The organism is Vibrio sp. 1401 (assembly GCF_033340295.1).
Genome location: NZ_JAWOWF010000029.1, coordinates 1 through 57,671 on the forward strand (window position 1 = coordinate 1; position 57,671 = coordinate 57,671).

The window sequence follows — 57,671 nt, forward strand, 5'->3', positions numbered from 1 at the left end:
CTACGATGATTAACTGATGTAACCGATCAGATCGTAACTTCCTGATTTAGTTCCATCGAATTACGCAACAAAGCCACGCGTTGGATACGATACTCACAAAGCCCAATAGCTTACGCTAGATTCTAATATAATTACCTTTGGGCGATTTAGGACTCGTTATTAATTATGTTTCGCTTCGCTATTCCTTCGCCTTTGATGGCAGACTGGCAACACGTTCTGCGACAATGCTGTGATGTAACTCAAGCTCAGGGACAGCTTTATACTCTGAGCGATACTCAGCAGTGGCTATCGACTGAGGTGTCCACCTCAACCCAAAATCATCGTGCTATCATCGATGTGATAACGCAAGTTGTCGATCACTTTACGCCGACAGATTTTACAGTTAGCCATACCCCCTTTGAAGAGCAAACCTTGAGCATTGGACCGATTTGGCTACCTAATGGCGAATTGCTTGCCGTACTGACACTGACTCACCCTAATGATCAATCAACGGTTGTTTCGGCATGGCTAAGCGCAATCGCGGGGCGGATCAGCTTTGATATCAACTTGCACTGTCAGCAAGAACAAACGCGACATCAAAGCGCGGAAATAAAGCCAACACCAACACTACAAGAGTTTATCGACTGCCTTGAAGACCACGTATGGATAAAAGGCATGGATGGTCTTTATTCGATGACCAATCGAAGCGTAGAAAACGCGTGGCAAAAAACCAACAGTGAAATCATTGGAAAAGACGATTTTGCTCTGTTTAGCCATGAACGTGCGGAAAAATTCATTGATGCCGATAAATTGGTGGTAGCCACGGGCACGCAAAATATTGTTGAAGAATGCCGTCAAATTGATGAAAACAATAACCCCACTTGGCTAGAAACCATTAAGTCTCCTGTCCGTGATCATGCGGGAAACTTAATCGGCATTCTGGGGATGACACGTAACATCACCCGCCGAAAAATGGTAGAAACGCAGCTCTCCTTAGCGTCCCAAATTTTCAACAATTCGCAAGAAGGCATGGTCATTACAGACCGCAATGCCAACATCATTGATGTAAACACGGCTTTTACCCAAATTACAGGTTACCGCTCTGAAGAGGTGATAGGAAAAAACCCACGAATTCTGCGCTCAGGCCATCATGATCAAGGTTTCTATCAACAGTTGTGGCATCAACTCGAAAACAAAGGCCAATGGAAAGGCGAATTCATCAACAGAAAGAAAGATGGCAGCATTTATCCGCAATTAGCGACCATTAGCGCCGTAATGGACGATAAAAACCACCTTATTAACTACATTTGTGTGTTTGAAGATATCTCTGTGCGTAAGGCACACGAAGAAAAGCTGCAGCGCATGGCTTTTTACGATCCATTAACCAATCTACCCAATCGCACCCATTTACTCAGCTTACTCGAACAACACATCGAAACCGGAAACAAAAACCAGCAGACGTTTGCCACCCTATTCTTAGATATCGACCATTTCAAACACATCAACGATAGCATGGGCCACTTCTGTGGTGACCAACTGCTGTCTAAGTTAGCGATTCGTCTGCAAGATGTTCTTCACCTCAATGCGCATGTGGCTCGCATTGGCGGCGATGAATTTGTGATTATTTTGCCAGACATCCATAGTGATGTTGCCTTACTGGAAACCGTCGGCGATATTCTAAGCGTATTCCAGCAACCATTCGACTTGGCAAACCACGACTCACTTCGTGTCTCGACCAGTATTGGTATTGCCTTGTACCCAAGAGACGGTCAAGACAGTGAAACCTTACTGAAAAACGCAGACACCGCGATGTACTTAGCGAAGAAAAATGGACGCAACGGCTACGCGTTTTACTCACCGGATTTGACCGATAAATCCGTATCCCATGTACGCATTCAATCCGCTTTGCATCAAGCAATAGAAAAACAACAACTCCGGTTAGAATTCCAACCGCAATACAACTTGGAACAAAATTCGATTGTCGGCGTGGAAGCTTTATTACGCTGGCAGCATCCAGAGTTTGGCCTTGTACCACCAGCAGACTTTATTCCAATTGCAGAAAAAACAGGGCTGATTCAAAGTATTGGTGAGTGGGTGTTACAACAAGCTTGTTTGCAAGGTAATGCTTGGCTGGACCAAGGCATCGAGTTTGGCAAAATCGCCGTCAATGTTTCTGCGTTGCAGCTTCAGCAGTCAAATTTCATTCAGCGATTAAGTACTATCCTCGATAACACCGGATACCCTGCCCAACGGTTAGATTTGGAGATCACAGAGAGCTTTTTACTGATCGACCCTCAACAAGCCATTGCATCGTTAAATCAATTACGAGAGCTGGGTATTGAGATTTCTCTGGATGACTTTGGAACTGGCTATTCGTCTTTGTCTTACTTGAAAGGTTTGCCAATCAACAAACTGAAAATTGACCGCTCATTTGTCAGTGATGTCCCAAGTAATAGCGACAGCAACGCGATTGTGAATGCCATTATTGCCATGGGAAAAACGCTGTCGTTGAAAGTCGTCGCGGAAGGGATAGAAACTCGGGAACAAGCCGATTATTTATTCGAAAAAGGCTGTATTTATGGTCAGGGATATTTATTTAGTCAGCCAGTGAGCGCTGAAAAACTGTTTCATTGAACCAGCTTGCTCCTCAAGTCACTCTCGCGGTGCCACGTCCGCGGAGGTGATTTGCTTTGCTTGATTTTGGGCTGATTGGCACAGCTCTAGGCGATCAACCAAAATATTGATACAAACCAGCAACGGCACACCGATCAATAGTCCCATTCCGCCCCAAAGCCAGCCCCAAAAAACAAGCCAAACAAAAATCACTAATGGGTTTAAATTAAACCTTTTCCCCAATAGTGTTGGTGTAACAAACTGACTTTCAATCAAATTGAGCAGTAAATAGATAGACACAACCGTCAGCATAAAACTGACCGACTCCAACTGAAGATAAGCAACAAAGCCAAAGCTCATCATGGATATGACAGGGCCGAGGTACGGCGCAAAATTCATCACGCCTGCAAATGCGCCCCATAGAAATGGATCTTCAAGGCCTAGAACAAAAAACACGGCCCCGACACTCAACCCCAGCCCAGCATTCACTAAAGTGATGGTGCCAATGTATCGAGATAGGTCTTTCTGTAGCGCTTTGACCAACTCAATCGCTTGGCGCTGTTTGGCGAACCCATGTAAGTAAGACACTGACTTTCGAAATAAGCTTCGTCCATGATTGAGCATAAAGTAAACCATAAACAGCACGATCATCGCTTGTGTCAAAATCGTCGGCGTAGTGGTCGCGAGCGTTTTTACCAAAGAAAATACGGTGTTGTTCCCGACCTCATCCATACTCATATCGTTGGCGATATTCAATGGAGTATTAAGGTGATCAGCCGAAGCTTTAGTAACTTCGCTTACTTCTTGCGACACATTTTTCACGATACTGGGCAGCTCAGACCACCATTGCTTGGCGGGCTCCGACATGGCGGCAAGACCAATAATTGAAGCGCCAACGAGGAATGACAGCGTCAACACGACGGTAATAGCACGTGGTAAGCCTTTGTCTTCAAGATAATTAATGAAAGGACTGCACAGCAGAGAAATAAAGGTGCTAAGCACAATAGGTAACAATATTGGCTTGGCAAAATACAGCCCTGGGACGAGTAACAGGACGAGAAGCGTTGCACCAATCGCAGTGTTGGCAGGAATGTTCAATTTCGCTGTCATAATAAGCTCAGAATCGGTAAGAAAATTTTGCGGTGAAATCCGCTATTAGAGTGGTTCGCCCTCTGTCGTCGCAGCGTTGCTTACTTGTGTTGCTGCATTTCCATTTTGCTCCGCATCTGACTCATCCAGAGAAGCTGCCGCGACCGGCTTTGTGAGCGAATCGGTAATATCAGACACGCTGCTAACCAATAGCCCCATTGACGAAATAGAAGAAGTCAGTCGAGACAATCGACCTGCTTTTGCTGCGGTAACGGCAACGACAGCACTAATGCCTAATGTCGTCCAAGGGTTTTCTCTCACAAACTTCTTGGTGGTAAACGTGAACATTTCCATCGACAAACAGCATTGCTCTAGAGACGCTTTACCTTCCATCCGCTTGATCCGCATGGCTCGATTGAGCTTTTGTAGCGAGCGCATCCCACCCCTCCTGTAATTGTTCTGTCGTATTTTTGAATCCAAGAAATCCAACTAAACGCTTCTGCCACCAGGCTAAAGCAAATAATGCCAAGCCTAATGATGTGATAAATACACCCACGGCAACATATACGTTGGCAGTTAACTGATAAGCCACCACCCCAGAGGCAAGGCACAAACTGAATACGAACAATACCGACAATAGGGTAAAAACAACGGTACACAGCAAAATCTGACGCACTGCGGACACGTTAACTTTCATCTCCAAGAGGAACAAATCCAACGTTGAACCTGACCATGCTTTTAGCGATTTCGTCAGTTGGTCCAATTGCGCAAGAATGCTGCTCAAACCATTAATGGTTTGTTGGATATCCTGTTCTTCTGCCCCATCAGGGGCTCGGCCGCTGTCTGAAGCCGCCGAGCCTGATTGCTGATTGGTAACTTGCCCTGAGTTATTCATGTGAAGCCTCGCCTTTCTGTTGAGTGGCTTAATCCTTGGTGACCACTATTATTTGATCAGCTTCGAAACCGCCCAACCAGCAAGGAAGGCACAGCCTATGCTCAGCAATGGGCGCTCCTTGATTACATTTTCTGCCGACTTAGTCGCCTGCTGAACTTGCTGTGCACCGACATCCAGCTTCTCTTTGGCTTGGTCTTTCATCGCGCCAACGGCTTCCGTCGTGGCTTGTTCCGCTAAGTGATATGCTTCTTCTAACTGCTCTTGAGGTTTTACTGTGCTTTCTTTTGTAGTAGCCATAACTAGCCTCCATTAATGAGTTGAATAGTGAATCAAGTGAAACAATGTTTGACCTCACTTACTCCCTACAAAGCCATATCCATGCCAGAATTTTAAGTTATTGTTTTTTATTAATTTTATTTTCATTTCGATAAAAAGCCGTATCTGTACGTGTAATTCTTTCCAAGCTTTCCCCGCCATTCTTGTAATTTTTTCTTAGCGCCTTACCGACTGTTAGCAAGTTATTGCAAAAAAAGACATTAAGTCACTGATTAATAAGACTTAAAATTCATTGGCATACAACCTGCAATTAAAGATGAAACATCGTGTTTGTATTCCATACGCTCAAACACCCCTATCACCAGTAAATAAGGAGTGGCATATGAAAAATGAAAACATCGCCTCAATCATTGAGCTTATCGAAAGCGGAAATGAAATTTACAACAAGGCCATCGAGAACATCGACAACACTTCTTTGAATAATGTGTTGGTAGAACTGCTCAGAGTACGTGAGCGTGCAGTCATTGAGCTCACTCCCTACTCTCTAGCAAGTAACAATGAAGAATCTGCCGACGACACTCCGGTTTCCTACACCATCAAGGCGCGTGAGGTCTACAGCGACGTGATGAAGGAAGTGTCCTCTGACAAAGAGTCTATGTATTTAGAACAGCTTGAAGGTGTCGAAAGCAAGGTACTCAAAGAGATTGAGAATTTGATTACTTCCCACCCAGAGCAGGCGGATAACTCGGTTCTGCTGAAAGTTCGTAGCGATATAAAAAGCTGCAAAGAAAAACTCAGCAGCATCAGCCTTATTAGCTAAAACTTGGTGGTCGCCTTTGCAATAAAGCTCAGTATTGAGCAAAGAAATGGCCAACTTGCTTTGGCCATTTCTGACAAGCCCACAGGCGCATTAACATAACCATCACGAGAAATGTCCCACGACATTAGTCATAAATAAAGAGGTCACTATGACATTGGATAACAATCGAGTAAGGGAGCTACTCGTAAAAATGACACACCATCGCCAAACGTGTTTGCCTCTCGTTAACCCGCAATCACATATGACACTCGCAAGAGCGGCATATCGATTCGTGAAAATAGAAAAAGTGATGATCAAAAAGATGGCGAAGCTGTTCTTCGATCAAGATGGTGAACAATTCATTGCAGAAAATGCCACCGAATACGGCGTTGCCGAGTTAGGTAATTACAAAGAAATGCATTTTATGAATAAATTACTGTTAGATGATTTAAAAGCCCTGCTTAGAGCCATTGACGACACCAACTTAACCGCACTTGTTTCTTATTGGTTAGCTGCTTTACAAGTTGAAAACGATGAAATTGAAAAGCACTTACCTCAGGGTGAGTAATTGTACTCGCCCTTCTTTCACTTTGTTTAAACCACATCCCCAATCAACCTAGTAAAAGGTGCAGGTAGAAAAAAAGCCGCTGCATCTACTACGCAGCGACCTTGATAGCCTTTTTACGACGCACACCAAATCATCAAACAACACAGAAAAAGCGCCATGTAGAATACGAAGCAAATGGCGCGTTATCCGCGGATTACAGTGTTAAAGCGAAGCTGATTTACGTCTCTGGCTTGGAACAAATACGTTCAATGACTTTGGACGCAGCTTGATTGCTAGTTGCTCATCAGAATACAGTTCACCATCAATCACATACTCAATCGGTTTATTCGCAGAAATAGTGACGCTCTGAGCCGTCGCGTATTGAAAATGTGTCGATTCTTCCTGTGCGCCTACGCTCGTTAATGTCAGATCCGACAAGGCGATAAGACGTCCGCCTAAAGACTCGGTGTTATCTAAATATGTGATATGCAGCTTGCCATCATCAGGCTGCGGCGCATCACCACCTTGGGCAAGCAACGTACTAAATGGAGCGATATTCGCAACGACAAAACTATGGACTTCAAGCGTTTGTGTATTATTGTCGTGGTTTCCATCTTCAGTTGGAGCGTCTAACGAAACGGTTAAAGCTTGCGTTTCTTCCGCCACTACAGCATTAAAAAAGCCAGTGAGGTAAGCGAGTTGTCCAAAAACATTTTTCTCTTCTCGCTGAGCGTGCTCGATCATCTTCTGTTCTAGCCCAATACCTAAGACCAATAAAATAAGCCGCTGATTGCAGTCCGCAGTATCAATACGTTGGCAGTGTCCGCCAAGCAACGCTTCACACGCTTTTTCGACCGGTGAGAATTTTGCGCCAACGCCATAGAGCACATGACATAACGCATTGGCAGTTCCGAGCGGAACAATACCGAGTTTTAGGTCGGTATCCACCAATTGGCTCGCCACCTCTGTTACTGTGCCATCGCCACCAGCTACGATGATTTGCTTAGCTCCACTTTCTTTTGCCTGTTGTGTTAGCTGCTCGGCGCTGAAGTTTGTGGTGGTTTGATGAATACTCAAGCGATATTTTTTGGTTAGTTCACGAATCAAGTGCTGTTCGTTTTCCTCCCATTTTCCGCCACCTGCAACAGGGTTAACCACCATCCAAGTGGATTGATCCAGCCCTAGCACGCCTTTTTCACTGATCGCTCGTAACGTTCTAATCTGTAATTTATTCAATCTCGCGGTACTGCGTACGTCATTGATTTTTTTCATCACGGATTCAACCGTCAGTGACGGGTCTTTACTTAATAAATACGCCGCCACAACAAACACTGAACGACCACGCCCTAACGCACAATGCACAACCACGGCCCGCGAGCACGAGATTTGAGTATCAATCCAGTTAATCGCATGGCGAAGACGCTCTAGCGTTGGGGCTTTGTGGTCGAGTACCGGAATCGAAAGGTAATGAAACTGCTTGTCGGTCATCGCGCTTTCAAGGCCTGCAAATTCTGCGGTGACATCGACAATACAAGAGATCTCATTGGATTCGAGAAAATCTAAGTCACTCTGAAACAAACGGCGAGATAGGTATAAATTGTCACTGACTTTTTGGATTGGAGGCACTGTATCACGCCGTCTTTCCCAGGCGTTATACGCTCTAGCCCCCAATAGAAATGGGATGAATGCCCAGCGAATCCACCTGACAATCTTGCCATCTTGGTTTTTTCTAAAAATAGAGGGAATGTCGAATACGTAGGCTACGCTGACCAACGCTAAAGAAAGCGATATCCATAAGAACAGCAAACTAACGATAATTTGAGGCGTATGGATAGCGGCCAATAAACTGCTCAGAGCGCCAAGAATATAATATTTGATGATAAACATTCGCTCTCCTTGCCTTCAGCGAGTGCACTTTTTAGTGGAAGTTAGAATACGCGGGGGATTGAGCTTGGATACATGAACTTGAGTAAACGCCTTGATTGAGTGCCTTCCCGTGCCGAAATGGCACGAAAAGGTCCAACACTCTACCTAGCTTACCATCTCTTCAACATAACCATTCGCTAGTTTCATTTTCTGCTTATCGGTCATTACCTTACCGGCTAACTGGAAGAAACGCTGCTCTTCTTCCTCAAGATGGTGCAACACTTTGTGACGCAAGGTTTTCATTAGGTTGAGCCACGCTGGCGAGCTCATATCGGTTGCATCAAGCTGTGCAATCACTTTATCAATTTCATGATGCTCTGCGATGCCATGGCGAGTGAGATCAATGGTCTTATCGCTATCTATTAAAGGCGCGTAGAAAAATCGCTCTTCTGCCGCTGCGTGCTGTTCGAGTTCCTCTTTAAGGTTATGATAAAACTCTTCACGAGCGGGGGAATCTCCAGACGTTTCCATCAGAGCATCGAGTAAAAGGCGCTGCTTTTCATGACTCTCTTTCAGTACATCAAATATGTTTTTCATCTTTGACTCCTTATCTGATTGTAAACAATTGGGACAAAAGGAAGGGCGGTGATTGACCGCCCCTCTCTTACATAGCTATGCGTAAAAACCTAACCTGATTCGGCTAACAGTCTTGGTCTTCAGCGTTTAGGTTTTCTTTAATGTTTTCACATTCATCTTCAATCGCATTTTGGGTTTCTTCGGCGGCTTCATCTATCTTTTTGCCGGCCTGTTCCATTGGCCCTTCTTCACTACAAGCTGCCAACGCAAACACCAAACCGAATACTGCGGCGATACGGTAAATAAATGACGTAAGTCGCATGGAATCTCCTATCTATTTACGTTTTTTCTTCCCAGCAGAACAATCACTATTGATACAATTAATGACAATAGGAATAGGTAAAATATCACTTGCGCGATAGAGGCAGCAGCTCCTGCAATACCAGTAAAGCCTAATAGTGCAGAAATTAGTGCCAGTGCCAGAAAAATAAACATCCAACGAACCATAGTGTTACCTCCTAATAAAAGTGGGTTAAATCACTCGGCTCGCTATTATTGAACCACTTCTAGCTTATCAATCACCTTATTTACGTCATTGGTGTTATTTGCAATTGAAATTGCAAGATCATGCTCCGCATCTGAATTAACTTTACCTGCCAACGTTACCGTTTTGCGTTCTGTCGTTACATCAATATCCGTACCACTCACATTGGTATCCATTAGTAGGCGCGTTTTAACTATAGTCGTGATTTTAGAATCGGTCAGTGTAGCTAAAGCTTCTGAATCAGTTTCTTTCTTGCCTTCATTCACTACTGACAATTCGTTGTTTACTTTTTTCACACCATCAAGACCAGTAACAAGCTCTTCGGCAAGTGATTTTTCAAGATCATTGTTTACCGAACCAGAAAGGGTAACGACCTGATTCTCAACATCGGTATTGATATCAAAAGAGTTGAGATTGCTGTTTAGCAGTAGCGTGGTTTCAGCTTTACCATCTAGCCAAGCGTCCATGGATTCTTTTTCCCATTTATCACTCGCTAAGACTGCTGTAGATGAAGTAGCAAGAACTGACGTAAGTACAATTTTAGCTGCGATGTTATTCATGGTAATTCTCCTTTATTGACGTTGCACTTCCCTAGGAGCAAACCATGTGCCAACTTTATAACTTATTGTTTTTAATTAACTAATAAAGAAAAGAGGTAAAAATGAGATGAGTAATAAAGTATAAGCATGAATTATTTACACGTAAAAAATGTAATTTTTAATCGGTGATAAAGCCTCCGTCACTTGTGCCGAAATAACCTGATAAAACAGAAAGGCTATTTCTCCAGAATCAATTAATAGCAAAATTATTATTTTAAAAATAAAAATCTGAACAAAAGGAAATATCTACTGATGGCTCTCACCGATATATATCAAAAAGGGGCTAACAACATAAAAATACCGAACAAATCCTTAAATCTATGCTGACAATATTTTGTCTTGTGAAGTGAGAATAATCCACGTACATTGTTTCTGTCATAGTAAAGAGGACATTTCTATGTCGATGCCAAGCCTGTTTCTAAGAATACAAGATCCATCACTTAAAAATGCCATCGCTTCTTGCCAGGAACTGAACAAATTTCGTCTGCATGACATCGATGCCGCAGACCAATGGATTGAAGATTTCCTACAACTCAAACCGGAAGTTGCGATTGTTGAAGTCGCCCACTTTACTAGTGCAGATTATCAACGTCTTTCTAATATCGAAGACATCTACGATATGGACTTGATCATCATTAGCTCAGGCGCTCCAAACGAGAACTTGGATAAGCTGATGAACTTGGGTGCTATTTTTCACTACAGAAAGCCCGTTGATATTGCCATTCTGACGGACACCCTGAGCGAAGTCAGCCAGTACTATCAACACAAACAAGATCAAGGGCGTAAAGTGTCCACCAGCGATCTTGACCAATTTGGTCTTTTGGTCGGCTCTTCCTCTCCGATGCATCAGCTCTATCGTATGATCAGGCGCGTTGCTAAAACCGAAGCCAACGTCCTTATTGTCGGTGAAAGTGGATCAGGCAAAGAACTGGTGGCGCAGACCATCCACTTAGCGAGTGAGCGTAAACAACAGCCCTTTATAGCGATTAACTGTGGTGCCATTAGCCCTGAATTGGTTGATAGTGAACTGTTTGGCCATGAGAAAGGCGCTTTTACCGGAGCAAATAAAACTCACCAAGGTGTATTTAAGCAGGCAGAGGGCGGCACCCTATTTTTAGATGAAATCACCGAGATGCCTATCGAGCATCAAGTGAAGCTATTGCGGGTGCTAGAAACCGGAGAGTATCGCCCAGTTGGCAGTAATACGGTTCATATCGCTAATACTCGCATCATTGCTGCTACAAACCGTGATCCTAAAATCGCCATTGAGGAGCAGTTCCTGCGTGAAGATCTGTTTTTCCGCTTATCGCATTTCCCATTAACGATACCGCCACTGCGAGAACGAGGCGGTGATATCGTAGGTCTGGCCAAGCACTTTATTGCACACCGCAACGCCAATGAGGCAAAAACCAAAACGATTCTTGACTCTGCGATCCAAAAAATCGCTGCACACGACTGGCCAGGTAATGTCCGTGAGCTCAAACACACGATCGAGCGTGCATTTATTTTGGCTGATGACACCATCCGAGATGAACACCTTATCTTCGACACACCACCATTGGAAACAGGCACCAGCATCGAAGACCTTGTTCCGGCGGGCGTTTCACTAGAAGAGCTAGAAAAAGCCGCCATTCTCAATACCCTTGAAGAGAATCAAGGCAATAAAACGGAATCAGCGCAGGAGTTAGGCATTAGCGTGAAAACGCTCTATAACAAACTCGAAAAGTATCAAGACGAATAACTCGCTATGGGCATACAAAAAGAGCACTGACTTTTATTCAGTGCTCTTTTTGTATCTTATCTTTTATGCAGTTAGGCTGCGTTTGGTGTTTGATTAAACCCACTGCCCCGCAACAAAGCCGCTCGACCAGCACCACTGAAAATTGTAGCCCCCTAGCCAACCAGTCACATCCATCACTTCACCAATAAAATAAAGCCCTTTAATGTCTTTGCATTCCATGGTTTTCGAGGATAAGTGATCAGTATCGACACCGCCGAGTGTCACTTCCGCGGTTCGGTAGCCTTCAGTGCCATTCGGGGCGATATCCCAATGCTCTAGGCGCTCCACAATCGCCGCAAGCTCCTTTTGATTGAACTGTTTTAGCGGTTTATCGACTAGCTCTTTACGTTCAATTAAGACTTCAACCAGACGCTTAGGCAGCACTTTGGCAAGCGTATTCTTGAGTGACTGATTTGGATGCTTCTCACGACTGCGTTCTAATAACTCAGCAACATCATCGTTTGGCACAAGATTGATCAACACCTTTTGTCCGGCCCGCCAGAATGAAGAAATCTGTAACACTGCTGGACCAGATAACCCACGATGTGTGAACAACAGGGCTTCTTTGAACATGGTGCCATCTTCAGCCGTAATTTCCGCAGGTACCGCGATACCAGATAACTCAGCAAAGTCTTCTTTGTCTTCTTTATGTAGAGTAAATGGTACAAGCCCTGCCGTAGTTGGGATAACTCGAAGACCAAATTGTTCCGCGACTTTATAACCAAATGGTGTCGCCCCCAGTTTTGGCATCGACAAACCACCTGTTGCGATAACTAAAGACTCACATTCGACAATCTCAGTACCAGCATGCAAACGAAAGCCTTCATCAATTTTTTCAATCGAATGAACATCGCATTGGTAACGCTGCTCGATGTTCGGCATGTCACACTCAGCTAACAACATCTTCACGATATCTTTGGCCGTAAATGCATCGACACAAAACAACTGGCCGTGATCACGCTCTTCGAACTCAATGCCATGTTTACACACCATCGAGATGAAATCCCAGTTAGTGTATTGGGAGAGCGCCGACTTAACAAAGTGCGGGTTTTGACACAAATAGTGATTAGCTGAAACGTCGTAGTTAGTGAAGTTACAACGACCACCGCCCGAGATAAGGATTTTACGTCCTGGCTTTTTAGCATGATCGAGCACCAAAACACGGCGGCCTCGCTTGCCTGCTTCTGCAGCACACATTAAACCTGCTGCGCCTGCGCCAATTACAACAACATCAAATTTCTTACTCATCGGTAGCTCTTAGACTGATTGGTATCGAATCAAAATAAAAAAGGATGTGCACATTGCACATCCTTGCTTTCTAGGCGCGACATTCTACCGACAAATACCGAAAGGGAAAAGCGCTTAAACTCTAAGCGCTCTGTATGTCCGCAAAATCTCAGACAGAACAACTTCTGGATTATTGACTCTTAGAGAATGAAGGCCGCAAGTAGCGTCACGCCGAGCAACGCAGTCGATAGAACAAACAATTCACGCACTCTTTCACACTTACCAGTAAAAATTTCATCGTGGTGATGATGATATTCTTTACTTTTAATGTAGTGATACAACCTCACCTGCTTGGTGACATTTCCATGAGTAGTAAAAAAACCATTACCATCAACTTGCTGATATAACAGCGGATGCGCTTCACGCATGATATAAATTAGAGAACGAAGAGCGGTGAGATACCGGACCATATTAACTCCAGTTACCACCATTAGCGCAAATAAGATTGTGTCTCCACTGATCATCTTTTCCTCCCTACATCTTCAACAATGCTCAAGAGAAAAAGACGATCAACACTTCGTCTTTACCCGCTACTTACAACGTCCCAAAACGCGTTTACGCAGCTGGAGCATCCATGATTGAAGATGAACCTTCTTTCGCCATTTGTGCTAGATCTTTGTCAATGAAGAACAACGCTTTACCGTCTTCACCTACCAGTTCGATCTTATCTAAAATCCCTTTAAACAACTTCTCTTCTTCGTGCTGTTCTGACACGTACCACTGTAGGAAGTTAAACGTTGAGTAGTCTTGGCTAGTAAATGCAACGTGCGCCAGTTTGTTGATTTTTTCCGTGATCATTTGCTCATGTTCAAATGTCTCGCGGAAAACGTCACCTAGGCTCGCAAAGTCATGCTTTGGCGCATCAATAGCGCCTAAGATTGGCATTGAGCCAGTTTCACTCACGTAAGTGAATAGGCGTTGCATGTGCTCCATTTCTTCTACGGCGTGAGCGCGTAAAAATTCAGCCGCACCTTCAAAACCTTTGTCTTCACACCAAGCACTCATTTGTAAGTATAGATTGGATGAGAAAAATTCTAGGTTAATTTGCTCATTCAATTGTTCGACCATAGTTTGAGACAGCATGTTAACTCCTATTATTGTGCATGCAATATACCCAAGTAACCTCGAAATAAGTGACGCTGCGAGAATAGCTTGGTCCGGCAGACACGGCGAAGTTTCACTTCAACTCTAGTCAGTAACACTACGCTTATTTCAGCATATCAAAGTCACTTGGGTATAACGCCACTATAACATGATTACTGAGACAAGACTTTGTACCTACGGCACCGATATGAGATCACTTCAGCAAATTTTTTTTGGGGTTGGTGCTAATCTAAAACTATGACCTTACAAGGAGATAGCAATATGAGTTACAAACACATACTTGTGGCAGTCGACCTTTCAGACGACAGTAAAGTGTTGATTAAGAAAGCCGTATCACTGGCTAAACCTCTGGATGCGAAAGTCTCTTTTATTCACATCGACGTGAACTACGCAGAACTCTACACCGGGCTTATCGATATCAATATGGCAGAAGCGCAACATCAAGCAATGGAAGCATCGCGCACACAATTGGCAAACTTCGCTGAATATGCGCAATACCCAATTGCCCATACTTTAGTCGGTAGTGGCGATTTGAGTAATGAGCTGTGCGATACCATTCAAGATTACAGTATTGATTTGGTGGTTTGTGGTCATCACCAAGATTTCTGGAGCAAGATTCTATCTTCGACTCGACAGCTGATTAACTGCTCACCAGTCGATATGCTGGTCGTACCGCTAAAAGACTGATTGGCGCAGCGATAAAACTTGGTTAGACTGCGGGCACATTTGTTGTTGATAAAGATTCTCATCCATGGCTTATCTATCCGCAGTTACCCTACTTTGGGCATTCTCATTTAGCCTGATCGGCGTTTACCTCGCCGGTCAGGTTGATTCTTGGTTCTCGGTGTTCATGCGCGTGGCACTGGCGAGCCTGGTTTTCATTCCCTTATTGAAATTCCGTGGCGTTAGCAAACCCCTGATCGCGAAACTGATGACCGTCGGTGGCTTCCAGCTCGGCTTGATGTATTGCTTCTACTACCAATCTTTTTTGCTCCTTTCCGTGCCAGAAGTATTGCTGTTCACCGTATTCACACCCATTTACGTCACGCTAATCTATGACTTCTTGAAAGGTCGCTTTTCACCTTGGTACTTAGTTACCGCTGCAATAGCCGTATTTGGTGCCGCCTGGATTAAATTTGCAGGCATTAATGAAGATTTCCTACTGGGCTTTTTGGTCGTACAAGGAGCAAACCTCTGCTTTGCCATCGGTCAGGTGGGCTACAAATATATCATGGAGAGTGAACCCGTCGATTTGCCACAACACACCGTGTTTGGCTACTTCTACTTAGGTGCACTTTGTGTAGCAACCGTGGCTTTCGCGCTCATGGGTAACCTCGACAAACTACCTACCACTGCAACACAATGGGGCATTCTGACATACCTTGGGTTGATTGCTTCTGGTTTTGGTTACTTTGCTTGGAACAAAGGCGCGACTATGGTGAACGCAGGTGCACTGGCAGTAATGAACAATGCATTGGTTCCGGCGGGCTTGATTGTAAACATTGTGATTTGGAACCGCGATGTTGATGTCATGCGACTCGCCATTGGCGGTGCGATCATCATGCTATCCCTATGGATTAACGAAACCTGGGTGAAAAAGCGCGTAGAGATGAGCTACGCCAATAAGTAACGCAGCTAATCCTATAAACATTTCGACAATAAAAAACGCTCTCCGACTGGAGAGCGTTTTTTTATTTGATTAATGCACTTTGGCTTGTGAGATTGCGTTCATCAAAGCATTAGGTGGCGTTGGCAGCAACACTTCTAGTTTCGCATTACGCGCTTCCAGTTTACGCTGACGCTTAAGTAACTTTTGTTGTTTTTTCGCCACTTTTAGCAACTTCTTTTGCTGCTTATAGTGCTTTTTCAGTGCTTTTTTCGCTTTCTTGAGCGATTTTTTATCGGCCAAATCAAACAGTGCAGGAGCCGCCATCGACACTGGTGTCACCACTTTCGCGGCTTGTTTCTTCTCTTTCACTCGCTCGACCACACGTTTCACGATCGCCGCCTTTTCTGCGCTGTGTTTTGACGTGACGGAAATGGATTGCGCAGGCAGCGCTTCAGCTAACAAACCGCATGCTTGTTGCTCGTTTAACGGCTTGTCTTGGCATTTTTGTGGAGGAATTGCGGCTGGCTTACAAAGGGTATCTTTGGCCGATGAAGAGCGTGCGCAAGAACGACAAACGAATTTTGGTGCGACAACTAAACGATGGATATCACCAAGTTCTGCCGCGATCTGTTTGCGACTCATTTTACATAAACGTTTAGCCATTCTACTACTCCAGCTTCCCAGTTATCGACCGCATCACAACAAGTGAAATAATAATAATTCTTAGTTAGATATACAGTCAGGGAAGGGAATTAGCAAGAGAAAACTATCAATAGAGACGAGGAAAGAGAGGCTGAGTCACAGCACGACACACCGTACTGTGACAAGAAAAGTTGAGCCGTCAGGAAGTTATGCCATCGATGCTTTAACGTAGACATCGAAGCGATTTTTTTTCGTTTCAATCGCCATGGTCGGTTTTTTCTCGTTCAGCCAGTTAGCATAGTCTGGGCGTTTAACTACTACACGCTTTGTGGCTAACGCCATGGCTGGTTCTAGTAGGCCATCGGCGTCCAAATCAGCGCCAACCAACGATTGGAAAACGCGCATTTCTTTTTTCACGAGCGCCGACTTCTTTTTATTTTCTGGGTGCGGATACATCGGGTCAAGATACACCACATCTGGCTGGACAAAGTCTTTATCTTGCGCCAATTGTTCCAGCGCATCATGGCTAGAGGCATGGATTAGCGACATGCGCTCAGATACCCAGGTGCCGATTTCTGGGTCTTGTTTCGCTCGATCCAAGCCATCATCTAACAAAGCCGCGACGACTGGATGACGCTCGACCATCTGCACTTTACAACCTAGTGAGGCGAGCACAAACGCATCACGACCAAGACCTGCCGTGCCGTCTAACACGGTTGGCGTTGCCCCTTTGTTCAACCCCGCCGCTTTCGCAATTGCCTGACCTTTACCACCACCGAACTTGCGACGATGACCGACCGCACCACCAATCAAATCCACAAAGATTGCACCCAGCTTTGGCTCATCCACTTTACGTAGCTCCAAACGCTCGGTGGTTAGCACCAAAGCAAAATCGCTATCGTCAGTATGAGAAAGCCGCCAACGCGCAGCGAGTTCATCAAGATGAGATTGTTGAGACAGGTTTTCACAGATCAATTGCAGTTGCAAAAGGAGGCTCCAATAAAAATCGAGGTAACTGGCGCTGAGTGTATACCTAAGTTACCTATTAATGCTAGGTTGAGCTTGCTACGCAGAGGTTATACAACCGTCAGTTGCTCCACTAGCTCAGAAAGCGGCTTAGGATGACCAATACCGTAGCCTTGGCCGTAGTCCACACCGAGGTCTATCAAATGCTGCATGACCTGGTCATTTTCGACAAACTCCGCCACCGTCACTTTGCCTAGTTGTTTCGCCAAGTCATTGATTGAACGAACCATCACGCGGTCCATTTCATTTACGTTGATATCTTGCACGAAAAGACCATCAATTTTCACGATATCGACAGGAAGTTTCTTTAAGTAACCAAATGAAGACAATCCAGATCCGAAATCATCCAATGCAATCATGCAACCCAAAGCCTTTAGCTTGGTAAACAGCTCAATGGCTTGATCCAGATTGCTCATCGCCGCTGTCTCGGTGATTTCTAAGCAGATTTTTTCACACGGCAGAGTCGAACTTTCCAATCGCTCCAATAAGAAGTCAATAAACTCTTGATTCCCCATAGATTGACCTGAAAGGTTTATCGAACAGCGACCAAGCTGTTCAATCACCTCAGGACGCTGTTCAAACCACTCTAGCGTTTGAGTAATAACCTGCTTATCAATCCAATGGGCAATGTTGTAGCGCTCGGAAGCAGGGATAAACAGCGCAGGAGAAACATAATCACCGTACCCATTGCGAATACGCACCAAAATCTCAAAATACATTTGAGTCTCGTGCTTTTGTAAGCTTTTTATCGGTTGAGCAAACAGTTCTAAACGTTGATTCGACAATGCCTCATGCACCAAATTGACGCTCTGCATTTCCATCTGACGACGCTGCAACTCTTCGTTATCTAAGCTGAATAGATTATAGCGGTTACGGCCTTGCTCTTTAGCGGCGTGACAAGCAGAGTCTGCTTGAGCGTGCACCATTTGTGGCGTATCAGCGGTATGATCGATGATACGGATACCAATTGAGCAACTGATGAACAGGCGTGTGTCTTCCCAAATAAAGAGGTGTTCGCTTAGTGTCGAGATGATCAGTTTGGCAATATTGATGGCGCCATATTCGTCACAGTCTTTGAGTAACACCGCAAACTCATCGCCTCCCATTCGAGCCAAGATGGAATTGTACGGCAGAACGCCTTCCAGCATACTGGCGCAGAATTGAATCGCCGCATCACCTGCATCATGCCCAACCGTATCATTGAGGACTTTTAGCTGATCTAAGTCGAGGTACAGCATGGCGTGGACTCGACGATGGCTGTCCACTTCGCACAGTGCGGTCTTAAGCTCTAGTTCAAAATGGTTTCTGTTGTAAGTCCCCGTCAGTAAGTCATAGCGAGCTTGGTATTCCAATTTCTCGGAGAGCAGTTTGGTTTCGGTAATATCTTCGCCCACAATCAGCAGTTGCTCAGATTCACTCAGCGGACGAATATTCTCGCGCACCCAAACACGATGACCATTTGCATGACGATACTCGACTTCACGTCGCCAAACACCATGCACTTGCTGGTTGGGTTGCAATAACACTTGGCGAGGGAACAGCACTTTGTCATCAAAATAGAACTCCCTCAGGCGATGTCCGAGCATGTCCATCGGTTTGTAGCCAAGAAGTAGTTGAGCAAATCGATTCACTTCTTGAATTCGGTTATTACTATCAAGCGTCACCATCATCACGGGCTGCTGCTCGTAATAGTTGCGTAGGGTTGACTCACGTTGGTAGAGCTTGTCCTCCATCAATTTACGACTGGTAATATCGCGCGCTTCAAACAAGTATTGCTTATGATTCCCTACTTGCTGAGAAAAAGGCTTGAGCGAAACTTCTAACACCAATGCGCCGTGTTCTTTACTCCAAATTTCAGCTTCAAACGTCGACACTTGATGGTGAGGCGCGTGGAAATACTCCTCTAGCAACGCTTGTGCTTTTTCACTCCAGTTGGGGTGAAACCAAAGTGGTCGGTCTAAGCGCAGTCCTTGGTGATAAAGTAAGGATTGAAGGTGATCGTTGCCCGATTTAAGCACACCGTTGGCATCCAAAATGCCCATATACTGCATGCTCTGATCGAAAATCGATTCTAGAATAGCCTGGCTTTCTCGCGCAGCGCTCTCACTGCGACGCATCCGCTGTAAATAATAACCCATCAGCAAAATGACCACCGACATCACCACAAACAGACTACCAAACAGGCGAATTTCCTTGGCAAAACGTTCAGAAAGCTTCATTGGCTTATTAAAAAATACCGCAGAAACCTCTTGTTCAGCCCCCAATCCCCAACGCGCTACCGCTTGGTAATCGAGCTTTATTTCAGAATCACTTTTTTTCACCTCAGGCAGAGGCTGATCAGGGTTATCCAAAACGAATTCAAGCATCTCTGCACTCTCAATACCATGCCGATAACCACTTTGAATAACCCCTCCAACTGCGCCATGACCCAAACCAATGTCATGCACCATAAACAGCGGCGCGTTTGAGACTTTGTTGACACCAACCCAGTCACGCTCGCTGCCTACCATACCTTGTTTATCTCGGTAATAGGTCCAGAACAAGACGACTTTATCGGAACTCAGTTTTGCGACTTGTTGTTTTAGATCGATGATGCTGTCTGGGACAAGTTGTACGATTTTGTCTCTATATTGCGGGAACTTGAGGACAAAATTGTCGATTTGATAACGCAACACCTCACCGGTCACCGAGTGGTCACTGACGATGAGAACTTGTGTGTAGTTCGGATGTAAGCGCTCAATAAGAGCGAGATTCGCTTCCAAATCGACATCTTCCATGACTCCGGTTGCATTCAGAGAACGATGTAAAGAAGGATGGTAGTTATTAATGCCGTTAAATATAACTGGGGTGTCTTTGATGATTGGGGCTAAACGCTGCATGAGTTCAAGTGCATTGTTATCGCTCACTAAAATGGCATCGAATCGCTCTTTGCGTAATTTCGTAAGATACAAGGATTTTAGTTGCGCAAAAAACTGCTCACTCTGGTTACGTTTCGAGTCTAGATAGAGCACACGCATGTCCAGCGCTCGATCGCCCAGCTGTTGCTCGATGCCTCGCTGTATGGAGTCCGTCCAGAAAAAACCCTGATGATAGGAGTGCACGACCAACACCTTCGGATCTGAGGCCGTAGCAAACGCGCTCCAACATAGCGCGGCAATAACCAGAAAACGCTGCACATTATCTCCATAGCTCGGAGTTAACCCGCAGTTACTCCTGCCAAACCTTGTGAATCCTATCCGCTATGAGTATAAAAGGGAGGTAAAACTCTATCCCTAACGGAAATCATAGTATGAATGCGAGCCTGCCGAAACTCGACGACCTTGACCGCGCAATATTAAAAACACTGATGGCTGACGCCAGAACGCCCTACGCAGAAATGGCAAAGCAGTTCGATGTCAGCCCTGCCACTATCCATGTGCGTATCGAGAAGATGAAGTCGGCGGACATCATCGAAGGAACGGAGGTGATCATCAATACTAAAAAGCTTGGCTACGATGTGTGCTGCTTTATTGGTATTAACCTCAATGCAGCTCGTGATTACCACTCCGCGTTAGAAAAACTCAACGCGCTCGACGAAGTCGTTGAAGCTTACTACACCACGGGCGCGTATAACATATTCGTCAAATTGATGTGCAAATCGATTGAAGAGCTGCAATTTGTACTGATCGACAAGCTGCAAGCCATTGATGAGGTTCAGTCCACGGAGACATTGATATCGTTGCAGAACCCGATCAACCGAAACGTAAATCCGTAAAATTTTTTATAAAAAATGTACAAAAAAGGCCAACCATTCGGTTGGCCTTGATGTTTTTTGCTCAATTTACGCCGCAATACCCGAATGGCGCAACAGTGCATCGATTTGTGGCTCGCGGCCACGGAAGCGCTTAAACAGCTCCATTGGCTCTTCACTGCCCCCCATTTCTAGGATGTTGTTCAGGAAGCTTAGACCCGTCTCTTTGTTGAAGATGCCTTCTTCTTCAAAGCGAGAATACGCGTCTGACGACAGCACTTCAGCCCATAGGTAGCTGTAGTAACCCGCACTGTAGCCACCAGCAAAAATATGGCCGAAGCTGTGTGAGAAACGCGCCCACTCAACCGCAGGAACTACCGCGACTTTCTCTTTCACTTTCGCCAGAGTTTCCAGTACACGCGCACCCACTTCTGGGTCATATTCAGTGTGAAGCGTGAAATCGAACAAGCCGAATTCTAGCTGACGCAAAATACCCATCGCAGATTGGAAGTTTTTCGCTGCGAGCATTTTGTCTAGCATCGCTTTCGGTAGCGGCTCACCAGTCTCATAGTGACCAGAAATGAACGCCAGAGCGTCCTCTTCCCAACACCAGTTTTCTAGGAACTGACTTGGTAGCTCAACCGCATCCCAAGGCACGCCATTAATACCTGAAACAGCACCTGTATCAACTTGCGTCAACATGTGGTGGATTCCATGACCAAACTCATGGAATAGCGTCACGACTTCATCGTGCGTGAACAGTGCTGGTTTGTCGCCTACAGGACGGTTGAAGTTACACGTTAGATACGCAACCGGCGTTTGCAGTTCACCAGATAACGTAATACGACGACCACGACAGTCATCCATCCACGCGCCGCCACGTTTGTGTTCACGAGCGTAGAGATCTAGGTAGAAACTGCCACGGAGTGTGCCTTCAGCATCAAAGATATCGAAAAAGCGCACAGATTCGTGCCAAGTGTCTACGCCTTCGCGCTCTTTTACTGTCATACCAAACACGCGGTTTAGCACTTCAAACAGACCGCTCACGACTTTTGACTCTGGGAAGTATGGGCGCAGTTCTTCATCCGAAATTTGGAACAGGTGCTGCTTTTGTTTCTCGCTGTAGTAAGCGATATCCCAAACGTTCAGCTCTTCAACACCAAACTCACTTTTCGCAAACTGACGTAACTCTTCGACTTCACGTTCACCTTGCGGTTTCGCACGTGTCGCTAGGTCATTCAGGAAGCCCAGCACTTGATCCGGCGTTTCAGCCATCTTTGTTGCTAACGACTTTTCACTGTAAGTATTGAAACCTAGCATACGTGAAATTTCATGGCGCAGTTTTAGCTGCTCAGTAATGATTTCTGAGTTATCCCATTTGCCTGCGTTTGGACCTCGATCAGAAGCGCGCGTCACGTACGCTTCGTACACTTCTTTACGCAACTCTTGGTTATCGCAGTACGTCATGACAGGTAGGTAAGATGGGATATCTAGCGTAATGAGGTAACCATCTAACTCTTTTGCTTCTGCGGCAGCTTTCGCTGCTGCCAGCGCCGATTCTGGCATACCTGCTAGGTCTTTCTCGTCTGTGATGTGCTTGGTCCAACCCATGGTGGCATCCAGCACATTGTTAGAGAATTTAGAGCTCAGCTCAGACATACGTTTGCTGATCTCGCCGTAACGGTGCTGCTCATCGGATGGCAAACCAATGCCTGATAACTCGAAATCACGCAGTGCATCAGTGATGGTTTTCTGCTGGGCACGAGTTAACGTTGCAAATTCTTCGCTCGCTTTGATGGTTTTGTACGCTTCGTACAACCCTTTGTGCTGACCAACCCAAGTGCCGTACTCTGACAAAATTGGTAGGCAACTTTCGTAAGCTTCACGTAGCTCTTCGCTGTTCACTACCGAGTTCATGTGACCCACTGGCGACCAGATGCGGCTTAAGCGATCATCCGCTTCTTCAATTGGCGCAATCACACTGTCCCAAGTTGGGTGAGCGTTGTCTTGTAGAACTTCATCGATTTTTGCTCGGCAGTCAGCAATCGCTTGCTCAACGGCAGGCTTGATGTGTTCTGGTTTAATTTGAGAAAACGGAGGTAGGTCCGTAAACGTCAGAAGAGGATTAGACATGAATAATTCCTTTTGTGTTTTGACTCTGTGATTGCCTGTCTATTTTGTGTAGATAGGCCAACTCAATGTACAGACGAGCCAGCAACATGGATTGGGGGAGCTCCGTTCCCTTTCTCTATGCCGCGATGACCATCATATAGTCAACCAGCGCTACTCTGTCCTTGAGTCTTGTTATACCTAAATGAAATTTCACACCCTTTTGAGTGCGAGAAACTCACCTAGTTCAATTCGATTACCAATAGTAAGTGTGGGTGACTTAAAGAAATTTCAATAGCGTCCCCTTATCAGAGGAACAGATTTGATTGGAAGTTCTACATCTTTAAGTTACTTGAGTATAATACCGCCATAGAGTGAAAATCACAGACCACACTCAGCCAAAGAGTGTTTCGAGAGTTTAATTTGTTAAGTTACCGCCACAGCTTCCACGCTGGCAACCATGCCGACGTGGTCAAACACATCGTTCAAAGCCTCATTCTTGATGCGCTGAAACAAAAAGATAAGCCATTCGTTTATCACGATACCCACTCGGGTGTGGGCCGTTACGATCTGACTCACGAATGGTCTGAAAAAACGGGCGAATACAAACAAGGCATCGCACGTATTTGGGATAACCCAAGCATTCCTGAAGACATCAAAAGCTACATCGATGCCATTAAAGTGCTCAACAATGGCGAGAAGCTGCGTTACTACCCAGGCTCACCACGTGTGGCGCGCGCGCAAATCCGCCCACAAGATCGCATGGTGCTGACCGAGTTGCACCCGGCCGATCACCCATTGTTAGAGCAAGAATTCCATCGTGATCGCCAAGTGAGCATCTTCAAAGAAGACGGATTCCAACGCCTCAAAGCAAGCTTACCGCCACAAGAGCGTCGTGGTTTGGTGCTGATTGACCCACCATACGAACTCGCGAAAGAGTACCGCGATGTGGTGCGAGCGATTCATCAGAGCCATAAACGTTGGGCAACCGGTATCTACGCGATTTGGTACCCAGTGGTAAACCGCCACGACATCGAAGATATGATCGAAGGCTTGGAAGCACTGGGCATTCGTAAAATTCTGCAAATCGAGTTAGGTGTTGCACCAGATACCAACGAGCGCGGCATGACGGCATCCGGCATGATTGTGATTAACCCGCCCTGGAAACTGGAAAGCCAGATGAAAGAGATTCTGCCATTCCTGCAAGACGCGATCGCACCAGCAACTGGCCACTGGAAAGTGGACTGGATTGTGCCAGAGTAAGCACTTCAGTACTGATATCTTCAAGCGCAACGATATTCTCGTTGCGCTTTTTTATGCTCTCACCTTCTCCCTCCAGTCGTGCTTATTCTTCTTTTTGTGCCTCTCATCGCTATTTGTCATAAGTATTGTCGCTTTTTCCCATTTAGGAATTAGTCGAATTCGATTTATGATAGTGGGATAACGGTGGCATTGAGTTCGGGCAAGGTCATCCCAATCTATCTATGTACCAGATAAAATTTATAAGCTCTTGGAGAAAGTAATGGCGACTCATTTTGACTATATCTGTATCGGTGGCGGCAGTGGCGGCATCGCATCTGCAAACCGTGCGGCGATGTACGGCGCGAAAGTTGCGCTAATCGAAGCTCAAGACCTTGGCGGTACCTGTGTAAACGTAGGTTGTGTACCGAAAAAAGTGATGTGGCATGGCGCGCAAATCGCAGAAGCAATGAACCTGTACGCAGAAGATTACGGTTTTGATGTCGACGTGAAAGGTTTCGACTGGAGCAAACTGGTTGAGAGCCGTCAGGCATACATCGGTCGTATTCACCAATCTTACGATCGCGTTCTTGGCAACAATAAAGTAAACGTGATTAAAGGCTTTGCTAAGTTTGTTGACGAAAAAACTGTCGAAGTAAACGGTGAACACTACACAGCAGATCACATCCTGATCGCGGTTGGTGGTCGTCCTACTATTCCAAACATTCCAGGCGCTGAATACGGCATCGATTCAAACGGCTTCTTCGACCTAGCAGAGCAACCAAAACGCGTTGCGGTTGTGGGTGCTGGCTACATCGCAGTTGAAATTGCTGGCGTACTGCACGCGCTAGGTACAGAAACGCACCTGTTCGTACGTAAAGAGTCACCACTGCGTAGCTTCGATCCAATGATCATCGATACGTTGGTTGAAGTGATGGACGCAGAAGGTCCAAAACTGCACACCCACTCTGTACCAAAAGAAGTGGTAAAAGAAGCCGATGGCAGCCTAACTCTGCACCTAGAAAACGGTGAAAGCCAAAACGTTGACCAACTGATTTGGGCAATCGGTCGTCACCCAGCGACAGACGCAATCAACCTAGCGTCAACCGGCGTGGCAACGAACGAAAAAGGCTACATCAAGGTAGACGAATACCAAGAAACTAACGTGAAAGGCATCTACTGTGTGGGTGACATCATGGAAGGCGGTATCGAACTAACACCAGTAGCAGTGAAAGCGGGTCGTCAACTTTCTGAGCGTTTGTTCAACAACAAACCAAATGCGAAGATGGACTACGATTTAGTACCAACTGTGGTATTTAGCCACCCACCAATCGGCACTATCGGTCTAACAACGCAAGAAGCAGAAGAGAAGTACGGCAAAGACAACATCAAAGTCTACACATCTGGCTTTACTGCGATGTACACCGCTGTTACTAAGCACCGTCAACCATGTAAGATGAAGCTTGTATGTGCGGGCGAAGAAGAAACGGTTGTTGGCCTACACGGCATCGGTTTCACGGTAGATGAAATGATCCAAGGCTTCGGCGTAGCAATGAAGATGGGCGCAACCAAAGCAGACTTCGACTCTGTTGTGGCTATCCACCCAACGGGCTCTGAAGAGTTCGTAACGATGCGTTAATTACGCGCTAATCGCATTGCTGATTTCAGCGAATCATTTGAAAAGGTCACCTTAGGGTGACCTTTTTTTGTTAGCCCATGCTTAACTCGCGTTCTCCAATAACGTGCGAATAAACTCGGCTTTGATAGCACTCTCCTGCTTACCGTCATGAATCAGACACAAGTCTGCACGCAGTGACTCTTTCAGCTTGATAAAACGAATCCCATGCCAATGATGCTGAGAAAACGTCGACGGCACCAACGTCACGGTATTGCTGTTTGCCACATACGCCATCAAGGTGCTTGGCTCCACCACTTGTTTGCCAATATGGGGTGAAAAGCCTTCTTGCAGACAGGCATTAATGATGAAGTTTGCCGAGGCAGAATTCGCCAAACTCATAAACGCAAACTCACACGTCTTTAAATCTTGGAGTCGCAGCAAAGATTTGCTGGCTAACTCATGTTGCTCCGACACCGCCACCACAAACACATCTTTGCCCAAAGACACCGACTGATACGGATAAATGTTGAGTGCATCGGCAAAACGCACAATGCCCACATCGATTTTCTTCTCGCTCAGGTGCTTCTTTTGCGTCTCTGGGTTAAGGTCAAAAATGTCGGCGTGATAAGTGTCATGCTCAGCATGGAAGCGCTGTAACAGACGATCAAATCCGCCCCAAAATGCGCTACTTACCACACCAACTCGCAAGATGTTTCTCTGGTTCAAACCCACTTGCTGCACTTGATTGAGCGAGACATCTAAGGTCTGAAAAATCAGTTGGCATTTGGACTCCAACAATCGCCCGGCCTCCGTTAGCATGACGTTTCTTGAATCACGCTCAAACAGTTTGACGTTAAGCACCTCTTCCAACTCTTTGATGCGATTGCTCAACGGCGAATTGGTGATATTAAGGTTCTCGGCGGCCTTAGTGAAATGCTTGGTTTGTGCGACCTCGTAAAAGTAACGCAGCATCTTCAGCGTCACGCGCTCAAATGGTTCTGACTTCATGCATTGAGTCCTAGCGAATTTCATCATCCTCTTTTTAAGGATGATAGTAGCGAATAAAGCAAAGATAACCAGCGCAGAAAGTCACACAATGGAATCAACACACAACCAGAAGGTGACTAACATGAATCACGATCCAGTAATCGGCGCGCTACAAACCATTCACGAACGCAAACCAAACTTCCAACCTAAAGCGGCGTTTATTTTAGGCTCTGGCTTAGGCGTATTGGCAGACGAGCTACAAGACAAAGTGGTCATTCCATACGAAGAGCTCGAAGGCTTTCCGGTTAGCACCGTGCAAGGCCACTCTGGTGAGTTGGTACTTGGCACCATGGGCGGCGTAGACGTCGTGTGCATGAAAGGTCGCGGTCACTACTACGAACACGGCTCAATGAAGGTCATGACCACGCCCGTACGCACCTTTAAAAAGCTGGGCTGTGAGTTTCTGCTCGTCACCAACGCGGCAGGCTCACTTCGCCCTGAGCGTATTGATGTCGGCTCTCTGGTGGTATTTCATGATCACATCAATACCATGCCTGAATCGCCAATGATCGGTCCGAATGATGAAGAGTACGGCCCGAGGTTCTTCAGCCTCGCCAATGCGTACGACAAAGACCTGCGCGCAGAAGCGTTTGAAGTCGGAAAAGCCAATGGCATTCACCTGAATGAAGGTGTGTTTGTCTCTTACACAGGCCCCAACTTTGAGACCGCAGCCGAAATCCGCATGATGCAAATCATCGGTGGTGATGTGGTGGGCATGTCGGTCGTGCCAGAAGTGATTTCTGCGGCGCATTGCGGCTTACCCGTATTGGCAGTGTGTGCGATCACCAACATGGCAGAAGGCTTGGGAGATGTAGAATTGTCTCACGCCCAAACATTGAAGTGCGCGAAGCTAGCCGAAGCAGATTTCATTCGCTTTATTAAGCGCTTTATTAAGCATCACTTCTAAAGCTGTTTCATTCCAAAAAGCAAAAGGGTCATCAAGTAACTTGATGACCCTTTTTCGTATCACTTTTTCTAACGTTCGGGGGTATTTCGGAGCCGTTTGTGCGTTTTACTTAACTGCGCGAACCAATTCAGCAATGCCTTCCCAATCGCCGTTGTCCATCATTGCGGTTGGCACCATCCAAGTACCGCCACAAGCCACAACCGATTTCAGCGCTAGGTAATCTTCCACGTTGGATGGGCTTACGCCACCTGTCGGCATGAATTCCACAGGGTAAACCGCCGTCAGTGCTTTCAGCATGTTTACGCCGCCTGATGGCTCAGCAGGGAAGAACTTCAACGTACGCAGACCCATTTCCATCGCTTGCTCAACCAAGCTTGGGTTGTTTACACCCGGTACGATAGTCACACCACGTTGCTGACAGTATTTCACTGTGGTTGGGTTGAAGCCTGGGCTAACGATAAAGTCCACGCCCGCTTCGATTGCGATATCCACTTGTTCTGTGGTCAGAACGGTGCCCGCGCCAATCAACAGTTCTGGGTACGCTTCACGCATGATGCGAATCGACTCCGCCGCCGCTTCGGTGCGGAATGTCACTTCCGCACATGGTAAACCGTTTTCTACCAACACTTTTGCCAGTGGCAGAGCGTGTGCTACGTCGTTGATTGCGATAACTGGGACGATTTTGATTTCTCTTAATCGTTGTTCAAGTGTTGTCATGGGGAACCTCTAAAGAATAAAGCTTAATGTTGCGACGATAATAAACGCGATACCGCCAAGTAACGTTTCCATTACCGTCCAAGTTTTTAATGTGGTTTTCTCATCCATCTCAAGCAGACGAGATACCAACCAGAAACCAGAGTCATTGAAGTGAGACAGTACCGTTGCACCACCCGCAATCGCGATTACGATAAAGCAAAGGTCGAGTTCACTCAAACCTGTTGATGCTGCCACTACTGGCGCGATAAGAGCCGCCGTAGTGGTTAGCGCTACGGTTGCCGAGCCTTGAGCAACACGCAGACAAGTTGAAATCACAAACGCCGCCACAATCACAGGCATACCTGTGTCTGTAAGAACGTCAGCCAGTGCATCACCAATACCGCTTGAGCGCAGTACGCCGCCAAACATGCCACCTGCACCCGTTACTAGGATAACACCACAGATAGGAGCCAATGACTCACCACATAATTTTTCTAGTTTTGCCATGCCGTAGTCTTTGGCAAACACAGCCAGACAGACAATCAAAGTGATCAGCAACGCAACTGGGGTTTTACCTAGCATACGTAGGAACTCAACCAGTGCCGTTTTACCATCAATCACACCCGCAACCGCCAGTGTGTTCAATACCGTATCCAAACAGATTAGCAGGACTGGCAGCACAAGGATGGTCATAACCGTGCCAAATTTTGGTGCGTTGCGCTCATCCACCATCGCTTCGCCATTAAAGAAGGCTTTAGATAGTGGGATATCGAATTTTTTGCCCGCGTACAAACCAAATAGGTAAGCGCCAAGGTACCAAGTTGGAATAGCTACCAGAATACCCACCACCAATAACAGACCGATGTTTGCGCCAAGGAATTCGGCCGCTGCAACCGGACCTGGATGTGGTGGAACAAACGCGTGCATAACCGCAAAAGCACCAGCTGCAGGCAACGCGTATTTAATTGGTGAGCCACCAAAACGAGCCGCCACACTGAGGATGATTGGCATCATCACTACAAGGCCAGCATCGAAGAAGATTGGGAAGCCAAACAGTAATGAAGCGACGCCCAAAGCAAATGGTGCGCGCTCTTTACCAAAGCGACCAATCAAAGTGTCTGCCAGCACTTTCGCACCGCCAGTCACTTCAAGAATTTTACCGATCATCGCACCAAGACCAACCAGCAATGCTACGGAAGCCAGTGTGCCGCCGAAGCCGCCCATCATGGTCGATACGACTTTCTCAGAAGGAACGCCAGTGGCGATTGCTGTGCCTAAACTCACCATAGTAAGGGAAGCAAAAGCATGGACTTTCAGTTTAATGATCAGAACGAGTAACGCTGCAATGGCAAGGCCTGCAATCGTCAGTAGGAACGTAGGATCTGGGGCTTGGGTTAATTGCTCCATAGGTTCACCTTTAAGAATTATTGTTTGTGTTATGGTTCACATTTATTTCAGTTACCGGTAACATGTTACCGATAACATGAATAAGATAAACCCATATTTTAAAGTGAATTCAAAAATTGAGATCACGCGCAAATTTGGTTATGAGGATAAGTTATGGCTGGTAGTAGTGTCATCGTTATGGGCGTTTGTGCTAGTGGTAAAAGCACAATTGGTGAGCATCTAGCGAAAAAGCTAGGGCGTAAATTCATTGATGGTGATGATCTTCATCCACGAGCGAACATTCAGAAAATGGCATCGGGCCAGCCTCTGAACGATGATGATCGCAAGCCATGGCTAGAACGCATTCGTGATGCGGCGTACAGCCTAGAAAGCAAAAACGAACACGGCATTATTGTCTGTTCAGCACTGAAAAAGATTTACCGCGATCAGATCCGCGAAGGCAACGACAACGTGACCTTCCTGTTCCTTGATGGCGATAGGGAGTTGATCCTTAATCGCATGCGTATGCGCAAAGGCCACTTCATGAAAGAAAACATGGTGAAGAGCCAATTCGAGACACTAGAGCGCCCAGACAACGAGCCTCAAACTCTGATCGTCAGTATCGACGGAGACATCAGCGACGTGGTGGAACGCTCTGCTACTGAGCTAATCAAAATGCAAGCGATCGAGGTGGCGTAATGACTCACTCTGTTGTTATTGAGGTCACACAACGCTTGACCGAGCGCAGCCGCGAAGCGCGCGCTGCCTTTCTTGCTCGCACCGAAGTGCAAGCCGAAGCTGGCAAAGGCCGTGTTGGTTTATCTTGTGGTAACTTAGCCCATGCAGTCGCCGCTTCTTGCTCTTCTGAAAAGAAAAATATTCTCGATTTTACTCATGCCAATCTCGCGCTGATCAGCGCCTACAACGACATGTTGAGCGCCCACCAGCCGTACCAAGACTATCCAGCGCAAATCAAACAAGTACTGGCGGACTACGGCCATACAGCGCAAGTCGCAGGTTGTGTGCCAGCGATGTGCGATGGGGTGACTCAAGGTCAAGCAGGCATGGATATGTCGCTGTTTTCGCGTGACTTAATTGCGCAATCAACGGCGTTGTCTTTGAGCCACAATGTCTTTGATGCCACATTACTGCTTGGCATCTGTGACAAAATCGCCCCGGGGCAACTGATGGGCGCGCTGTCTTACGCGCACCTACCGACTGCGTTTGTACCAGCGGGTCTGATGGCAACAGGCATCAGCAACGAAGAGAAAGTCGACGTGCGCCAAAAATACGCAGCGGGTGAAGTCGGCAAAGACGCTCTGCTGGATATGGAGTGTCGCGCTTACCACTCTGCGGGGACGTGTACGTTTTACGGCACAGCCAACACCAACCAGTTGGTGTTCGAAGCCATGGGCTTGATGCTGCCAGGTTCGGCATTCATCCATCCCCATACCCAACTGCGTAAAGCGTTAACCGATCACGCGGCTCTGAAAATCGCCTCAATGACGGCGGGTTCTGCACACTTCCGTCCGTTGGCAGAAGTGGTCACAGAAAAGAGCTTGGTCAACGGCATCATCGCTCTACTCGCATCTGGCGGCAGTACCAATCACACCATTCATATGATCGCCGTGGCGCGTGCTGCTGGCATCTTGCTCACGTGGCAAGACATCAGCGATCTGTCGGATGTGGTTCCTTTGTTAGCTCGCGTTTACCCGAACGGCCCAGCCGATATGAACGCGTTCCAAGACGCGGGGGGCGTGCCCGCGTTATTGCACCGCTTGAACCAATCCGAGCTTTTGCATCGCGATGTGAAACCCGTGTTTGGTGAATTTGAAGACCAAATGACGCTGCCGAGCCTTGTCGATGGCCAACTGACTTGGACACCGTGCCAAGGCAGCCAAGACGGTGACGTGATCGCCAAACCAGACGCCACTTTCCAAAACACCGGCGGCACTCGCGTACTTCACGGTAACTTGGGCAAAGCCGTGGTGAAAGTGTCTGCGGTGAAAGAAGAGCAACGCGTGATTGTGGCACCTGCGATCGTATTCCAATGCCAACACGAAGTGGAGGCCGCGTACAAACGTGGCGAGCTGAACAAAGACTGCATCGTTGTGGTCACACACAACGGCCCAGCGGCAAATGGCATGCCTGAACTGCACAAGCTGATGCCAATTTTAGGGAACGTGCAAAAAGCGGGCTTTAAAGTCGCGCTAGTGACGGACGGTCGTTTATCTGGTGCATCCGGTAAAATTCCGTCTGCGATTCACGTTTCTCCAGAAGCCATTCGTGGTGGCGCGATTGGTTTGGTGCGCAACGGTGATTTGATTCGCCTTGATTGCCAAACGGGCGAACTGAACAACTTAAGCGACACCACTGGTCGCGAGTTGATTCATTTCGATACCGAATCGACCCAACAAACTTGGGGACGAGGCTTGTTTAGCGTGATCCGCCAAAACGTATCGAGTGCAGAAGAAGGCGCAAGCTTTATTGTTTAAGGCGAGAAGAAAGACCTCGTCATTCCGACGAGCCTAGGCGAGATCAGGAATCTACTATCAACGTGTTGTGAAGCTAGAGAAAACTCCTCTGCCACTGCACTTTTTGTTGGTAGATTCTGAATCACGCTCGTCCCTCGCTGTTCAGAATGACGAGCTTTGGGATTAGCCTCAGTTCTTTCTAAAAAACGAATGAATCCGTCATTCCGACGAGCCTAAGCGAGATCAGGAATCTAATAGCAAAATGCGTGAAGCCAGAGAAAACTCCTCTGCCACAGCACTTTTTGTTGGTAGATTCTGAATCACACTCGTCCCTCGCTGTTCAGAATGACGAGTTTTTGAGATTGGCCACCGCTCTTTCTAAAAACGAATGAATCCGTAATTCCGACGAGTCTAAGCGAGATCAGGAATCTAATATCAATGAGCTGTGAAGCCAGAGAAAATCCCCTCTGCCACTGCACTTTTTGTTGGTAGATTCTGAATCACACTCGTTCCTCGCTATTCAGAATGGCAAGCTTTGGAGTTGGCCTCGGTTCTTTCTAGAAACGAATGAATCCGTCATTCCGACGAGCCTAAGCAAAATCAGGAATTTAATATCAGCGTGCAGTGAAGTCAGAGAAAACTCCTCTGCCACTGCACTTTTTGTTGGTAGATTCTGAATCACACTCGTTCCTCGCTATTCAGAATGGCAAGCTTTAGGATTGGTCACTGCTCTTTCTAAAAAAATGAATCCGTCATTCCGACGAGCCTAGGCGAGATCAGGAATCTACTATCAACGTGTTGTGAAGCTAGAGAAAACTCCTCTGCCACTGCACTTTTTGTTGGTAGATTCTGAATCACGCTCGTCCCTCGCTGTTCAGAATGACGAGCTTTGGGATTGGCCTCAGTTCTTTCTAAAAAACGAATGAATCCGTCATTCCGACGAGCCTAGGCGAGATCAGGAATCCACTATCAACGTGCTGTGAAGCCAGAAAAAACACTTCTGCCACAGCACTGTTTGTTGGTAGATTCTGAATCACGCTCATCCCTCGCTTTTCAAAATGGCAAGCTTTGGGATTGGCCTCAGTTCTTTCTAAAAAACGAATGAATCCGTCATTCCGACGAGCCTCAGCAGGATCAGGAATCTAATATCGACATGCTATGAAGTCAGAGAAAACACCTCTGCCACAGCACTTTTTGTTGGTAGATTCTGAATCACACTCGTCCCTCGCTGTTCAGAATGACGAGCTTTGAGATTGGCCACCGCTCTTTCTAAAAACGAATGAATCCGTCATTCCGACGAGCCTAGGCGAGATCAGGAATCTAATATCAACGTGCTGTGAAGCCAGAGAAAATCCCCTCTGCTACAGCACTTTTTGTTGGTAGATTCTGAATCTTGCTCGTCCTTCGCTGTTCAGAATGACAAGCTTTAGGATTGGTCACTGCTCTTTCTAAAAAAATGAATCCGTCGTTCCGACGAGCCTAGGCGAGATCAGGAATTTAATATCAACGTGCTGTGAAGCCAGAGAAACCCCCTCTACCACAGCACTTTTTGTTGGTAGATTCTGAATCACGAGCTTTAGGATTGGTCACTGCTCTTTCTAAAAAAATGAATCCGTCATTCCGACGAGCCTAGGCGAGATCAGGAATCTACTATCAACGTGTTGTGAAGCTAGAGAAAACTCCTCTGCCACAGCACTTTTTGTTGGTAGATTCTGAATCACACTCGTCCCTCGCTATTCAGAATGACGAGCTTTGAGATTGGCCACCGCTCTTTCTAAAAACGAATGAATCCGTCATTCCGACGAGCCTAGGCGAGATCAGGAATCTAATATCAACGTGCTGTGAAGCCAGAGAAAATCCCCTCTGCTACAGCACTTTTTGTTGGTAGATTCTGAATCACGCTCGTCTCTTGCTGTTCAAAATGACGAACTTTAGGATTGGCCTCTGTTCTTTTTAAAAATGAATGAGTCCGTCATTCCGACGAGCCTAGGCGAGATCAGGAATCTAATATCAAGGTGCTGTGAAGCCAGAGAAAACCCCTCTTCCACAGCACTTTTTGTTGGTAGATTCTGAATCACGCTCGTCTCTTGCTGCTCAGAATGACGATATCTAGCATTCAGTAAATTACATCAAGCGGTCTTCATCACTACGACGGCAGCAATCACCACAAAGATACCAAACCAGCCGATTGGTTTGAGTTTCTGCTTAAACAGCAAGGCTCCACCCACTGCGGTACCCAAGATACCGATCGCACCCCAAGAGGCATAAGCAATGGCTAAGTCGATCTCTTTCACCGCTTGTGCCAACAGCGTGAATGCTGTCAGTACCAACACAATCGCCGCAATGCCCCAGCTTTTATATTTAAAGCCTTTTGAGCGTGTCAGCGCCATATTGGCCATGATATCGACCAAGGCAGCCATCACGACAAATCCAAATGACATCGTAAAAAATTGACTCATGATTCGCACCTTGTACTAGTAGAAAATGAACGTTCTTTTGCCGGTTTATCGGCATTTTTCTTGGCGTTAGGTTGACCATGTGATTCCCCTAAGGTCACACACACAATGCCAACAACGGCTAACATCAAACCAAACAATTCTTGATGGTTTAAGTTGGCATCAAAGGCGATGATCGACACCACGGTGATCAACGAGATACCTAACCCTTCCCAAACAGCGTATGCCACACCTATCGATATTTTCTTCGCGGCAAACGCGAGAAAGTAGTAAGAGATTGCGATCAGCACATACATTACGATGTAGCCCCACCACCCGTGCCCTTGTCCGATAAGAGACATAGTGCTGGTGCCAGCCACTTCGGCAACGATGGCGAGCAATAAAAATAGACGTGCAACTAGCATGATTAATCCTCCATCAGAAATTAAAAAAATGCATAACGGAGAATGGTGAATGCCGCGTACCTGTATCGACATTCAAAAAGTTAAAAAGATAAAAATGAGCCACTTCTCCTGACTATTTGAGATAAGGTTAGCGCTGGGTAGGAAAAAGAGACAGGTAATTGAGATATTCATTTTTGAATATCTTAAGAAGTAAGTTGTCTATGTAATCACACAATATTGATAAGGTTAAAGCATCTACTCTCATTCAGCCGATGCCATAAAGTGACATCACTGCGTAAAAATCAGAGGCGTGTTGAGGGTTTGTCGCACCACTTTATGTAGGTGTCTGTGCAAAGGATGGTTGCGGTTGGTTTGAAGGAAACCGCCAGAGACAACAAACTGGCTAAACTCACGATTAACGGGTGGCATTGCGTAAGAGGCGAGTTCTGGCATCAACAATGCCGAGCTTTGACTGGCATACATAATCGCGTCGGTTTCTTGCAACATTTGGCAAGCCAAACGCAAATTATAGGACTTCAGTAACACTACTGGCTCATACCCCATGCGTCGATACTCGGACTCCACGGTACAAAGCGGTTTATATGACGCGGGCGCAGGCAAAGAGACAAGTGGTAGTTTGGACACCGTGTCCCAATCATTGCTGACTTTCGACAACGTTGGGTGGTTTTTGCGCGCCAAAATCACTCGTTTTTCAACGAATAACGGGCGCATGTAAATGTCTTTCGACAGCTCGGTCTCTTGGTCAAGAATGCAGTAATCGTGCTCGCCTTCTAACATTTCATCGTGCGAGTAAGTATTCCAGCTGGAAAAGGCAAAGTGCGCTTTGGGAAAGGCTCGATGACAACCAGTGAGCAGTCGCTGCCCTTGTTCATCCATCAAATAAGGGTCAGTTACAATCGCGATCTGCCCTTGGTATTGCAGCGGGTCGAACACTTCAAATTCTTGCACCACTTTTTCCAGTGGTGCAACCATATTGTCGAACTCGGCGGCGAGACGAATCGCCATGGGTGATGGCTCTACCCCATGTGCTTTACGCACAAAAAGCGGGTCATCAAACACTTGCTTCAACTTCATCACGCCGCGGCTGGCGCTCGGTTGAGAAATGCCAAGCTGCATTGCGGCCAGCTTGATGCTGCGGTTTTCCACCACGGCTTTTAATAAACGCATTAAGTTGAGATCCAATGCATCCAGCTGATGTGCCATACCCTAACCTACCAATACCATTGATGAGCGAATACAAAGAGCAGTTAACAATTAGTTAAACACTCTCTCCCGACGTGATCTGATACCCCATATCGAAGACTTTTTCTTCTTGCGTTTCGCCTTTCAGGCGCGCAATTAATAGCTCTGCGCTCTTTACACCAATTTGGAAACGCGGCGTATCAACGCTGGTCAGTTTCGGGCTGATGGTTTGACCGATATCCAGCGCGTTATAGCCCGCCACTGCCAATTGCTGTGGAACTTGAATGCCACGTTGCTGCGCACTCAGCATGGTGCCAATTGCGATGTCATCGTTGGTACAGAACACCCCATCGAGCGTTGGGTGCATTTCCAGTGCGCGTTCGAGCAAATCATGCGCTAAAGAAAAACTAGAATGATCACCAGTTAATACATGTTTGGGTTCTAGCCCTGCTTCTGTCATCGCGCGATCGTAACCTTGCATCCGCAATTTGGTTCGCGTATCCAGACGCGCGCCAAAATAGACGATTGTACGCTTCCCCGTATCTAGCATCTGCTTAACCACGGTGTACGACGCATCTTCATGATCGAGTCCAACCGCCATATCAATCGGCTCCGATGGCAGTTCCATGGTTTCGACCACCGGAATGCCAGCATTTTTGATCATCTGTAATGTACGCGGCGTGTGATGGCTTTCAGTTAGAATAAGCCCATCGACTTGATAAGAGAGTAATGACGCGATCTTGCGCTCTTCTTCAAGCTCATCGTAGCTAAAATGCGCTAAAAGCGTCTCATAGCCATTGGCTTTGGTCACCATCTCTATGCCCTGAACAAAGGAAGCAAAAATTTGGTTGGACAAAGACGGCAGTAAAATACCAATGGCTTTACTGGAGGACTTTGACAACATCGCCGGTGCACGGTTTTCGATGTAACCCATCTCTTCAATCGCAGTCGCAATCTTGGCCCGAGTCTTTTCTGCCACCGATTCAGGGTTACGCATATAGCGTGAAACGGTCATCTTCGTGACGCCAACCTGGTCTGCGACATCCTGCAATGTCGTACGAGTTTTCTTATTCTGTTGAGCCATAAATATGTGATTTATCAGTAATGTTACAAGTAACATTATGACGAATAGACTCTCTGCCGACAAGCTCAGTGAAAATAATTCGCAAAATCATGACGTTATTACTCCATTAGCCATCAAATTGCGTTTCATGGATTGTGAATCAAAACCGAATAAATAAATGACATTTATATCAAAGTTCTTATAAAATGCCGTACCTAAAAGAATAAGACATTAGTCACAGTGCAGTTAGGCTCTAGCGAAACCCAGATTTAATACCACCTGCTTGATCTGGACGACTCCCAAAAGCAGCAATACCTCCAAGCATTGCAACGAAGTCAACCTGAGCTGTATCGACAACTCGTTCCTCTTTTAGCCAACGAGACACCGGAAGAACAACTAACGCAGTTACTTTATTTTGGTGCTCATCAGGCTACGAACCAAGACGTCGATCTAAGCGGAGAAATCATCAGTAAGTACCGCCTAACTCATGAGTTGGGGCGTGGTGGCATGGGTGTCGTATACGCAGCTCTACGTGCAGATGAAACGTTCGAGCAAGATCTGGCTATCAAGTTTATTCAAAGCAATTTGAGCAATGTGTTAGGGCAACGCGCACTCTTCGATGAAGCTCAACTTCTCGCGCGTCTAAACCATCCTTACATCGCGAAAGTGTTTGACGGCGGTCTCCATCAAGATTCGGTTTACATCGTGATGGAGCGGGTGTTTGGTCAAACTTTGGATGAGTATCTATCTGAAAATAAGCTAGAAAAAACGGAGAAGCTGCTGTTGTTTAAGCAGATCTGCCAGGCGATGGAGCACGCCCACCAGCACCAGGTTTTGCATGCCGATCTAAAACCAGAAAATATACTGATTGATCGTAGCAAGCGTCCCAAGCTGCTTGACTTCAACTTGACTCAAAAAGCGCACTCCAACCGAGAAGATTCACCCTCAGCGCTGATTGCGTTTAGCCAAAATTTTGCCAGCCCAGAGCAGCAAGCAGGACAGGTTCTAACAGAGCAAAGCGACGTGTACTCCTTAGGCAAAATTCTCGCTTTGATGTTTCCATCACCAACAATTTGGTCTGATGTTTACTGGGTGATAAGACGCGCAACGCGTCCTGCCACTCAAATGCGATATACCGATGCTAGAGCATTGCGCATTGATATCGAACGAATTATCGAACGCCGCCCAATCGAGCAGAAAAAAAACTGGCCATTGTATAGCGCCTTTCGCTTGGTACAGCGACGTCCCCTTGCTTCGGTATTGTCAGGCATCATTGTGCTCTCTGGTGTGTTATTTGGCAGCGCCATGATGCAAAAGAATATCCAGCTGCAACAAGAGAAGAAGATTGCAGAAGATATGATGTACGAAATGACTCGCCTCATCTTCCACGCGAAGGGGCAAAATGTCGAACATCTCTCAGTGAACTCCATGATGGAGTTAACACGAAGGCGGATACTCTCTAACCCAGATATCCCCAAACATATAAAACAAAAAATGTTGTTGGCGATGATGACACCGGTGCCAGAGAAGCACCTAACTACACCAATGAGTTGTCAGCCAAATTGTGCGTCTAAGGACAGCACCAACCAATAAGGCTTAAAACAAGATGTATACACGTTCAGTGGTATTTTGGCTGTCTGCATTGACGGCTACGTCCACGTTGGCAGCAGACGTTTCAGTTGCCACTTCACACCCACCAGCTTCAACCTTGAAGCAAGGCTACTTTATCGACGCCCCAGTGACTGGCCTGTATTACAAAACCAGTTCCAATATCACTGGCGTCACTCAGCAAGGTGCATTTCATTACCAACCCGGTGATGTAATTAGCTTCTTCCTTGGTAACGATGATAAAGGTTATCTGCTGACGACCTTATCAAGCCAAGAAGTGCTGACGCCGACGATGGCGACAACCAAACCTAGCCGCAGCATCAATATGACGCGTCTGCTGCTTTCTCTCGACAGCACGCCTGAGAATCGTGAGGAAATTGTCCTAGCAAACCGTGTGCTTTCTGATCCTCACTTTCAAAGCCAGCTCAAAGGCCTTGATCTCAATTACCTGGATGACGCTAAACGCTACCTCAATCTCGATTGGGTATCTGTCAATGAGGCGATTGAGCACCTAAACGAAAGCCAGCAGTACATTGAAAAAAACTTTTCCTCTGATGAGATCATTTTTGAACCTCGCGACATGACGTTCAAAAACATCGTCATCAAAAAGAAGGATTGGCAAGGCCGCGCTTGTGCTTACGATCTACGCTATCAGCATCATCCCAAATATCGTCCTCCTATTGGTGAAACTCGATTCACCATCACCAAAGACTCATTGATTGAACACCCAAGCATTGGCGATCATTTTCAAGGCTGCTTCCTCTCGATGAAACGCCCCATCACGGAAGATGTCGTCGAACCGATAAGCAAGTTTGCGGATTGGTTTAATATCGTTGGTTGTTCAATCACAGGGTGCACCCGCAACGACTTGAATGGCTTCTCTCTCGAAGACTTCGATGATGAAGGCGACTGGAAGTACCGCTCCGTTGCCCTCAATTTTGATCCGAGCACCGAGTTATTGATGGAAAAAGTACAAGGTCTCGGGCGTAAAAAAAACATCCAACACAATAACCGTACAGAAATGCTCTGGTTTACGTATCCCAATACTAGCGAACACGACATTGACTACCTCGGTGTGTGGCAGCAAACCGAATACCACCAACAGTCCATGACACAATCATGCCTATTGATGCGCCATCAACAAGTCGTGCGACTGCCGAAAAATACGGACACCTGCCCAACCGATACAAGCCTGTACACCCAAGATGTTACCCGCGAATTTGCCGACATGTGGTGGGTCAACAATAGCGCCCCCAAAGCCGAACTCGCACAAATGAACGTCATGGTACGTTGGTCAACAACCCCATCCGAAATCAATTACACCACCTGGGAATACTTGCCAGCTGGCGCAACTTGGGAGCAAGGCATTTTATATCGCTATCAACAAAATGTTCTGCGCAACCAAGACGGTTCCGATCGCATTGAAACCTACACCATTTCTGAATTTGTCAAAGTGAGCGAGGATGTATAACCATGGCAACAGCAGTAGCACTGACACAAATCATTCAACAATGGCAATCTGGTGATAAACAAGCTGAGAGCGAGCTCTATCAGTTTGCTTATTTACAGTTGCGTAAGATCGCCCAACATGAGCGTGAACGAAATGCAGAAAAGTACGGCACCAACAACAAAGTACTGGCAGACAGCGTCAACAGCACCACGGCATTAATTCATGATGCTTACCTGAAAATGTCCAACTGCGACATGAGTGAAATTGAAACAAAGCGCGATTTCTTTTTGATGGCCGCCAAAGTGATGCGTCAAATCTTGATCGATAACGCACGCTCGCACCAAGCACAAAAGCGTCAACACATTACATTGATGAGAGATGAAGAAGATCGTTTCGAGCAATTGATTATCATGGATAAAGCTCTGGATAGTTTCAGTAGCCGCTATCCACGCCAATCGAGCGCACTCAAACTCAAGTATTTAATGGGCATGAAAAACCAAGAAATCAGTGAGCTACTCGAGTGCAGCGCAAGCCTGATAGAGAAAGACCTCAAATTCTCTCGCAGTTGGCTACAATCACGAATGGCGCACACGTAATCATGAACAAAAAGCTTTGGATAATCGGCGCAGTATGCGTCGGTTTGTTCGGTATTTACTTCATTTCAAACAAACACAATTTGGCATCTGTGAAAGACTCGTCAGACAACGCCGACAAGTCAACCCAGCAAGCACATCGTCAATATGAGCGCACATCTTTAGTTGAAGTAAAGCAAGCGTTGACAGGTTCTGCGTTGGATCGCACTCCTAAAAAAACGGGAGATGACGCATTTAACTCCGCCCTTTTAGGACAACCAGGCCCTGTTACGAATCCATTTCATACCACAGAAGACAACACGTTTTACGAGTCAGCATTGGGTGATAAGAACAGCCGACCACAAGAGGACCCATCAGAGAATAATAAACCCATCATCAACCTCACTGTGGAACAGCAGCTACAAACCATTATTTATGCTTGGGAGCTGAAACAAAACTCTCCGGTGAGTTATTCGCTCAACCTTAACCAGCTTTTTGAAGACCCAGATGGCGATCTCCTCACCACTCAGATTTGGCTTGAAAACGCCAATGGGTTAAGAGTCCTCAACCAAGGACAAATGATGGTGCAAGGAGCGCCTGAGGAAATAAAAACCACCACATATTTGGCGGTAGCAGCGCGCGATGATTATCACGGTAATAGCGATCATGCATGGGTCACAACGCGCTTTGAGTTACCCGTTATCACACCCGATCAAAATGACACAGAACACCCGTTAGTTGGCGATGTAGTTTATCGCCTAGAGACAACACAAAATCTTGCCGGTATCGCGTACGCGTATGAAGTGGTGTATTGCGAGGCCTTTCAGTTTGAGGGGGGCGAAGTAAGTTATGCCGCCTCACACAACAAACGCCAGTGTCCTGAAAAGGGAGACTTGAAAAAAGTGGGCAAGTACAAAATCAGTGATGACTCGTTGATCGTTTATGTCCAAGGTGTACGCCAAATTTGGACCATCAAAAAAGAATACCCATCTCAGGTTCATGAAGATACTCGGAACTACTTCACCACCGTGTTTGATGGTAAACAATTCGAAAGCTATACCATGCAAAAGAACAAGCAGTCCATGGAAAAGCGCATCAATGTCCACACTGGCGAGTACGAATATCAAGGAACGTCGTTTGACTACCTCTTTCCAATTTCAGGAGGAGGTTACATAAACGGGACTGCTAGCAACTACATATTTGATAGAAGTGTTCAGGGTAACGAACCAGTGCACAAACTGGACTCTGATCTCAATATGAAATCAAACCAACATGACCTCTTTTGTCATGATTATTTATTTTACTGGTACAGCTCTATCGTAGCTGGGCGAGGAGAGTTTGCCGATATTATCTCTAGCTCAATGGATTTTGACGGCGTAACTCCAATACATTGTGCTGAATGGCCAGATGATTACTGGCAACGAACATTTATGTTTTACAACCTTGAATACACAGATTACGACATATTCATTCCAGGCGAAGTCTACAGTTATGTGCTTAAACCTCACCCTCAATTTGCTGATCGCGTTGAGGAATTTAAGATCAACATGATTTATCACGCCCCTGTCCTTAGCGGCACCCAATAAACCTTTTTTACCGGTGGTTATTTTAACAAAACAATCATTCCCAAAATAAAACTGGAACCGTGATCAAATTATAAATTTTCCATCATAGACAAAAAATAGAAATAAATTTTACGGGTTTTGTGCGGATTTTCGTGTCTTGAACCTAAGCTCAATAGTCATTAAAAAGACACCACTCTCTTATATCTCACTAGTGAGATATAAAGAAAAAAATAATAAAAAAAGCGACTTTCTCATTCGGAAACGAAACAAGGACAAATAAATAATGAATAAGGTGAGTTTACTAGCAGCGTCAGTGGCTATCGCTCTTACAGGCTGTGGCGGTTCAGATGGTGGTTCAAACAGTGCTAACGACGGCGTTGTGATCACAGGTTTTGACGGCTACTTCAAGCATGCCGTTGTTTTTGAAGATACGAACAACAACGGCCAATGGGACACTCAAGAAACATTCCTTGGTCTGACCGATGAGAAAGGTCAACTGAAATTGGATGCAAAACCAGAAAGCACTCTAGCGCTACAGACCATCACACCAAACGGTTCAAAGCAGAAACAGCTCATCGCCTTGGATGCGAAAGAGTACGCTGGCAAATACACGGTAGATATGGATCATCCAGGCCAAGCTATGGCGCACGAAATCGTATTCCGTGCACCAACATCATCAAACGTGATTTCACCTATCACGGATCTTGTGGCGATTGAAATGGCAAAGGATCCAGCCATTAGTGAAGAAGACGCGAAAGCGAAAGTAAACCAAGCGCTAGGAGGCTCAGAAGAAGCACCAATTGATCTGTACAGTGATTTTGTTGAAAGTGCGACAAAAAACGCCGAACTACATAAAACCGCTCAGATTCTGACCGACTCGAAAGCACAAAACCCAACGAATTACGAGAAAAAAGCCACGGAGTTTGCTCAAGCGGCAAACCAAGAAGTGGAACGTCTTGTTGCATCTGGCGAAAACATCAATGACCCAAATCTACGTCCAATCATCACTGACGCGACCCCACACAGCGACACCTTAGCACCTGAAACGGCAGTTAATAACAAGCTAACCGTAAACAAAATCGTCGAAAAGGCAGCTAAAGATAAGCTAGAAAAACTACCAAAAATCGTACAAGGCGTGGACTTTGATGGCTTAGAGCTAGACATTGAAGGTCTATTTGCAGACAAAGACCAAAACCTTGTGACAACCAAACTGACGCACAACTTTGCAGGCACAGGCATTGAAGTTGTGCAAACTGGCAACCTGATTGTTCTACATCCAACTGCAATCGTAGAGAAAGCTGGTGATTTTGAGATTGTTCTAACGGCGCAAGACATTGATTCGTCAGGTAAGGTTTTGGGTACGGTAAGCACCGTATTTCAGTTCGAAATCGAATCGGCAAACTTACCACCAATGGTTGTAGAAACAGAACAAGCGCGTCTGCAGTCCATCGTTGATGGTTGGTACCTACAACAAGGTGAAGTGTTTGAACAAACACTCGATATTTCTGGTTTGTTCCAAGATAAAGACGGTCAAATTACCGACTACTCAGCGGACTATGTAGACATTGAAGGTCTAACAGTATCTGAGGATGGTAATGCAATTATCACCATTAAAGGCACACCAACAAAAGCAGGTGAAGCTGGAGCAGTACTTGCGATTAGCGCAACAGATGGCCATACCGCGGTACAAATTGCGCTCAGCATGCCAACGGTTATCGAAGGCGTCACGCCACCACCAGTAGTACCGACTTTGGGCTTCACTCACGAGCACTTCAACGGTCAAGAATGGAAAATGGGTAGCTTTGCACAGAAAGATGGTGAAATTGGCTACGCCATGTTGATGCAAGATTCTGAAGGCCTACTATTCTGCTGGGGTTCAAACCACGATGAGATGAATCAAGAGTACAAAGCGAACATCAGTGACTTCCTAAAAGACACATGGGAACACGATGCTTACGCCATTCTTGCCGATCTGGACCAACAAACTGGTTACACGGAATACAACAATAAAGACTGTAACGACGTTGAGCTGAAAGACGGTAAGCTATACAACAGCTACGGCGACGAGTATGAAATGTTGTACCAGCACAAAACCGAGCATAACGGCACTCAAATGATCGTTAAAATCTCAGATGATGAGCTGTTCTGGATGGACTCAAGCAATACCCCATTTGCAGAATCACTTTCGGTTGCAGAACACATCAAACACGGCACGTTAGAGCATGACTTGATGGTAGAAAGTAATGGCACAGGCGACGACACAGTCCTGAAATACTCGTCAGGTGCGTACGAATACGACACTGATACTTACAACTACACTTCGTTCATGCCAACAGGATTCCAAACTCCAGGTAATTGGGAAATCCAGAATGATGAAGACCGTGAACTGCTGATTCTAGAAGAAACAGGCTCAGAGTCAGATTACAAAACTCGTCATCGTTACATCAACCGCGATTTTGGTGACTTTTATATTGGTATTCGTTGGAGTAAAGAACAAAACGGTCATGAATCCGCACCGGAATATAGTCTGTACTCTAACAGCAAAGAAGCCATGACAAGCATCGCGAGTTCACTACCGATTTTGGAGCCTGGTGATGATGACTAAAGCAACCATCGTTAACCCTTGCTGTGATAGCGTGCATTTGCGCAGAAGACGCAGAACACTTTGGGAACGATTGGTCGGCATCAAAGAAGTGTATATCTGCTCTAACTGTCACAAAGAAACGCCACTCAAATAGCGATAATATTTGAGACCGCAAAAAAGCCCCGAACTCGGGGCTTTCTTCTATATTTTGACCACAATATCTGAGTCGTTATTTCACGCACACCACGTTCAATAATGAGGTCCCGGTGAGCTGATTGGGCTCACGATCGGCGAACAAACCTTTCTTATCTTTGCCCCAATACGGCAGTTGCAGTGGCCATTGATTTTTTTCCATCACCCCAGACGCCCTCAGCGCTTTAAACTCTGCAGGGTTGGCTAAGCTCATACCCAGTTGCTGACATACTTTGTGCGAGTTTTCGTAGTTGAGGCGGTTCCACGGCTTACCATGTTCCATGTAAAACTGATTATGGTGATCGAGTAAATATGGGACCACGTACGTTTTGCCCTGTACTGAAGTACTCAAGCGAACTTCAATGTCATCATTTCCGGTGACAATTGGCTTCGCTTTGGTCTTAGCAACAGGCTTAGACGAAGAGCTATCACGTGAACTTTTTGCCTTGGTATCTGGCTTCTCTGCCCGCGCTTTAAAGGCGTCGGTATCAGCTCGCACAGCAGGAACTGGCGCGGGTTTCGGGGTCACCGTCGGTGTTGGCTTAACCGAAGATGCGGCTGATTTCGACGATACAGTAGATTTAGGTGTAGGTGGTGTTACTGGTTGTTTCGTCCCTTTCCCAACCACTCGGATGAACGCCTCTTTGTAATTCGACAAGGTTTTGACTCCTCGTAAGTCATCCCTCGCATCAGACAATGCCTTGTAAGGTCCAATCAAACAGCGATAGCCTTTGGATTCAGGCTTCATCCATACGTCGGTCGTGATTTTACTATAGAGAGGCTTAGCTTTCGCGAGAGACATAGGCTTGGGTAGCAATCCGCATTGAATCCAGTAAAGGTAGTTGCCCCCCTGCGGCACTTTCTTTCCCCATACTCCGTTACCAATTGGGCACGTTTTCTCAAGCATCGGTAATTCTTTCTCGCTGGCTTGAGTCGCTTGGCAAAGGAACTCCTCCGCCTCAACTGGATTAGAAAACTGGGCGCATACCAGCAACAAACCCAAAGCCAGGCTTGCTTGGAAGACGTTAGATGGGCGTTGGGCCTTCTTCATTTCCATACACTTCACTCTAAATTAGTGGGTAAGGTCATCATGGCGGAAAAGCGCCAAAAAAATGTGAACAAAGAATAACTAGCAAAAAAAGAGCCGGAATTTGCATCCGGCTCTCAGTTTAGGAAGGAATTAAGCGAATTTACAACGCTTGATGGGAAAATTCTTATCCTTTGTACAGTTTCGGGTTGAATACATCACGTAGCCAGTCGCCCAACAGGTTGATAACCAAAACCAATGTTACGAGCACGATGCCAGGGAAAGCAGTAATCCACCATGCACCAGAGAAGATGTAGTTAAAGCCGATGCTGATTAGCGCACCCAGAGACGGCTGATCGACTGGCAGACCCAAACCTAGGAATGACAGCGCCGCTTCCGACATGATCGCGTTCGCTACCTGTACCGTCGAGATAACCAAGATTGGCGATAGACAGTTCGGCAGAATGTGACGGAACATGATTCGAGGCGCTTTAAAGCCCATCACACGCGCCGCTTCGACGTATTCTTTCTTCTTCTCTGCCAATACCGAGGCACGAATAGTACGTGCGTATTGCGGCCATTCTGCCACACCGATGATCACCACCAGCATGACCACCGCATATTGGCTGTAAAAATCACTGCCAAAGCTGGCTTTGAAGATAGCTGACACGATGATCGCGACCATCATGGTCGAGAACGACAACTGTACGTCTGCAAAACGCATCAAGAAGCTATCGATACGGCCGCCGAAATAACCCGCCGACAAACCAATGATGATACCCAGTACCAACTGAAGGCCAACCGCCAGGAAGCCGATGGTTAGAGACAGACGAGAGCCGTAAAGAATGGTCGATAAAATATCACGACCTTGCTCGTCAGTACCCAACACAAAGCGCTCATCGCCATCTTCCATCCACGAAGGTGGCAACTCAGAATCCATGATGTCGATAGACGTCAGATCGTACGGGTCTGTTGGCGCAAGAATCGGTGCAGCCAATGCCAATACTAAGAACATCATAAAGACGGTAAAACTCGCCATCGCCACTTTGTCGCGTTTGAAGTAATACAGAAAATCTGACTCTTTGAAGCGCTGCCACGTTGATGGAGCAGGAGCTGGTGTTAAATTTGATTGGCTCATGATTAAGCTCCTTTTCCAGTTAGGTTCACAGTTGGGTTGATGATGCCGTACAGCAAGTCAACGATGGTATTGGTTACCACGAAGATCAGACCAACAAAGATAACGTAGGCAGTGATCAGCGGTGTATCTACACGGTTGATTGCCTCTAGGAAAAGGAAGCCAGTGCCCGGCCATTGGAACACGGTTTCAGTAAGAATGGTGTAGGCCACCATGGTACCAATCTGCACGCCACCTACCGTCAATACTGGTAGCATGGTGTTCTTAAGTGCATGTTGGTAATAAATCTTTTGTAAGTTCAAACCTTTTGCTTTGGCGAACTTAATGTATTCCGAACTCAGAACTTCCAGCATTTCTGAACGTACCAAACGGATGAACAACGGCAGCATGATAGACGCTAGCGCAATACAAGGTAGGATGAGGTGCTTGATACCATCAATGGTAAAGAAGCCAGATTCCCAACCGAGTACGTTAGCGGTTTCACCTCGCCCATAGGAAGGCAACCAACCAAGTTCTATGGAGAAGACATACATCAGCATGATTGCGGTTAAGAACACCGGAATCGAGATGCCGACACTGCTCATCGCCATGACAAATTTGGTAAAAACACTCTTAGGATGAATCGCAGAGTACACCCCAAGCGGAATAGAGAAAACAATGATGATAAGCGTCGCGCCAAACACGAGCTCTAATGTAGCTACCAGCTTGTCGAGAATCACCTCAACCGCAGGTCGCTTGAAAAAATATGAGGTACCCAAATCACCTTGCAGTGCATTACCCACAAAGCGCGTGTACTTTGTGATAAAGGGATCGTTCAGGCCCAAGTCGTCGCGTAGCGCTTGACGCTCCGATTCCGAAACCGACTGACCTACAAGCTCACGCAGCGGATCACCCAGGTTGTCCTGAATGGCAAACGCCACCAAACTGATCACAAACATCACTATCAGTGCCTGAAACAGGCGCTTGACCAGAAACGAAAACATTCCTTGCCCCTTAACTATCCATAGATCTCTAAATTAGAGAGAAAATTCAGTCTAAATAACCAACTCAATCCGACTGAAACAAAACTGAGTCGAGTGCTTTAAGTTGAGGAGGGAAATCCATCCCTCCTCAAAGTCGACTAACCGTGATTATTCAACCACTAGGTCACCGAAGTAAGGCATTACCATTGGGTTAACGATATCTGCTGCTTTCACGTTAGACTTCGCGCCCCATGCTTCACTTTGCCAGTGTAGCGGTACGAACGCTGCGTCGTTGTATAGTGTCGCTTCTACGCCCTTCAGCATTTCTGCACGTTTCGCAGGATCCGTCTCTACGTTCGCAGCTTCAACCACTTTGTCCATTTCTGGGTTTGAGTAGTAACCACAGTTGTACTGACCACGACCGGTTTCTTCGTTACGAGTCATAGTTAGGAACTCGTTGAAGTTCGCTGAGTCTTCTGTATCTGAGTGCCAACCGATCATCAGCATGTCTGCCGCACACTTGTCAAACTCAGGCCAGTACTGCGCTTTTGGCATGGTCTTCAGATCAACCTTGATACCGATCTTAGACAACATTGCCGCCGCCGCTTGTGCTACTTTCGCATCGTTCACGTAACGGTTGTTTGGTGCGATCATCGTTAGCGTCAGGCCATTTTCGTAACCCGCTTCTTTCATCAGCTCTTTCGCTTTCTTCAGATCGTAGCGAGGAACCAGTTTGTCATCGTGACCCACGTAACCTGCCGGGCTTTGCTGACCAGCGGCCGTTGCGAAGCCTTTCATGATTTTCTTCACGATACCTTCGTTATTGATTGCGTGAACAATCGCTTGGCGAACGCGAACGTCTTTCAATGCTTCGTTGCTGTTTTGGTTTAGTTGGAACGTGATGATACGAGTACCAGGTAGCGTAACTAGGTCGATGCCGTCAGCATCTTCAACGCGTTTGTGGTCGTTTGGCGCTACAGGGTGAATCATGTCAACACCGCCAGAAAGCAGCGCTGCTACACGAGTCGCGTCTTCTTTGATTGGAACAAGTGTTAGCTTATCAACGTTACCTTTCGACTCTTTGTCCCAGTAATCTTTAAAGCGTTCAAATTCCACTTTTACGCCCTGCTCACGTGATGTCACGATGAACGGACCCGTGCCAGATACGTTAGTCGATGCAAATGAGTTACCGTGCTTCACTAGTTCAGACTTGTCTTTGCCGTCTGCGGTTTTACCCGTGTAGAACTTGCTGTCCATAGGGAAAATGTACGTTGCGGTTTGCAACACTAGTGGGTAAGGACCTTTAGTTACAAGATCGAACGTGTTGTCGTCAACTTTGACGATTTTTTCGTACGGGTCGAAGATGTTTTTAAAGTCAGGAGAGCTTTGTAAACGCTGGAACGTCCACACGACGTCGTCAGCCGTTAGAGTATTGCCAGAATGGAATTTCACACCTTCACGCAGTTTGAAACGAACAGTCGTATCGTTAATACGTTCCCAGCTTTCTGCTAGACGAGGCTCGAAATCCATTTTTTGAGTAAAGCGAACCAACGGATCAAATACCATGTGTGACATTTGCAGTGTGCCACCTGATAGCTGCTCATGTGGGTCAAGCGATACTGGGTCAGCTGCATAGCCAACTTTGATATCTGCTGCCATTGCGTTAAAGCTTAGGCCCGCAGCCATTAGCGCCACTGCTAATTTGCTTTTCATGGTTTTCATTTGCATAACTCCTTCATGCGGGGATACGGATCCCTTGTTGTTGTGTTTGCGTCTTTGTTATGACTAAAGGTTAGCCAAGCGAATTGCTTGGTTTATGCCGTTTCGATCTCTTCTCGCAAGCCAGTAAACTCCGGCATCAGAGAAATCAATTTTTTGCTGTATTCGTGTTGAGGTGCCGTGAATAACTGTTCTGTTGGTGCCACTTCTAAAAGTGTACCCATTTGCATCACACCTACTCGGTCACACATCTGACGAATAACAGGTAAATCGTGGCTGATAAACAACATAGTCAAGTTCAGCTCACTTTGCAGATCTTTCAGCAAGTTTAGAATTTGTGCCTGTACCGATACGTCCAGTGCTGAGGTCGGTTCATCACAAATCAAAAGTCGAGGACGAGTCGCCAACGCACGCGCAATAGAAATACGCTGACGCTGACCACCGGAGAATTCATGAGGGTACTTAAGCCCAGCCATTCGACCCAAACCAACATGATCCAATAGGTCATTTACGATTTGGCGAGTTTCCGACTCGTTTTTCGTCAATTTATGGAAACGGATTGGCTCAGCAATAATATCGAATACCTTCATACGAGGGTTCATTGAAGTATATGGGTTTTGGAACACCATCTGCATTTGACGACGCATCGGGCGGCGCTCTTTCTCAGAGGTTAAAGCGGTCAGGTCAATGCCCTCGAATTTCACCTGACCAGAGTTAGGTTGGTATAAACCAGCAATCACACGTGCAATGGTCGATTTACCTGAACCAGACTCGCCCACCAAACCAAAGGTTTCGCCTTCGTGCACTTCAAAGCTCACATTATTAGATGCTTGCACGTATTCTCGGCGGCTCTCGAACAAAGAGTCTTTGGTCACAAAGCGAAGATTGACGTTCTTCACGTCCAAAAGCGGGCCAGTGTACTCACGCTCATCTTGGCTTTGTCCTAACCAGTGGTTCTTGATATCGAGTGGCTCCATTTCCGCCGCTTCTTCGATATAGCTTACTAACGGGAAACGATCTAGCTTTCTGTCTGAACGTGGTACCGCTGAAATTAGACTGCGAGTATAAGAGTGATCAGGATCGCCCAATACTTTGGCTGTTGGTCCAAACTCCACCAAGTCACCACGATACATTACCGCCACGCGATCGGTGACGTTGGAGACGACACCCATATCGTGAGTAACCAACATACAGCCGACATTGTTCTTGATACACAGCTCGCGGATCAAGTTGAGGATTTGGTCTTGGATAGAAACGTCTAACGCCGTAGTTGGTTCGTCCGCAATGATGAGATCAGGCTCACCAGCCAAAGCAATGGCAATGACAACACGCTGACGCATACCACCAGAGAATTGGTGCGGGTACTGCTTTAAGCGGTTTTCTGGTTGAGGAATACCAACCTGCTGCATAAGAGAAAGCGCGCGCTGATACGCCTCTTCATCAGAGACCTTCATGTTGGCGTGGATCGTCTCTTTCAGCTGTTGCTCAACAGTAAAAAGTGGATTGAGCGAGGTCATCGGATCTTGGAAAATAAAACCTATTTTCGAGCCGCGAACCTTACGCATCGCTTCTGGTGATAGGCCAGAAATTTTTTCTCCATCCAAGAAAACATCGCCGCTAGCAACGCGACCTGGAGGGCTAAGCAAATCAATAACGGCGTTACCAACGGTGGATTTACCCGCACCTGATTCGCCAACAACACCCACGATTTCACCACGTTCAATATGAAAAGAAAGTGACTTCACGGCAGCGTGAACGCCGTGTCGGGATGGGTATTCAATACGAAGGTTTTTCACTTCTAATAGTGACATTTCAGACCTCTACTGCCTTGTCTGTGGTATCGAATCATGCCAAAAGCACCATTCATCACCTGAATGAATCCGTTCAAATTCAGAATAATACTCTGAAATCTTAATGCGGAAATAATTTGGCAAAAATCACACAAAAAAGCAACAATTAAAGTATATTCCGCCGAAAAAACATTAAATAAACGCACAATTAGCGAATAAAAATGCATTAACAAGTATTTAACCATTTTCATATCACACTATTTTTGTGCGTCATGCACCAATAAAACTAGAAAAATGCTCTAAAAGTAAACATGAGCTAAACAAGATCATTAACCATATTATTCATGTGCATTTATTAACATTTAACAAACAATATCATATGCAAAAAGTGTTTTTTCAACATAAAAAACTATTAATAAAATAGTCGGCAAATACAAAAAGCCAAACTTAGGAAGAGAAAGGATAGGTCAAAACGTGAACAAAACAGCAAAACCACACAAATCCTGCTCCAACGCAGAATATGCGCCACTTAAGCGGTTTATTGACTAAGCAAAGGAAAGTACCGCTATCCTCATTCGTACGTCATAAGAAAACTCGCCGGTTTTAACCCTTTACGACACAATTGAGAGTGGGATAATAGATGAACAGTGTCAAAGCCAAGCCGTAAATAAAAGGAGCCCCTGTGCTTAAAGCGATTTTTTTTGATATGGACGAGACTTTATGTGCAACGTCACAAGCCGATAAAGTTGCAGGACAAGCGTTTACAACTTGGATTCATAAGACCTATCCACAAGTTACCGAGCCAAAAGCGTTTTTGCAGCGCTACTTGCAGGGTGTATACAAAAAGCTGAATGCTGAGTTCCCTCACCTTGTGGCTCTGCTACCCGATGAAAATGCCTTCCGTTGTGGCCTGATCCAAAACATCTTGGCGGAGCAAGGCGTCAGCATCACTGCAAAAGAGGCTCAACAAGCTCAAGACTACTTTGACTCTGCACGTATGGGCGCGTTCACTTTCTTCCCTGGTGTAAAAGAAATGCTCAGCGACCTTCGTCAACATTACAAACTCGTCGTGATCACTAACGGCCCGATTTTTTCTCAACACCCTAAATTAAACGCGACACAAATGAGCAACTGGGTGGACCATATTATTGTGGGAGGAGAAGAGCCAGAAGAGAAACCTGCTACAAGTATTTTCCAAAAAGCGCTCGACTTGGTCGAAGTAAAACCAGAAGAGGCTCTACACGTGGGCGACTCTTTACCTGCTGACATTGCTGGCGCTAACAATATGGGCATTTTGAGTGTGTGGGTGAATGCGACAGGCGCAAGCAACTCAACGGATATAACGCCAAGTTTTGAAATCCAAGAAACGGTAGAACTGAAAGAAATCCTTAAAACACTCGCCCAATAAAAGCAGCGGATTAGAAAACTACAAAACCCCAGACACTGCTCTGGGGTTTATTTTGTCAGCTCGAAAAGCATTTGGATCATAGGTGGTCAAAAGCCCCTAGAGCTGTACACTTTTGGGGAAAATTGAAATGGAATGCCGATTCTTTTCAGGAGAGATGCAAAAAAGCCCCAGTCTTTCGACTGAGGCTTTAAATAGTGGTCGGTGAAGAGGGATTCGAACCCCCGACCCTCTGGTCCCAAACCAGATGCGCTACCAAGCTGCGCTATTCACCGAACTGTATTTGCTGATTTTCTCAAATCAGACAGGACACTTCAACTAAGAAGTCACCTTAATTAATGGGGTGGCTAACGAGATTCGAACTCGCGACCACCGGAATCACAATCCAGGGCTCTACCAACTGAGCTATAGCCACCATCAATTTTTGCTGTTTACCGCTCTATTAGAGCCATAAACTAAATAGTGGTCGGTGAAGAGGGATTCGAACCCCCGACCCTCTGGTCCCAAACCAGATGCGCTACCAAGCTGCGCTATTCACCGACGATGTTTTATCTTGATTGAATCAAGATTGGGAGCAATGCTACCGCATTCAATCTCAAAAAGAAAGAATGGGGTGGCTAACGAGACTTGAACTCGCGACAACCGGAATCACAATCCGGGGCTCTACCAACTGAGCTATAGCCACCACTGATTTTTACCGATGTATCCTCCGAGGCAATGGTACGCCCGAAAGGATTCGAACCTTCGACCTTTGGCTCCGGAGGCCAACGCTCTATCCAACTGAGCTACGGGCGCATGCCCTATCGGCGGAGTGGAATAATACGGATATCACACTATGCCGTCTAGTACTTTTTTTACTTTTTTTATCGTTTGGTCTCTTTTTCGACAGTTATCTTCCGTTAAAGTGGATTTTTGATGTGATTCACGCCCTGTCATGGATAACTTGTTGTTTATTGCAACAAGTTATCGGGATATAATCACCCATTATTTACATTGATTTAACAGCTGCAACCAAGTTGTCTAATCATTCTATGCCATTCAGTGGAATTTAATGATTTCTCTGCTCGGCATTAATACTCTAACTATATAAATAGGTAAGTCACTTACCTCGGGAATGTGAAGTGGGTTTAATGGATATGTCTCGACAAATGATTAGCGTTTTGTTCGCTGCCTTAACGTTTTCTACGGCAGCTTTAGCTTCTGACATCAGCCAAACTGAATACGATGCGATCGCAGAACGCATCCAACCTGTCGGTGATGTTTATCTAGCAGGTTCTGAGCCAGTGAAAGAAGAACCAACCGGTCCACGTGATGGCGCCACAGTTTATGGTACTTTTTGTATTGCTTGTCACGCATCTGGTGTAAACGGCGCACCTAAAACAGGTAATGCCGATGATTGGGCACCGCGTATTGCACAAGGCAAAGATACGTTAGTGAAGCACGCATTAGAAGGCTTCAATGCGATGCCAGCCAAAGGAACCTGTATGGACTGTTCTGACGATGAAATCATCGCAGCAATTGACCACATGATTGAAGGTCTATAAGTAAAGACATCAACGAAAAAGGCTTGCCAGTTGGCAAGCCTTTTTGTTTTTAGTCAGTGAGAACAAGGTTACTTTACTTCTTAAACATTGCTCGAATATTGGCAATGTGTGCTTGACCTTTCGCCATACGCTCTTCTGCTGATACTGGCTTTTTGTTTACTTCCCATTCAACGTCATCAAATGGCAACTCATCCAAAAAGCGGCTTTGAGTAGGTTTGATCAACTCGCCAAACTGCCGACGCTCTTTGCACATAGTGAAAGTCAGTTCACGTTGCGCTCGAGTAATACCAACGTACATCAGGCGACGCTCTTCTTCCACGTTATCTTCATCAATACTGGTTTGGTGCGGTAAAATACCTTCTTCGGACCCAATTAAGTATACATATGGGAACTCAAGGCCTTTTGATGCGTGCAAGGTCATCAGTTGTACTGCATCACTGTCTTCATCTTCTTCACCGCGCTCCATCATGTCACGCAAGGTCAAACGTTGAACGACTTCTTTTAACGTTTTCTCTTCTTGATCGTAGTTGTCACCCTCTAGGTCCGCCACTATCCATGAATAAAGGTCAGAAACGTTCTTCATTCGCATTTCAGCGGCTTTCGGACTTGTTGAAGTTTCGTATAGCCAATCTTCATAATGGATATCACGAACTAGCGAACGAACCGCTTCGACGGTATCACCACGCTCAGCTTGATCAGCAATCGCCACTAGCCATTGGGTGAAACGACGCAGGTTTTCTAGGCCACGTCCCGTTAGGTGCTGTTCGAGCCCCATTTCAAAGCTCGACTCAAACAGGCTCTTGCCTCGCATATTGGCATAACTGCCTAATTTCTCTAACGTTACTGGGCCAATTTCACGTCGCGGAGTGTTCACAATGCGCAAAAATGCATTGTCGTCATCCGGATTAACCAAAACACGCAAATACGCCATGATGTCTTTAATCTCTGCGCGTGCAAAAAACGAGGTGCCACCAGAAATTTTATACGGTACACGGTTTTGCATCAGAGACTTTTCAATCAAACGTGATTGGTGGTTACCACGATATAGAATCGCATAATCTTTATATTCGGTACGGTTTAGGAACTTATGCGCAATTAGTTCACCCGTTACGCGCTCTGCTTCGTGCTCTTCATTTTTAGCCAACAACACTTTGAGTTTTTCACCGTCAGGAATTTCAGAGAACAAAGACTTCTCATAGACGTGAGGGTTGTTAGCTATCAAAATGTTGGCCGCACGCAGGATTCGACTCGTTGAACGGTAGTTTTGCTCTAGCTTAATCAAACGCAAATTCGGATAATCTTCACCCAGCAACACGAGGTTCTGAGGTTTCGCACCACGCCATGAATAAATAGACTGATCGTCATCCCCTACAACAGTCAATCGCCCACGTTCTCCGACAATTAATTTGACCAGCTCATACTGACTCGTGTTGGTATCTTGATACTCGTCAACCAGTAGGTAACGGATACGATTCTGCCAACGCTGACGAACGTCTTCATGATTACGTAAGAGTAAAACGGGCATCAAAATTAGGTCATCAAAATCGAGCGCGTTATAGGCTTTCATTTGCTTTTGGTACATATCAAAACAGAACGCAAACAATTGTTGCTGTTCACCTTGCGCACGCGCTTTGGCTTGCTCTGGCGTCAACATGTCGTTTTTCCAGTTGGAAATACAACTCAGAAGCTGACGTAGCAGATCTTTATCACCATCAAGCTGCTTTTCGGTAAGTTCTTTGAGCAGCGCTAGCTGGTCTTGGTCATCAAACAGTGAGAAGCCCGCTTTCAACCCTAAATACTTGTACTCACGCTTGATGATGTTCAATCCTAAAGTGTGGAATGTTGATACCATCAAACCTTTAGACTCACCTTTCCCTAACGTTTGACCTACACGCTCCTTCATTTCACGTGCTGCTTTGTTGGTAAACGTCACCGCCGCAATGTTACGCGCTTTGTAACCACATTGCTGAACCAGATAAGCGATTTTATTGGTAATAACACGAGTTTTGCCCGAGCCAGCACCAGCTAGCACTAGGCATGGACCAGACACGTATTTCACGGCTTCATCTTGACTAGGGTTCAGCTTCATAGAAATTCTCTGCGGGTGATGAATGTGGCGCCTATGATAAAGGGGTGGCCTCGTGAAAGCTATGCTGATTTCTTGTAATTTTCACACCAATTAAGTGCAATATTCTGTTGCATAAATGGCGGGTATTTAAGCTATAATGAATGAACGTTCATTCACTAAAGGGTGACATTATGAAGGATAACCCTGCTGTAGATAAACGAGAACAAATCTTAGTCGCTGCTGAACAACTCATTGCTGAATCTGGCTTTCAAGGGCTTTCCATGCAAAAGCTCGCCAATGAGGCAGGTGTCGCAGCAGGGACGATTTACCGTTATTTCTCAGATAAAGAACATCTTTTAGAGGAACTACGCCTTAACGTTGCTAAGCGTGTTGCTACTGCGGTGCAACTAGGTGTTAGTGAAGAGATGCCTTTAAAACAGCGTTATCGAACCATGTGGCTCAATATTTGGAATCTAGCGAGCTCGAACTTAAGTGCGATCAGCAACCG

At 46.1% G+C, this 57,671-nt stretch carries 50 protein-coding genes and 5 tRNA genes (1 of these 55 running past the window's edge); 21 read left to right on the forward strand and 34 right to left on the reverse strand.

The window, feature by feature from the left end; all coding sequences use genetic code 11:
* Window positions 1–165 precede the first annotated feature (165 nt).
* A complete protein-coding gene (locus R7Z77_RS15045; RefSeq protein WP_054702495.1) occupies window positions 166–2,613 on the forward strand; it encodes an EAL domain-containing protein in 2,448 nt (815 codons plus the stop codon).
* A gap of 18 nt (window positions 2,614–2,631) precedes the next feature.
* Here R7Z77_RS15045 and R7Z77_RS15050 read toward each other — a convergent pair whose 3' ends face one another.
* Genes R7Z77_RS15050 through R7Z77_RS15065 form a run of 4 tightly spaced genes read right to left on the reverse strand, consistent with a single transcriptional unit; the run spans window position 2,632 to window position 4,873 of the window.
* Complete coding sequence (locus R7Z77_RS15050) at window positions 2,632–3,702, reverse strand: AI-2E family transporter (protein WP_054576814.1); 1,071 nt, start codon at window positions 3,700–3,702, stop codon at window positions 2,632–2,634.
* 45 nt (window positions 3,703–3,747) lie between these two features.
* Window positions 3,748–4,074: a hypothetical protein gene (locus tag R7Z77_RS15055; protein ID WP_005379200.1), complete on the reverse strand. Its 327-nt coding sequence runs from the start codon at window positions 4,072–4,074 to the stop codon at window positions 3,748–3,750.
* On the reverse strand, window positions 4,064–4,576 hold the full coding sequence (locus R7Z77_RS15060; protein WP_005379198.1) for a phage holin family protein: 513 nt from the start codon (window positions 4,574–4,576) through the stop codon (window positions 4,064–4,066). Before R7Z77_RS15060 ends, R7Z77_RS15055 begins: the two co-directional genes overlap by 11 nt.
* Before the next feature lie 48 nt (window positions 4,577–4,624).
* Window positions 4,625–4,873 (reverse strand): hypothetical protein, encoded by a 249-nt coding sequence (locus tag R7Z77_RS15065; RefSeq protein ID WP_005379196.1) that lies wholly within the window; start codon window positions 4,871–4,873, stop codon window positions 4,625–4,627.
* 361 nt (window positions 4,874–5,234) lie between these two features.
* On the opposite strand from R7Z77_RS15065, the gene R7Z77_RS15070 reads away from it, so the two are divergent.
* Both R7Z77_RS15070 and R7Z77_RS15075 read left to right on the forward strand, forming a co-directional pair.
* On the forward strand, window positions 5,235–5,672 hold the full coding sequence (locus tag R7Z77_RS15070; protein WP_005379194.1) for a DUF2383 domain-containing protein: 438 nt from the start codon (window positions 5,235–5,237) through the stop codon (window positions 5,670–5,672).
* Window positions 5,673–5,820: 148 nt separating this feature from the next.
* Window positions 5,821–6,219, forward strand: coding sequence for a hypothetical protein (locus R7Z77_RS15075; protein WP_005379193.1), 399 nt, complete (start codon window positions 5,821–5,823; stop codon window positions 6,217–6,219).
* Between the two features lie 201 nt (window positions 6,220–6,420).
* Here R7Z77_RS15075 and R7Z77_RS15080 read toward each other — a convergent pair whose 3' ends face one another.
* From R7Z77_RS15080 to R7Z77_RS15100, 5 genes are all read right to left on the reverse strand, one after another.
* Window positions 6,421–8,085, reverse strand: coding sequence for a diacylglycerol kinase family protein (locus tag R7Z77_RS15080; RefSeq protein ID WP_318136730.1), 1,665 nt, complete (start codon window positions 8,083–8,085; stop codon window positions 6,421–6,423).
* Between the two features lie 144 nt (window positions 8,086–8,229).
* On the reverse strand, window positions 8,230–8,661 hold the full coding sequence (locus R7Z77_RS15085; RefSeq protein WP_054702498.1) for a hemerythrin domain-containing protein: 432 nt from the start codon (window positions 8,659–8,661) through the stop codon (window positions 8,230–8,232).
* Window positions 8,662–8,764: 103 nt separating this feature from the next.
* On the reverse strand, window positions 8,765–8,962 hold the full coding sequence (locus tag R7Z77_RS15090; RefSeq protein WP_005379178.1) for a hypothetical protein: 198 nt from the start codon (window positions 8,960–8,962) through the stop codon (window positions 8,765–8,767).
* 8 nt (window positions 8,963–8,970) lie between these two features.
* A complete protein-coding gene (locus R7Z77_RS15095) occupies window positions 8,971–9,147 on the reverse strand; it encodes a DUF1328 family protein (RefSeq protein WP_005379177.1) in 177 nt (58 codons plus the stop codon).
* A gap of 45 nt (window positions 9,148–9,192) precedes the next feature.
* Window positions 9,193–9,744 carry a BON domain-containing protein gene (locus R7Z77_RS15100; RefSeq protein ID WP_005379174.1) on the reverse strand — a complete coding sequence of 184 codons (552 nt, stop codon included), beginning with the start codon at window positions 9,742–9,744 and terminating at the stop codon, window positions 9,193–9,195.
* A gap of 436 nt (window positions 9,745–10,180) precedes the next feature.
* On the opposite strand from R7Z77_RS15100, the gene R7Z77_RS15105 reads away from it, so the two are divergent.
* Window positions 10,181–11,524: a sigma-54 interaction domain-containing protein gene (locus tag R7Z77_RS15105; protein WP_005382945.1), complete on the forward strand. Its 1,344-nt coding sequence runs from the start codon at window positions 10,181–10,183 to the stop codon at window positions 11,522–11,524.
* 93 nt (window positions 11,525–11,617) lie between these two features.
* On the opposite strand, the gene R7Z77_RS15110 is transcribed toward R7Z77_RS15105, so the two are convergent.
* The 3 genes from R7Z77_RS15110 to ftnA all read right to left on the reverse strand — a co-directional run bounded on the left by R7Z77_RS15110 (window position 11,618) and on the right by ftnA (window position 13,933).
* Complete coding sequence (locus tag R7Z77_RS15110; protein WP_005382944.1) at window positions 11,618–12,811, reverse strand: NAD(P)/FAD-dependent oxidoreductase; 1,194 nt, start codon at window positions 12,809–12,811, stop codon at window positions 11,618–11,620.
* A gap of 179 nt (window positions 12,812–12,990) precedes the next feature.
* Entirely contained in the window at window positions 12,991–13,314 is a 324-nt protein-coding gene (gene uspB, locus R7Z77_RS15115) for a universal stress protein UspB (RefSeq protein WP_005379169.1), read from the reverse strand.
* A gap of 91 nt (window positions 13,315–13,405) precedes the next feature.
* Window positions 13,406–13,933 (reverse strand): non-heme ferritin, encoded by a 528-nt coding sequence (ftnA, locus tag R7Z77_RS15120; protein ID WP_005379167.1) that lies wholly within the window; start codon window positions 13,931–13,933, stop codon window positions 13,406–13,408.
* 282 nt (window positions 13,934–14,215) lie between these two features.
* Here ftnA and uspA point away from each other — a divergent pair, with 282 nt between their 5' ends.
* Together uspA and R7Z77_RS15130 are read left to right on the forward strand one after the other, a co-directional pair.
* Window positions 14,216–14,641 (forward strand): universal stress protein UspA, encoded by a 426-nt coding sequence (gene uspA / locus R7Z77_RS15125; RefSeq protein WP_005379165.1) that lies wholly within the window; start codon window positions 14,216–14,218, stop codon window positions 14,639–14,641.
* A gap of 64 nt (window positions 14,642–14,705) precedes the next feature.
* Window positions 14,706–15,584: a DMT family transporter gene (locus tag R7Z77_RS15130; RefSeq protein WP_318136731.1), complete on the forward strand. Its 879-nt coding sequence runs from the start codon at window positions 14,706–14,708 to the stop codon at window positions 15,582–15,584.
* A gap of 69 nt (window positions 15,585–15,653) precedes the next feature.
* Here R7Z77_RS15130 and R7Z77_RS15135 read toward each other — a convergent pair whose 3' ends face one another.
* The 3 genes from R7Z77_RS15135 to R7Z77_RS15145 form a co-directional block, all read right to left on the reverse strand.
* Window positions 15,654–16,226 carry a hypothetical protein gene (locus R7Z77_RS15135; protein WP_213972337.1) on the reverse strand — a complete coding sequence of 191 codons (573 nt, stop codon included), beginning with the start codon at window positions 16,224–16,226 and terminating at the stop codon, window positions 15,654–15,656.
* Window positions 16,227–16,412: 186 nt separating this feature from the next.
* Window positions 16,413–17,192, reverse strand: a complete 780-nt coding sequence (locus R7Z77_RS15140) for a class I SAM-dependent methyltransferase (protein WP_025768285.1) — start codon at window positions 17,190–17,192, stop codon at window positions 16,413–16,415.
* Between the two features lie 89 nt (window positions 17,193–17,281).
* The gene (locus R7Z77_RS15145) at window positions 17,282–20,407 is read right to left on the reverse strand and encodes an EAL domain-containing protein (protein ID WP_170897633.1); all 3,126 of its coding nucleotides are present in this window, start codon (window positions 20,405–20,407) and stop codon (window positions 17,282–17,284) included.
* A gap of 113 nt (window positions 20,408–20,520) precedes the next feature.
* Here R7Z77_RS15145 and asnC point away from each other — a divergent pair, with 113 nt between their 5' ends.
* Complete coding sequence (gene asnC / locus R7Z77_RS15150; RefSeq protein WP_005389595.1) at window positions 20,521–20,985, forward strand: transcriptional regulator AsnC; 465 nt, start codon at window positions 20,521–20,523, stop codon at window positions 20,983–20,985.
* Window positions 20,986–21,051: 66 nt separating this feature from the next.
* Here the strand turns inward: asnC and prlC are convergent, their stop codons facing one another.
* The gene (prlC, locus tag R7Z77_RS15155) at window positions 21,052–23,094 is read right to left on the reverse strand and encodes an oligopeptidase A (RefSeq protein WP_170897632.1); all 2,043 of its coding nucleotides are present in this window, start codon (window positions 23,092–23,094) and stop codon (window positions 21,052–21,054) included.
* Window positions 23,095–23,493: 399 nt separating this feature from the next.
* On the opposite strand from prlC, the gene R7Z77_RS15160 reads away from it, so the two are divergent.
* Window positions 23,494–24,333, forward strand: a complete 840-nt coding sequence (locus tag R7Z77_RS15160; RefSeq protein ID WP_005379158.1) for a 23S rRNA (adenine(2030)-N(6))-methyltransferase RlmJ — start codon at window positions 23,494–23,496, stop codon at window positions 24,331–24,333.
* A gap of 259 nt (window positions 24,334–24,592) precedes the next feature.
* Window positions 24,593–25,948, forward strand: a complete 1,356-nt coding sequence (gene gorA / locus R7Z77_RS15165; protein ID WP_005379157.1) for a glutathione-disulfide reductase — start codon at window positions 24,593–24,595, stop codon at window positions 25,946–25,948.
* 81 nt (window positions 25,949–26,029) lie between these two features.
* Here gorA and R7Z77_RS15170 read toward each other — a convergent pair whose 3' ends face one another.
* Window positions 26,030–26,935 carry a LysR family transcriptional regulator gene (locus R7Z77_RS15170; RefSeq protein ID WP_005379156.1) on the reverse strand — a complete coding sequence of 302 codons (906 nt, stop codon included), beginning with the start codon at window positions 26,933–26,935 and terminating at the stop codon, window positions 26,030–26,032.
* A 121-nt stretch (window positions 26,936–27,056) separates the two neighbouring features.
* Between R7Z77_RS15170 and xapA the strand changes: the two genes are divergently transcribed.
* The gene (xapA, locus tag R7Z77_RS15175) at window positions 27,057–27,881 is read left to right on the forward strand and encodes a xanthosine phosphorylase (protein WP_171344464.1); all 825 of its coding nucleotides are present in this window, start codon (window positions 27,057–27,059) and stop codon (window positions 27,879–27,881) included.
* Between the two features lie 105 nt (window positions 27,882–27,986).
* Here xapA and R7Z77_RS15180 read toward each other — a convergent pair whose 3' ends face one another.
* Window positions 27,987–28,598 carry a bifunctional 4-hydroxy-2-oxoglutarate aldolase/2-dehydro-3-deoxy-phosphogluconate aldolase gene (locus tag R7Z77_RS15180; RefSeq protein ID WP_005394384.1) on the reverse strand — a complete coding sequence of 204 codons (612 nt, stop codon included), beginning with the start codon at window positions 28,596–28,598 and terminating at the stop codon, window positions 27,987–27,989.
* 9 nt (window positions 28,599–28,607) lie between these two features.
* Window positions 28,608–29,984 (reverse strand): GntP family permease, encoded by a 1,377-nt coding sequence (locus R7Z77_RS15185; RefSeq protein ID WP_012841240.1) that lies wholly within the window; start codon window positions 29,982–29,984, stop codon window positions 28,608–28,610.
* 153 nt (window positions 29,985–30,137) lie between these two features.
* On the opposite strand from R7Z77_RS15185, the gene R7Z77_RS15190 reads away from it, so the two are divergent.
* Window positions 30,138–30,662 carry a gluconokinase gene (locus R7Z77_RS15190; RefSeq protein ID WP_033905875.1) on the forward strand — a complete coding sequence of 175 codons (525 nt, stop codon included), beginning with the start codon at window positions 30,138–30,140 and terminating at the stop codon, window positions 30,660–30,662.
* Window positions 30,662–32,458 (forward strand): phosphogluconate dehydratase, encoded by a 1,797-nt coding sequence (gene edd, locus R7Z77_RS15195; RefSeq protein WP_033905870.1) that lies wholly within the window; start codon window positions 30,662–30,664, stop codon window positions 32,456–32,458. The genes R7Z77_RS15190 and edd overlap by 1 nt, the downstream gene beginning before the upstream one ends.
* Before the next feature lie 2,108 nt (window positions 32,459–34,566).
* On the opposite strand, the gene R7Z77_RS15200 is transcribed toward edd, so the two are convergent.
* The 4 genes from R7Z77_RS15200 to R7Z77_RS15215 all read right to left on the reverse strand — a co-directional run bounded on the left by R7Z77_RS15200 (window position 34,567) and on the right by R7Z77_RS15215 (window position 37,563).
* Window positions 34,567–34,896: an SMR family transporter gene (locus tag R7Z77_RS15200; protein WP_085570076.1), complete on the reverse strand. Its 330-nt coding sequence runs from the start codon at window positions 34,894–34,896 to the stop codon at window positions 34,567–34,569.
* On the reverse strand, window positions 34,893–35,297 hold the full coding sequence (locus R7Z77_RS15205; protein ID WP_005379135.1) for an SMR family transporter: 405 nt from the start codon (window positions 35,295–35,297) through the stop codon (window positions 34,893–34,895). The genes R7Z77_RS15200 and R7Z77_RS15205 overlap by 4 nt, the downstream gene beginning before the upstream one ends.
* Before the next feature lie 267 nt (window positions 35,298–35,564).
* Window positions 35,565–36,500, reverse strand: coding sequence for a LysR family transcriptional regulator (locus R7Z77_RS15210; protein WP_005379132.1), 936 nt, complete (start codon window positions 36,498–36,500; stop codon window positions 35,565–35,567).
* 55 nt (window positions 36,501–36,555) lie between these two features.
* The gene (locus R7Z77_RS15215; protein ID WP_005379123.1) at window positions 36,556–37,563 is read right to left on the reverse strand and encodes a substrate-binding domain-containing protein; all 1,008 of its coding nucleotides are present in this window, start codon (window positions 37,561–37,563) and stop codon (window positions 36,556–36,558) included.
* Window positions 37,564–37,821: 258 nt separating this feature from the next.
* On the opposite strand from R7Z77_RS15215, the gene R7Z77_RS15220 reads away from it, so the two are divergent.
* The 6 genes from R7Z77_RS15220 (at window position 37,822) to R7Z77_RS15245 (ending at window position 45,475) form a co-directional block, all read left to right on the forward strand.
* A complete protein-coding gene (locus R7Z77_RS15220) occupies window positions 37,822–39,135 on the forward strand; it encodes a serine/threonine-protein kinase (protein ID WP_212734033.1) in 1,314 nt (437 codons plus the stop codon).
* Between the two features lie 13 nt (window positions 39,136–39,148).
* Window positions 39,149–40,621, forward strand: a complete 1,473-nt coding sequence (locus R7Z77_RS15225) for a chromosome partitioning protein ParA (protein WP_318136732.1) — start codon at window positions 39,149–39,151, stop codon at window positions 40,619–40,621.
* 2 nt (window positions 40,622–40,623) lie between these two features.
* Complete coding sequence (locus R7Z77_RS15230) at window positions 40,624–41,196, forward strand: sigma-70 family RNA polymerase sigma factor (protein ID WP_025768270.1); 573 nt, start codon at window positions 40,624–40,626, stop codon at window positions 41,194–41,196.
* A 2-nt stretch (window positions 41,197–41,198) separates the two neighbouring features.
* Complete coding sequence (locus R7Z77_RS15235) at window positions 41,199–42,758, forward strand: hypothetical protein (RefSeq protein WP_213967733.1); 1,560 nt, start codon at window positions 41,199–41,201, stop codon at window positions 42,756–42,758.
* A gap of 262 nt (window positions 42,759–43,020) precedes the next feature.
* A complete protein-coding gene (locus tag R7Z77_RS15240) occupies window positions 43,021–45,342 on the forward strand; it encodes an acid phosphatase (protein WP_318136733.1) in 2,322 nt (773 codons plus the stop codon).
* Complete coding sequence (locus R7Z77_RS15245) at window positions 45,332–45,475, forward strand: hypothetical protein (RefSeq protein ID WP_012841245.1); 144 nt, start codon at window positions 45,332–45,334, stop codon at window positions 45,473–45,475. Before R7Z77_RS15240 ends, R7Z77_RS15245 begins: the two co-directional genes overlap by 11 nt.
* 75 nt (window positions 45,476–45,550) lie before the next feature.
* Here R7Z77_RS15245 and R7Z77_RS15250 read toward each other — a convergent pair whose 3' ends face one another.
* The 5 genes from R7Z77_RS15250 to R7Z77_RS15270 all read right to left on the reverse strand — a co-directional run bounded on the left by R7Z77_RS15250 (window position 45,551) and on the right by R7Z77_RS15270 (window position 52,167).
* On the reverse strand, window positions 45,551–46,570 hold the full coding sequence (locus R7Z77_RS15250; protein ID WP_064376904.1) for an SPOR domain-containing protein: 1,020 nt from the start codon (window positions 46,568–46,570) through the stop codon (window positions 45,551–45,553).
* Window positions 46,571–46,727: 157 nt separating this feature from the next.
* Window positions 46,728–47,678: an ABC transporter permease gene (locus R7Z77_RS15255; RefSeq protein WP_171343022.1), complete on the reverse strand. Its 951-nt coding sequence runs from the start codon at window positions 47,676–47,678 to the stop codon at window positions 46,728–46,730.
* A 2-nt stretch (window positions 47,679–47,680) separates the two neighbouring features.
* Window positions 47,681–48,658, reverse strand: a complete 978-nt coding sequence (locus tag R7Z77_RS15260; RefSeq protein ID WP_005379110.1) for an ABC transporter permease — start codon at window positions 48,656–48,658, stop codon at window positions 47,681–47,683.
* 147 nt (window positions 48,659–48,805) lie between these two features.
* Window positions 48,806–50,359 (reverse strand): ABC transporter substrate-binding protein, encoded by a 1,554-nt coding sequence (locus R7Z77_RS15265; RefSeq protein WP_005379109.1) that lies wholly within the window; start codon window positions 50,357–50,359, stop codon window positions 48,806–48,808.
* 92 nt (window positions 50,360–50,451) lie between these two features.
* A complete protein-coding gene (locus R7Z77_RS15270; RefSeq protein ID WP_005379108.1) occupies window positions 50,452–52,167 on the reverse strand; it encodes a dipeptide ABC transporter ATP-binding protein in 1,716 nt (571 codons plus the stop codon).
* A gap of 661 nt (window positions 52,168–52,828) precedes the next feature.
* On the opposite strand from R7Z77_RS15270, the gene R7Z77_RS15275 reads away from it, so the two are divergent.
* Window positions 52,829–53,554: an HAD family hydrolase gene (locus R7Z77_RS15275; RefSeq protein WP_005379107.1), complete on the forward strand. Its 726-nt coding sequence runs from the start codon at window positions 52,829–52,831 to the stop codon at window positions 53,552–53,554.
* A gap of 195 nt (window positions 53,555–53,749) precedes the next feature.
* Here R7Z77_RS15275 and R7Z77_RS15280 read toward each other — a convergent pair.
* The 5 genes from R7Z77_RS15280 to R7Z77_RS15300 all read right to left on the reverse strand — a co-directional run bounded on the left by R7Z77_RS15280 (window position 53,750) and on the right by R7Z77_RS15300 (window position 54,346).
* Window positions 53,750–53,826, reverse strand: a tRNA-Pro gene (locus R7Z77_RS15280).
* 64 nt (window positions 53,827–53,890) lie between these two features.
* Window positions 53,891–53,966 (reverse strand) — tRNA-His (locus R7Z77_RS15285).
* A 48-nt stretch (window positions 53,967–54,014) separates the two neighbouring features.
* Window positions 54,015–54,091, reverse strand: a tRNA-Pro gene (locus tag R7Z77_RS15290).
* Window positions 54,092–54,160: 69 nt separating this feature from the next.
* Window positions 54,161–54,236: transfer RNA gene (locus R7Z77_RS15295), tRNA-His, on the reverse strand.
* 33 nt (window positions 54,237–54,269) lie between these two features.
* Window positions 54,270–54,346 (reverse strand) — tRNA-Arg (locus R7Z77_RS15300).
* A gap of 335 nt (window positions 54,347–54,681) precedes the next feature.
* On the opposite strand from R7Z77_RS15300, the gene R7Z77_RS15305 reads away from it, so the two are divergent.
* The gene (locus R7Z77_RS15305) at window positions 54,682–55,095 is read left to right on the forward strand and encodes a c-type cytochrome (RefSeq protein WP_005384252.1); all 414 of its coding nucleotides are present in this window, start codon (window positions 54,682–54,684) and stop codon (window positions 55,093–55,095) included.
* Window positions 55,096–55,168: 73 nt separating this feature from the next.
* On the opposite strand, the gene rep is transcribed toward R7Z77_RS15305, so the two are convergent.
* The gene (rep, locus tag R7Z77_RS15310; protein ID WP_064353500.1) at window positions 55,169–57,184 is read right to left on the reverse strand and encodes a DNA helicase Rep; all 2,016 of its coding nucleotides are present in this window, start codon (window positions 57,182–57,184) and stop codon (window positions 55,169–55,171) included.
* Between the two features lie 170 nt (window positions 57,185–57,354).
* On the opposite strand from rep, the gene R7Z77_RS15315 reads away from it, so the two are divergent.
* Window positions 57,355–57,671 carry the 5' portion of a TetR/AcrR family transcriptional regulator gene (locus R7Z77_RS15315; RefSeq protein ID WP_005384254.1) on the forward strand. It continues 265 nt past the right edge of the window, so 317 of the gene's 582 nt are visible here — the first part of the coding sequence; its start codon is at window positions 57,355–57,357; its stop codon lies off the right edge, out of view.

Excerpts from the sequence above, each read along its gene's own strand:
- R7Z77_RS15045 (WP_054702495.1), top strand. The coding sequence starts at position 166 with ATGTTTCGCTTCGCTATTCCTTCGCCTTTGATGGCAGACTGGCAACAC.
- R7Z77_RS15050 (WP_054576814.1), bottom strand. The coding sequence starts at position 3,702 with ATGACAGCGAAATTGAACATTCCTGCCAACACTGCGATTGGTGCAACG.
- R7Z77_RS15055 (WP_005379200.1), bottom strand. The coding sequence starts at position 4,074 with ATGGAAGGTAAAGCGTCTCTAGAGCAATGCTGTTTGTCGATGGAAATG.
- R7Z77_RS15060 (WP_005379198.1), bottom strand. The coding sequence starts at position 4,576 with ATGAATAACTCAGGGCAAGTTACCAATCAGCAATCAGGCTCGGCGGCT.
- R7Z77_RS15065 (WP_005379196.1), bottom strand. The coding sequence starts at position 4,873 with ATGGCTACTACAAAAGAAAGCACAGTAAAACCTCAAGAGCAGTTAGAA.
- R7Z77_RS15070 (WP_005379194.1), top strand. The coding sequence starts at position 5,235 with ATGAAAAATGAAAACATCGCCTCAATCATTGAGCTTATCGAAAGCGGA.
- R7Z77_RS15075 (WP_005379193.1), top strand. The coding sequence starts at position 5,821 with ATGACATTGGATAACAATCGAGTAAGGGAGCTACTCGTAAAAATGACA.
- R7Z77_RS15080 (WP_318136730.1), bottom strand. The coding sequence starts at position 8,085 with ATGTTTATCATCAAATATTATATTCTTGGCGCTCTGAGCAGTTTATTG.
- R7Z77_RS15085 (WP_054702498.1), bottom strand. The coding sequence starts at position 8,661 with ATGAAAAACATATTTGATGTACTGAAAGAGAGTCATGAAAAGCAGCGC.
- R7Z77_RS15090 (WP_005379178.1), bottom strand. The coding sequence starts at position 8,962 with ATGCGACTTACGTCATTTATTTACCGTATCGCCGCAGTATTCGGTTTG.
- R7Z77_RS15095 (WP_005379177.1), bottom strand. The coding sequence starts at position 9,147 with ATGGTTCGTTGGATGTTTATTTTTCTGGCACTGGCACTAATTTCTGCA.
- R7Z77_RS15100 (WP_005379174.1), bottom strand. The coding sequence starts at position 9,744 with ATGAATAACATCGCAGCTAAAATTGTACTTACGTCAGTTCTTGCTACT.
- R7Z77_RS15105 (WP_005382945.1), top strand. The coding sequence starts at position 10,181 with ATGTCGATGCCAAGCCTGTTTCTAAGAATACAAGATCCATCACTTAAA.
- R7Z77_RS15110 (WP_005382944.1), bottom strand. The coding sequence starts at position 12,811 with ATGAGTAAGAAATTTGATGTTGTTGTAATTGGCGCAGGCGCAGCAGGT.
- uspB (WP_005379169.1), bottom strand. The coding sequence starts at position 13,314 with ATGATCAGTGGAGACACAATCTTATTTGCGCTAATGGTGGTAACTGGA.
- ftnA (WP_005379167.1), bottom strand. The coding sequence starts at position 13,933 with ATGCTGTCTCAAACTATGGTCGAACAATTGAATGAGCAAATTAACCTA.
- uspA (WP_005379165.1), top strand. The coding sequence starts at position 14,216 with ATGAGTTACAAACACATACTTGTGGCAGTCGACCTTTCAGACGACAGT.
- R7Z77_RS15130 (WP_318136731.1), top strand. The coding sequence starts at position 14,706 with ATGGCTTATCTATCCGCAGTTACCCTACTTTGGGCATTCTCATTTAGC.
- R7Z77_RS15135 (WP_213972337.1), bottom strand. The coding sequence starts at position 16,226 with ATGGCTAAACGTTTATGTAAAATGAGTCGCAAACAGATCGCGGCAGAA.
- asnC (WP_005389595.1), top strand. The coding sequence starts at position 20,521 with ATGAATGCGAGCCTGCCGAAACTCGACGACCTTGACCGCGCAATATTA.
- prlC (WP_170897632.1), bottom strand. The coding sequence starts at position 23,094 with ATGTCTAATCCTCTTCTGACGTTTACGGACCTACCTCCGTTTTCTCAA.
- gorA (WP_005379157.1), top strand. The coding sequence starts at position 24,593 with ATGGCGACTCATTTTGACTATATCTGTATCGGTGGCGGCAGTGGCGGC.
- R7Z77_RS15170 (WP_005379156.1), bottom strand. The coding sequence starts at position 26,935 with ATGAAGTCAGAACCATTTGAGCGCGTGACGCTGAAGATGCTGCGTTAC.
- xapA (WP_171344464.1), top strand. The coding sequence starts at position 27,057 with ATGAATCACGATCCAGTAATCGGCGCGCTACAAACCATTCACGAACGC.
- R7Z77_RS15180 (WP_005394384.1), bottom strand. The coding sequence starts at position 28,598 with ATGACAACACTTGAACAACGATTAAGAGAAATCAAAATCGTCCCAGTT.
- R7Z77_RS15185 (WP_012841240.1), bottom strand. The coding sequence starts at position 29,984 with ATGGAGCAATTAACCCAAGCCCCAGATCCTACGTTCCTACTGACGATT.
- R7Z77_RS15190 (WP_033905875.1), top strand. The coding sequence starts at position 30,138 with ATGGCTGGTAGTAGTGTCATCGTTATGGGCGTTTGTGCTAGTGGTAAA.
- edd (WP_033905870.1), top strand. The coding sequence starts at position 30,662 with ATGACTCACTCTGTTGTTATTGAGGTCACACAACGCTTGACCGAGCGC.
- R7Z77_RS15200 (WP_085570076.1), bottom strand. The coding sequence starts at position 34,896 with ATGAGTCAATTTTTTACGATGTCATTTGGATTTGTCGTGATGGCTGCC.
- R7Z77_RS15205 (WP_005379135.1), bottom strand. The coding sequence starts at position 35,297 with ATGCTAGTTGCACGTCTATTTTTATTGCTCGCCATCGTTGCCGAAGTG.
- R7Z77_RS15210 (WP_005379132.1), bottom strand. The coding sequence starts at position 36,500 with ATGGCACATCAGCTGGATGCATTGGATCTCAACTTAATGCGTTTATTA.
- R7Z77_RS15215 (WP_005379123.1), bottom strand. The coding sequence starts at position 37,563 with ATGGCTCAACAGAATAAGAAAACTCGTACGACATTGCAGGATGTCGCA.
- R7Z77_RS15225 (WP_318136732.1), top strand. The coding sequence starts at position 39,149 with ATGTATACACGTTCAGTGGTATTTTGGCTGTCTGCATTGACGGCTACG.
- R7Z77_RS15230 (WP_025768270.1), top strand. The coding sequence starts at position 40,624 with ATGGCAACAGCAGTAGCACTGACACAAATCATTCAACAATGGCAATCT.
- R7Z77_RS15235 (WP_213967733.1), top strand. The coding sequence starts at position 41,199 with ATGAACAAAAAGCTTTGGATAATCGGCGCAGTATGCGTCGGTTTGTTC.
- R7Z77_RS15240 (WP_318136733.1), top strand. The coding sequence starts at position 43,021 with ATGAATAAGGTGAGTTTACTAGCAGCGTCAGTGGCTATCGCTCTTACA.
- R7Z77_RS15245 (WP_012841245.1), top strand. The coding sequence starts at position 45,332 with ATGATGACTAAAGCAACCATCGTTAACCCTTGCTGTGATAGCGTGCAT.
- R7Z77_RS15250 (WP_064376904.1), bottom strand. The coding sequence starts at position 46,570 with ATGGAAATGAAGAAGGCCCAACGCCCATCTAACGTCTTCCAAGCAAGC.
- R7Z77_RS15255 (WP_171343022.1), bottom strand. The coding sequence starts at position 47,678 with ATGAGCCAATCAAATTTAACACCAGCTCCTGCTCCATCAACGTGGCAG.
- R7Z77_RS15260 (WP_005379110.1), bottom strand. The coding sequence starts at position 48,658 with ATGTTTTCGTTTCTGGTCAAGCGCCTGTTTCAGGCACTGATAGTGATG.
- R7Z77_RS15265 (WP_005379109.1), bottom strand. The coding sequence starts at position 50,359 with ATGAAAACCATGAAAAGCAAATTAGCAGTGGCGCTAATGGCTGCGGGC.
- R7Z77_RS15270 (WP_005379108.1), bottom strand. The coding sequence starts at position 52,167 with ATGTCACTATTAGAAGTGAAAAACCTTCGTATTGAATACCCATCCCGA.
- R7Z77_RS15305 (WP_005384252.1), top strand. The coding sequence starts at position 54,682 with ATGGATATGTCTCGACAAATGATTAGCGTTTTGTTCGCTGCCTTAACG.
- rep (WP_064353500.1), bottom strand. The coding sequence starts at position 57,184 with ATGAAGCTGAACCCTAGTCAAGATGAAGCCGTGAAATACGTGTCTGGT.